We start from the raw sequence: 45,161 nt of genomic DNA, 5'->3' as shown, positions 1-45,161 counted from the left end.
CCTCGTCGGACAGGATCAACTCGGCCTTCGGCCGCCCAGTACGCGCCACAGACCAAGCCTATACATCTGAACAGAATTCCTGACTCAGAAGACTAGCCGGAGGCGGAGCGGGCACTCGACGCCTCCCCGGCCGGGAGGGCCTCTTCGCGGGGTGTCCGCCGGAACGACCCTCCCCGCACCGCCGGTCCGGCCCCCTCTCTAGGTTGACCTCATGGGATTCTTCGACATGCTGACCGGAACCAAGCGCCCCGAGGCCGGAGTGGCGCCGCGACCGGCCGAGGAGTTGCGGACGGCCCTGCTCGGTCTCAATGGGCCGGACGTCCCCTACATCATCAGCGACGGCGCGGCGCACGGCGCCGATCTGGTGGCGGAGTGGCGGATCGCCGAGCCCGCCTGGCAGCACGTCTTCGTCCAGTCCCAGCTGACGCACGCCATCCGGATCCGGATGCGGCTGGCCGAGGACGTCCCCGAGGTGCGTGCCGTCGAGGAGAGTTGGGAGGTCACCCGGGTCGGGAATCCCCCGCGGCTCCAGACGTCGGCGACGTACACCCGCGGCGGGGGCAGGACCGTCTCGCGGCAGTACACGCTCCGGCGCGGGGAGAGCGGCCGCCTCGAAGCGGCCGAGTCGTTCGGCTTCGACAGCGCGCAGCTGACCGACCCCTTGCGGGGCACCACCCTCACGTCGGGCTGGACCTGGCGCGGCGTGATCTTCGGCAAGCTCTGAGCGGCACCCGGCATTCCTCCGGCTGCCCGGCTGCCCGGCTGCCCGGCTGCCCGGCTGCCGCACGATGCCACGTATGCTTCCGCCGGTTGTCTCGCATCCTTCGAGTTGGAGCCCTCCCATGCCCATAGCCCGTCTGGCCGCGGTGACGTGGAGCCTCTCGGCAGTCGCCGCCGGCGCGCTGCTCGTCGGTTGTTCGGGTTCGGTCAGTGTGGGAAATCCCGAGTCGAAGCTGCCCAAGGACAAGCTGTCCGCCACGGTCGCCGAGAAGCTCGCCGAGACAACGGGCCGGGCGGAGCCCGACGTCACGTGCCCCGAGGACCTCGCCGGGAAGGTCGGCACCAAGACCCGCTGCACCCTCACGGCGGGCGACGGCAGCACCCTGGGCGTGACGGCGACCGTCACCTCGGTCGACGGCGATCAGATCAACTTCGACATCGAGGCGGACGACACGGCCTCCCCCGCCGCGAACTGACGCGGAGAGGGGCTTCCGCCCCGCCCGCCCCGGCTCAGCGGCTGCGCGGGATCACCGGCCAGGACGCCTCGACCACGGCCGTCGGGTCCGAGCGGCGCAGGTAGGCCTGGAGCGAGGCCGACTGCTCGGCGGCCGCCCGGATCTGAAGGACGTGCAGCTCGGCGGGCGGCAGGGTGCCGACGGGGCGGTGCCGCTCTCCCATCCGGCGCACCACGCGCACGGCGGCCACCGCGTCGGCGCTCGCCTCGTGGGCTCCCTCCAGCGTGACCCCGTAGTGGTCGCAGAGCGCCTGGAGGGCCCGCTTGCCCTTGCGGTACTTGTCGACGTGCTTGTCGATCACCAGCGGGTCGATGACGGGCGAGGGCGCCCCGCCGACCCGCTCGTCGACCGACGGCAGCCCGTACCTGCGGCACTCGCGGTCCAGCAGCGAGAGGTCGTAGCGGGCGTTCATCACCACCAACGGGACGCCCGAGCGCAGCACCTCGGCGACCGCGTGGGCGATCTCCTCGACCGCCGGGGCGGCACGCGAACCGTGCTCGCGGGCGTGGTCGGTGGCGATGCCGTGGATCGCGGAGGCCTGTTCCGGTATCGCCACCCCCGGGTCGAGCAGCCAGGTCCGCTGCTCGATGACCGTCCCGTCCGCGTCCAGCCGGACCAGTGCGGCGGTGACGATCCGGTCGTTCTCGACGTCGGTCCCCGTCGTCTCCAGGTCGAAGCCGACCAGTGTTCCCCGGTGCCAGCTCATCCCGATACCTCCTTCGTTGTGCGCTCCCCCATGTGCTGACCACCTTCGCACGGGCCACTGACAGAGCCCCAGGAGGCCCGCGACGCACGGCCCGCCGGAAGGAGAGCGGCCTGTGCCGTCAGGAGACCGGCCGGGAGTCCGTCCAGACCGATTCGAACTCCTCGCGGTACGTCTCGAAGAGGCCGTGCTCGCTGTCCTGTCCCGCCCGCACCACCGTGCGCCGGCCACCGCCGCGCAGCACCAGCACGGGCGCCTCCATGCCCCGGGCCCGCCGCAGGTAGGGCTGGACGACGCCCACGGCGTCCGGGCCGTCGCCGTCCACCAGGTAGGCGGTGAAGCGCGGGGTCTCGTCGAAGACCTGGATCTCGAACGCGCCCGGGTCGCGGAGCTTGGAGCGCACCCGGCGCATGTGCAGGATGTTCATCTCCACCGAGCGGCTCAGCTCGCCCTTCTTGAGGCCGAGTTCCCGCTCCCGGCGGCGCACCGCGCTGCTGGCCGGGTTGATGAACAGCAGCCGGACCCGGCAGCCCGATTCGGCGAGCCGGACGAGCCGGCGGCCGGAGAAGTTCTGCACGAGCAGGTTGAGCCCTATCCCGATGGCGTCCAGCCGCCGTGCCCCGCCGAACAGGTCCTCGGCGGGCAGCTGCCGCTGGAGCCGGACCCGGTCGGGGTGGACGGAGACCACGTCCGCGTACCGGTCGCCGACCAGCTCCTCCACCGCGTCCACCGGCAGCCGGTCGGCGGAGGGCACGGAGGCCCCGCTGCCGAGGATGTCCAGGAGACGGGCGGAGGCGCGTTCCGCCTGGGCGAGGACCGCCTCGTTCAGCGCGCGGTTGCGGGAGACGACGTTGCGCGCGACCTCCAGCTCGTCCAGGGCCAGCTCGACATCGCGCCGGTCGTCGAAGTACGGCTCGAAACAGGGCCAGTGCTGGACCATCAGCTCACGCAGTTGCGGCAGCGTGAGGAAGCTGAGGACGTTGTCGTCGGCCGGGTCCAGCAGATAGCCCTTGCGGCGCGATACCTCGCGTACGGCGACGGCGCGCTGCACCCACTCCTGCCCGGCCGGTCCGGCCGCGGCCACCACCCACTCCTCGCCGTGCACCGGCTCGTAGATCGGCCGGAGCACCGCGGCGACGACGGCCCGCAGCCGTTGTTCGACCAGATTCAGCCAGATATAGGCACGCCCGGCCCGCTGGGCCCGGGTGCGCACCTCGTTCCAGGCCTCGGAGCCCCAGTCCAGCGCGGCGCCGATCTCCATGGGCTGCGCGAGGGACACCGCCCCGGGCGGGGCATCGGTCGCTTCCCCCTCGTGACCCGCGTCACCTGGGGGCAGCTCGAACCCTCCCGAGCTCACCCGCGTACCGCCTTCCACTCCCCCACCCAACGATCAAGGAAGGGTACTCCGGGACCACGATCCGACGCAGCCCGATGCGCAGGGGACTTTCTCAACTCCCCTGCGCGTAAGGCTTGTTCCTTGCGGCGAGATCGGGTGGAGTGAGCGGATTCATAGTGATTAGGCCCCTTGTCCCGGGGCGGGAACCGGACGCCCGCCGGGTGGCGGGGTCCGGAAGCACGTCCGGAGCGGCACGGGAGTGTCCGAAGTTGACCGGTCCGGTCCGGCGCGGGGCGACGGGACCCGGCCGCACCGGGCGACGTCCTAGGTGAGCGTCTCGTTTTCGGGGAGTATTCGGGAAGTATTCGAGGAGTACCGGGCCGAGGAAGGCCACCGCACCCGGATCGGAAGGGGAGGAGTCTTCATCATGCAGGTCTGGCCGGGACACGCTTACCCCCTCGGCGCCACGTACGACGGCGCCGGCACCAACTTCGCGGTCTTCTCCGAGGCCGCCCACCGGATCGAGTTGTGCCTGTTGCACGACGACGGTTCGGAGACGGCGGTGGAACTCCGCGAGACCGACGCCTTCGTGCGCCACGCCTATCTGCCCGGGGTGATGCCGGGTCAGCGGTACGGCTTCCGGGTGCACGGCCCCTACGAGCCCCAGCACGGTCAGCGGTGCAACTCCGCGAAGCTGCTGCTGGACCCGTACGCCCGTGCGGTGGCCGGAAAGATCCAGTGGGGCGAGGAGGTGTACGGCTATCCGTTCGGCAGGCCGGACTCCCGCAACGACCTCGACTCGGCCCCGCACACCATGAGCTCGGTGGTGGTCAACCCGTACTTCGACTGGGGCGACGACCGCCGCCCCCGGACGGACTACCACCGGACCGTCATCTACGAGGCCCATGTGAAGGGCCTGACGATGCTGCACCCGGGCCTCCCGCCCGAGCTGCGCGGCACGTACGCGGGGCTCGCGCACCCGGAGGTGATCGCCCACCTGACCGAACTGGGCGTCACCGCGATCGAGCTGATGCCCGTCCACCAGTTCGTGCAGGACCACCGGCTTTCGGACATGGGGCTCGCCAACTACTGGGGCTACAACACCATCGGCTTCTTCGCCCCGCACAACACCTACGCGTCCTGGGGCGACCGCGGCGAACAGGTGCTGGAGTTCAAACAGGCGGTGAAGGCGCTCCACCAGGCGGGCATCGAGGTCATCCTCGACGTCGTCTACAACCACACCGCCGAGGGCAACCACCTCGGTCCCACGCTCTCCTTCCGCGGCCTCGACAACGCCTCGTACTACCGCCTGACCGACGACCAGCGCTACTACATGGACACCACGGGCACCGGGAACTCCCTGCTCATGCGGTCCCCGCACGTCCTTCAGATGATCATGGACTCGCTGCGGTACTGGGTGACCGAGATGCATGTGGACGGCTTCCGCTTCGACCTCGCGGCGACGCTCGCCCGGCAGTTCCACGAGGTGGACCGGCTCTCCTCGTTCTTCGACCTGGTGCAGCAGGATCCGGTGGTCAGCCAGGTGAAGCTGATCGCCGAGCCGTGGGACGTCGGCGAGGGCGGCTATCAGGTGGGCAATTTCCCGCCGCTGTGGACCGAGTGGAACGGCAAGTACCGCGACACGGTCCGTGATCTGTGGAGGGGCGAGCCGCGCACCCTGGCGGAGTTCGCCGGGCGGCTGACCGGCTCCTCCGACCTCTACCAGGACGACGGCCGCCGCCCGCTCGCCTCGATCAACTTCACCACCTGCCACGACGGCTTCACCCTGCACGACCTCGTCTCCTACAACGACAAGCGCAACGACGCCAACGGGGAGGACAACCGGGACGGCGAGAGCCACAACCGGTCCTGGAACTGCGGCGCGGAGGGCGAGAGCGACGATCCGGAGATCGTGGAGCTGCGGGCCCGCCAGATGCGGAACTTCATCGCCACGCTGATGCTCTCCCAGGGTGTGCCGATGCTGAGCCACGGCGACGAGTTCGCCCGTACGCAGAACGGCAACAACAACGCCTACTGCCAGGACAACGAGCTGGCCTGGGTGCACTGGCCCGATCCGGACGGAAAGGCCGACGCCCCCGCCTCGACGCTGCTGGAGTTCACCCGGGCCATGGTGTGGCTGCGCCGCGACCACCCCGTCTTCCGGCGTCGCCGCTTCTTCCACGGACGGCCGGTGGAGGGCACCCACGACGACCTCTCCGACATCGCCTGGTTCACCCCCGAGGGCGAGGAGATGACGCAGCAGGACTGGCAGGCGGCCCACGCCAAGGCGATGACCGTGTTCCTGAACGGGCACGCGATCTCGGAGCCGGGGCCTCGTGGCGAGCGGATCTGTGACGACTCGTTCCTGCTGATGTTCAACGCGAGCGCCGAGACGCTGGAGTTCGCCGTCCCGGTCGGCCACGGGGAGCAGTGGCAGGTCGTCGTCGACACCGCGCGGCCGGACGGGGTGGAGCCAGGGGCGGGACCGAAAGTCGCCGAGGGCGAACGGGTCACGCTGATCGGGCGCAGCCTGACCGTGCTGAAGCGGTCCGCCTGAGGCCCGGTGGGCCGGGGGCGGGAGTGAGTGTTCCGTCCGGGGTGACACGGACCGCCCCGGACGGGGTACGTAGGAGTCCATGACGCCCACCGCCACGTACCGGCTTCAGCTCCAGCCCGACTTCCCCTTCGCCGCCGCCGAGAAGGCCGTGCCGTACCTCGCCGCGCTCGGCGTCTCGCACCTCCACCTGTCGCCCGTCCTGGAGGCGGTCCCCGGCTCCCAGCACGGCTACGACGTGGTCGACCACAGCCGGGTCCGGGCGGAGCTGGGCGGCGAGGAGGGGCTGCGCTCGCTCGCCTCGGCCGCCCGGGAGCACGGGCTCGGCCTGGTGCTGGACATCGTGCCCAACCACATGGCGGCAGCGCCCCGGCACAACCGGCGGCTGTGGGAGGTGCTGCGCGAGGGCCCGTCCTCCCCGTACGCCCGCTGGTTCGACATCGACTGGGCGGCGGGCGGGGACCGGGTGCTGCTGCCGGTGCTCGCCGGGCCGCTCGGCAGAGAGCTGGAGCACCTCTCGGTGGACGGGGAGGTGCTGCGCTACGGCGAGCTGGAGTTCCCGCTGCGCGCCGGGACGGCGGACCTCGTGCTGCCGGAGCTGCTGGACGCCCAGCACTACCGGCTCGGCTGGTGGCGCCTGGCCCGCACCGAGCTGAACTACCGGCGGTTCTTCACCGTCTCGGAGCTGATCGGGGTCCGCGTCGAACACCCCGAGGTCTTCGACGCCACGCACGCCAAGATCCTCGAACTGCTCCGCGACGGCGTGCTGGACGGGCTGCGCGTCGACCATCCCGACGGCCTCGCCGCGCCCGCCGCCTATCTGGAGCGGTTGAACGAGGCCACCGGCGGCCGCTGGACGGTGGTGGAGAAGATCCTCACCGGCGACGAGCGCCTCCCGGCGGACTGGGCGGTCGCGGGCACCACCGGTTACGACGCGCTGCACCGGATCGACGGGCTGTTCACCGACCCGTCCGGCGCGGCGGAGCTGGTCGCCCGCTACCGGGAGTTCGCGGGCCCGGCCGGGGACCGGGGCGGCGACTGGACGGCGACGGTGCGCCGGGCCGCGTACCGGGTGGCGACGCATGAGCTGGCCGCCGAGACCGCGTGGCTGACCCGGCTCGCGACCGGGATCTGCGGCCGGGACCCCGCGCTGCGCGACCACGCGCCCTGGGCGCTGCGCACGGCGGTCCGGGAGCTGCTGGTGCGGGTCCCGGTCTACCGCCCGTACGTCACGGCGGGCGAACCGCCGTCGCGGATCGCCGAGGAGACGCTGACCGACGAAGCGGTACGGGATGCGAAGGCGGTGTTCTCCGTGCCGGAGGAAGCGACGGCCGTGGACGTCGTACGGGATCTGGCGCTCGGGCGGCTCGGCGGCGGGGAGGAACGGGCGGCGTTCTGTGCCCGGTTCGCGCAGACCGCGTCCGCGCTGCACGCCAAGTCGGTGGAGGACACGGCGTTCTACCGGTACGTCCCGCTGACCTCGGCCACCGAGGTGGGCGGGGACCCGGGGCGGCCCGCGGTGTCGCCGGAGGAGTTCCACGGCTTCGCGGCGCGGATCGCGCGCGACTGGCCCGCCACCGGCACCGTCCTGACCACGCACGACACCAAGCGCAGCGCGGACGTGCGGGCCCGGATCGCGGTGCTGTCCCAGTGCCCGGAGCGGTGGGCGGCGCTGGTGGCGGAGCTGTCGGCGGCGACCACCGTGGCTGCCCCGGATCCACAACTGGCGTGGACCGCCTGGCAGTCGGCGTACGGCTGCGCGGAGCTGCCGGCCGAAGAGCTGTCCGAGCGGCTGGAGCCGGCGCTGCTGAAGGCGGTGCGGGAGGCGGGCCTGTTCACCAGCTGGACGGAGCCGGACCGGGTGTACGAGCGGGCGGTGACGGACTTCGTCGCCGCCGGTCCGGGCAGCGGGCCGGGTGTGGTCCGGACCCGGGTCGCGGAGTTCGCGGACGCGCTCGCCCCGCATGTGCGGGCCCAGGTGCTGGGGGCGGCGCTGGTGCAGCTGACGATGCCGGGGGTGCCGGATCTCTACCAGGGCACGGAGAGCGAGTACCTGGCCCTGGTCGACCCGGACAACCGGCGGCCGTTCCGGCGGCCGGAGGCCGGGGACGAGAAGCAGGCGCTGACGGCGGCCGTGCTGCGGCTGCGACGGGAACTGCCGGAGTTTTTCGGGGAGTCGGGGACGTACGCGCCGCTGACGTCCCGGGGCCCGGCCGCCCCGCACCTGGTGTCCTTCTGCCGGTCGGGCGACGTGGTCACGGCGGTGACCCGGCTGTCACTGCGGCTGGCCGAGGACGGGGGCTGGCGGGACACGGTGCTGGAACTGCCGGACGGGGGCCCCTGGCGGGACCTGCTGTCGGCCTCGCCGGGCGGGGAGTTCACGGGCGGCGCGGTGGCGGCGTCCGAGCTGTTCGCCGAGCGGCCGGTGGCGCTGCTGCGGCGGGTGCGGGAGTGACGGCCGGGGCCGTCACCGTCAGGACGGGCGTACGAGCAGGGTGCGCGGGCCGCGGGTGAGCAGGCCACCCGCCGCCGGGCGGAAGCCGTCGGCCCAGCGGATGCCGGGCATCGCCGTCAGCAGGGCGCGCAGGCCGTGTTCGGCCTCAAGCCGGCCCAGGAGAGCCGCGGGGCAGCCGGCCGGGCCGATGAGCAGCGGGTCGGCGTCGGGGCGCAGCGGGTCGAAGCGGTCGGGCGCGCCGAACCGGGCCGGGTCGCGGCCCGCCGCGCCGATGAGGCAGGCGACGGGCGCGTCGGCGGGCAGCGTGCCGCCGCTGACGGCCACCTCGGTACGGGTGCGGCGCAGCACGATCTGGACGGGCGGGTCGCGGCGCAGCGTCTCCGCCCAGGCCCGCCCGAGCAGCGTGGCGGCGCCCTCTCCGGCGGTCGCGGCGGCCAGCAGGTCGGGGTCGTCGAGCATGTTGGCGAGGAACGAGGCGAGGGCGTGCTCGCGGAGCGCGGTGGGCCCGGCGCAGTCACCGGGTCGGCCGCCGGTCCGCCGGTGGAGGGCGCCCCGGGGCCCGGTGCTCAGGTCCGGGTAGGAGCGCCCGGCCGCGGCGGCGGCGGCGCCGGCGGGCAGCCAGCGGCAGAAGTCGGCGACCAGGTCCGCCCGGTCGCGCCCGGCGATCCGGCGGGCCAGGACGTATGCGGTCCGCTCGACGGCGGGTTCGGCGGCGCGGTACGCCGCGGCCGACGGGACGCAGACGAGGCTGCCCCGGCAGAGGCCCAGCGGCACGGGGGCCCGGCCGCGCGGGGCCCCGTCGTGCGGGTAGCCGGTGAACCGGGGGTCGGTGAGAGCCAGCGCCACATCGGCGTACCGGCTGAGCAGCCAGGCGCCGAGGCCCGGGTCGTAGCCGAGGGGATAGTCGGTGCGCAGCAGGCGGTAGAGGCGCAGCCGGTACGGGTCCGTGGTGGCCCCCGGTGCCAGCAGGCCCGGCTGCCCGCCCGCGAGCCGGTGCGGACGGCGGGCGGCGGGCAGTGCGTCGGGGCGGTCGGCCGGCATCCCGCGCCCCCTGGAGTCGAGTCGGTGCGCCGGCTGTCGGCGCGCACCCTCTCAGCGGACCACCGCCGAGGGCGCACCGCAGTCGGCGTACGGCCGTTCGGGTGAGAGCGCGGCGGGGCGAAGAGGGTGGATCCCGGCGGTGGGCAGGGAGCAGAGCAGTTCCGTGAAGGCCGCCGCCGCCCCGGTCAGCACCACCCGGGAGAAGACGCCCATCGGTCGCAGCCAGGGCGGGTCGACGCCGAGCACCGCGCAGTCCTCGCCGATCGCGCTCCGGACGAGGTGGGCGGCGGCCGTGGACACACCGACGCCGGCCGCCGCCATCCGGACGGCTGTGGAGGTGTGCTCGGTCCACACCGCCGTACGCGGCGCGAAGCCCGCTCTGGCGCAGACCTCTTCCAGGAAGGGGCGGCCGTCGACGAGCGGTTCCATGGCGCACCGCACCCAGAACCGGTCGGCGAGCTCGCGGAGGGCGACCGAGGAACGCCCGGCCAACGGGTCGTCGAACGGGACGACGAGGACGATCTCCTCCTCCCCCACCGGGACGACGGGGCCACTCCAGCGCGCCGGCAGCGGTCCGACGGCCAGGTCGGCGATGCCGCGCTCCACCTCGTCCTCCAGGGCGTCGGTGCTCGCGTACTCGTGGAGGACCAGGCGCACGCCCGGGTGGCCGCGCCGCCAGTGGGCGAAGACGTCGGGAAGGACGCCGACGGCCACCGAGTGCACGGTGGCGATGTGCAGTTCGCCGCCCTCGGCCCCGGCGGCGGCGCGGGCGGCGCGGCGGGCCTGGGCGGCGCTGCGGACGGAGCGTTCGGCGTGCGGCAGGAAGGCCCGGCCCATCGGGGTGAGCAGGACGCCGCGCGGCAGCCGCTCCAGCAGCTCACCGCCGACGTTCCTCTCCAGCGCCTTGATCTGGTGGGAGAGGGCGGGCTGGGTGACGTGGAGCCGTTCGGCGGCGCGGGTGAAGGAGGACTCCTCGACCACCGCGACGAAGTACTCCATCTGACGCAGACTCATACGGCGCATCTCCTCCGGGACTTCACACACGACGCCCCATGAACGTTGTGCATCGGCTCCACACATATTCTGCCTTGGACGCATGAGCGGGGTCGGGGCGAGGGTGGGTCCCATGACGCTGACGAACGCGGAGAAGATCCGCACGAGCGAGAGCACCACGGACGTCCTGGTCATCGGCGGCGGGACCGGCGGCTACTCGACGGCGTTGCGCGCGGCGGCCCTGGGGCTGCGTGTCGTGCTCGCCGAGCGGGACGCGGTCGGCGGCACCTGTCTGCACCGCGGCTGCATCCCGAGCAAGGCGATGCTGCACGCCGCCGAACTCGTCGACGGCATCGCCGAGGCCCGGGAGCGGTGGGGGGTGAAGGCGACGCTCGACGCGGTGGACTGGCCCGCCCTGGTGGCGACCCGGGACGACATCGTGGCCCGTAATCACCGCGGGGTCGAGGCGCAGCTCGCGCGGGCCGGGGTCGCGGTGGTGCGCGGCAGCGCCGAGCTGACGGGCCCGCGCTCCGCCCGGATCGGCGGGTTCGGGGAGGTCGTCGCCCGGCGCGGTGTGGTGCTGGCGACCGGCTCGCGACCCCGGATGCTGCCGGGGGCGGCGGTGGACGGGCGGCGGGTGGTGACGAGCGACGACGCCCTGTTCGCGCCGGGGCTGCCCGGGTCGGTGCTGGTGGTCGGCGGCGGGGCGATCGGCGTGGAGTACGCCTCGTTCCACCGGTCGATGGGGGCGGAGGTCACCCTGGTGGAGGCCGCGGACCGGCTGGTGCCGCTGGAGGACGCGGAGGTGTCGCGGCACCTGCTGCGGGGGCTGCGGAAGCGGGGCATCCGGGTCGAGGCGGGGGCGCGGTTGCTGGAATGGGAGGTGGTGGAGGCGGGGGTCCGGGCGCTCGTGCGGACCGCCCGGGGCGAGAGCGTCACGGTGGCGGCCGAGCGGCTGCTGGTCGCGGTCGGCCGGGAGCCGGTGACGGAGGGGCTGGGGCTCGCGGCGGCGGGGTTGGCGAGGGACGGGCGGGGCCATGTCGTGCCGGCCGACTGGTCGCGGCTGGAGACGGCGGTGCCGGGCGTGCACGTGGTGGGCGACCTGCTGCCGCCGCCGTCACCGGGGCTGGCCCACGCCTCTTTCGCCGAGGGGCTGTTGGTCGCGGAGACGCTGGCCGGGCTGCGTACCTCCCCGGTCGACTACGCCGCCGTTCCCCGGGTCACGTACTCCTCGCCGCAGACGGCCGCGGTGGGGCTGACCGAGGCGCAGGCCCGGGACGCGGGGCACGACGTGGTGGTGAACGCCCTGCCGCTGACCGCCGTCGCCAAGGGCATGGTGCACGGCCGGGGCGGGCTGGTGAAGGTGGTGGCGGAGCGGGCGGGCCGGGTGCTGGGCGTGCATCTGGTCGGCCCGCATGTCTCGGAGATGATCGCGGAGAGCCAGCTCGTGGTCGGCTGGGACGCCGAGCCCGCCGATGTCGCCCACCACATCCATCCGCATCCGACGCTTTCGGAGGCGGTCGGCGAGGCGTTCCTGACGCTGGCCGGGCGCGGGCTGCACCAGCAGCACTGACCGGAGGTCAGGCAGGCGGGTGGCCGGGGCCGGGGCCGGGCGGCGGCAGCTCGGGCGGATGCGCGGACGGGTGGGGCGCGTACGGCGGACGTTCGGGCGGGCGGAGTGCCGGGGCGGTGAGGCGGAAGCTCATCCGGCCGAAGCTCACCTGGTCACCGTCACGCACCGGGATGGAGCCGACGAGCCGCTGACCGTTGACGCAGGTGCCGTTGGTGGACCCGAGGTCGCGCAGCACCCAACGGCCGCTCTGCCCGGAGAGTTCGGCGTGCAGCCGGGAGACCGTCTCGTGGTTGAGCCGCAGCCCGTTGGCCGGGTCGCGGCCGATGAGCAACGGGTGCGGGCCGGGGGCGGGGAGCAGCAGCTTGGGGAGCCGCTCGGTCTGCCAGGCGCGGCGCAGCCGCCCGGGGAAGGCGGATATCCCGCCCACCGCGCGGACCAGTCCCTGCGACCAGTTGCCGCCGGCCTCCAGGTCGGAGGTGAGGGCCACCAGCTCCTCCGGGCGGCGGGCGACGAGAGCAAGCTCCATGCGCCGCATGAAGGTGTCGTGCGACAACTTGCCCTGTGCCGCGCCGTCTCTGAGCACGCCGAGGACCCGGTCGCGCTGGGCGTCCGACAGCCGCGCGGGACTCGTGTGGAACTCGAAGGAGGACGTCACGTCGACGATTGTCGGGCCGAGGGGCCCGGGGTGTCCAGATGAGGCCGTGTTTCCTCCCGCGCTGACCTGCGCCGCTCCTCGGTGGAGCCCCTTGCTAGGGTCTGCCGCTCATCCATCACGAGGAGACTTTGTGACCCCTGTTCCCCCGCGGCTGACGGTCCGTCCGCTGTCCGGAGCCGAAGAGCTCGACCTGTTCTGCGGCCTTTCGTACGTTCTCGACCACGAGCTGGCCGACGACCTCGCCACCGGGCGCCGCGTCCCGGGATGGATGTGGGTCGCCCTGGACGGGGAGCGGGTCGTCGCCAGGGCCGCCTGGTGGACCGACGCGGCGGGCAACAGTCCGCTGGCGCTGGACTTCTTCGACCTGGACGACACGCTTCCGGTGCCGGAGCGCGTCGCGATCGGCGTCCGGCTGCTGGAGACGGCGACGGCGGCCGTGCTGCCCGCCGGTGCACAGCGGCCCGAGTACGGGCGGTTCGTACCGCCGGACTGGCACGAGAACCCGGCCGCCCGGGACGTCGTCGGGGCACGGATCCGGGTGATGGAGGAGACCGGGGCCCGGATGCTGGTGGAGCGGCTGCGGTTGGAGTGGCGGGCCGGTACGCCCGTGCCCGAGGACTCCGGCAGGCTGGTGTTCCGTCCGGTCGCCGGGCGGGAGGACCTGGTCGCGCTGATGGCCCCGGTGATGGAGGGCACTCTCGACGCCCACGGGCAGGCGGACCTGGCGTCCGGACTCGATGCCCGCGAGGCGGCCGAGAAGCAGTACGACGAGGAGCTGGCCGGATACTCCACCCCGATGGACTGGTGGCGGATCGCCGAACTGCCCACGGGTGAGCCGGTCGGCTTCGTCATTCCGGCCCGTAACAGCTACAACCCGATCATCGCGTACATCGGGGTGCTGCCCGCCCGGCGGGGCCACGGGTACATCGACGACCTCCTCGCCGAGGGCACCCGGGTGCTGGCGGCCGAGGGCGTGGACCGGATCCGGGCGGCGACCGATCTCGGCAACGTACCGATGGCGAAGTCCTTCGAGCGTCTGGGCTACGTCAACTTCGAGCGGGCGTTCAACATGGTCTGGGACGAGCGCCGTTGAACGCGACCCGTTGATAAGGCCCGTCGCCCCTGCCGTCAAACCGTTGGACGGCGGGCGTGAGGGGGGCTAGGGTCGGCATCGACATCGGCACAGGTCGTGGAAGGAGGCGAGAAACGTGCGCAGGAACAACGGCACCACCATCCGCAGTACGTCGCTTTCGCGCTCCCGCCCCGTCCGCCGGGCGGTGTCGGACCTCGTCTGACCGGGAGCGCGGCATTCCGTCCCCGGAGGACATTCCCATGACCGATTTGGTCATCCGCGCGCTCACCCCGAGCGACGCCGCACTCTTCACCACGTTCCAGGACAGCCCTCTCGTCGGCCGGGCCGCCTTCGGCCACGCCTACACCTCGACGGCCGACGGCGGCGAGTATCGCCCCGACTGGTCCTGGGTCGCCCTGCGCGACAACACCGTGATCGCCAGGGCCGCCTGGTGGGGCGGGCCCGACGACACCGAGCCCGTCGTGCTCAACTGGTTCGACTTCGCGGACGGGGAGGCGGAGGCGGGCGCCGAACTCCTGCGCCGGGCCCCGTTCGACAGGGAGTACGAGGTGATCGCACCCGCCGGATGGCGGGACGATCCGGCGGTGCGGGCCGCCGTCGAGGCGCGGGTCGCCGCCGCGACGGCGGCCGGTATGAAGCCGCTGGTCGAGCGCTACCGCTATCGGTGGACCCCCGGCTGCCCGCTGCCCGAGCGGACGGGCCGGCTCACCTTCCGCCCGGAGCCGGACGACGCCGTCGTCCTCGACGTCCTGCGCCGGGTCCACTCGGCCACGCTGGACGCCCACGCCCGCAAGGCCATCGAGGGCCCCGGAGGGCTGGATGCGGCGGCCCAGGAGGAGTTGGACTTCTTTTACTGGTGCCCCTCGCCGAGGGAGTGGTGGCGGCTCGCGTACACACCGGACGGCGAGGTGGCGGGCATCCAGGTGCCCGCGCACAACCCGTCCGGGCCCTGCGTCGGCTTCATCGGGGTCGTCCCCGAGGCGCGCGGGCACGGCTACGGCTACGACCTGCTGGTGGAGTGCACGCGCTTCCTCGTCGAGCAGGGCGCCGAGTTCGTCGCGGGTGCGACGGACCGGGGCAACGTGCCGATGGCCGCCGCGTTCGCGCGCGCCGGGTACCCGATCATCCAGGAATGGGTCCATCTGGCGTGAGGGCCCCGGCCTCCTCGGCCAGCCACTCCAGCCGGAGCCGCTGTTCGGCGGGGATCGTGGCGTCCTCGCCGCGCGGCCCCACGTTGAGCAGGACGTTTCCACCGTCGGCCGCGGTGTCGCGGACCAGTGAGGTGAGGGCCTCGCGGCCGATGAAGGCGTCGGGGCCCGATCCCCGGTTGTAGCCGAAGCTGTGGTCGACGCCCCGGGTGATCTCGTACGGGTCGGAGCCCTCGTAGCGGGCGTACTCCGGGGTGCGGAAGTCGAAGACCGGCGGTGTGCGCGGGACGAAGCCCTCGCCCCGCGCCACCGTCCGCCGGTCCCACCAGTTGTACAGCGCCTTGGCTCCCGGCAGGTTCAGACCCCGCCAGTGCGGGGCGCAGGGCAGCAGCCGGTCGTTGACGACGCCGTGCGGGACGGTGAAGCGGTAGAAGTCGACCAGGGAGCGGATCTCGCCGGTGGAGGCGGGCCAGGCGATGTCGTTCCAGAGGACGTCGGGCCGGTAGCGGCGGATCAGCTCCCGCATCTGCGCGTCGGCGTAGGCGGGGTAGCTCCCGCGCGGGACGGCGGAGAACATGTCGGCGGCGGTTCCGATGGGCCGGTCGTCGAAGGTCCAGTCGAGCCCGCCGGAGTAGTAGACGCCGAAGCGCAGGCCCTCGGCCCGTACGGCTTCGGCGAACTCGCCGACGACGTCCCGGGTGGTGTGCCAGCCGGCGCGGTGCGGGTTCTTCGTCTCGGAGGGCCAGAGGCAGAAACCGTCGTGGTGCTTGGTGACCAGGACCGCGTAGCCGGCCCCCGCCTCGCGGAAGGCGCGGGCCCACGCTGCCGGGTCCCAGCCGGCGAGCCCGTCCTCGAAGTCGCGGCCGAAGTCCGTGTAGGGGCGCTGCCCGTAGGTGGCGCGGTGGTGGGCGGCGACCGGGGAGCCGGGGAAGCGGAGCGCGTTCTCGTACCACTCGGCGTACGAGGTCCAGCCCAGCGGCGCGCGTCTGCCCGCCGCCGGGAGTTCGGCGGCGGGGACGTAGGGCGGGGCCCAGCCGGGAACGGATGCGGGTGTCCAGTGAACGAAGATCCCCAGTCGGGCCCGGGACCACCATGAAGCGACCATGGCGGGAGTATTGATCATTCGGGGGGAGCCGCGTAAGCCCCCTCGACCGCCGGATTCCGCTTCTGTGCCTTCTGCGCTCCGATGAGGTCGCGGTACCAGGCGTAGGACCGCTTGGGCGTGCGGGTCAGCGTCTCGTAGTCGATGTGGACCAGGCCGAACCGCTGCGAGGCGCCCTCCGTCCACTCCACGTTGTCGGTGAGCGACCAGGTGAAGTAGCCGCGCACGTCCACCCCGGCGTCCATCGCCGCGCGCAGGGCCCTGAGATGGCTCTCCAGGTAGGCGATGCGGCGGTCATCCGCGTGGGGCTCCTCCAGGGCGCAGCCGTTCTCGGTGATGTACAGCGGCGGGAGGCGGTCGCCGTAGCGGGTGTGGAGCGCGGTGACGATCTCGGTCAGCCCCTCGGGGACCACGGGCCAGCCGAAGCCCGTCTTCTCATAGCCCTCGATCTCCCGTATGCCGAAGGGGAGTTCGGCGGGCATCGCGAAGCCGGAGAAGGTGTCGAGCGCCTCCGGCCTGGGCGCCCCGACGAGGGTAGGGTTGTAGTAGTTCACGCCGTACCAGTCGAGCGGGGTGGAGATGACCTTGAGGTCGTCGGCGACCGGGCCCGGCATCAGCGCGGCGAGGTTCTCGTCCGGGTAGCGGCCGGTGAGGACCGGGTCGGCGAAGAGCCAGTTGGTGAGCGTGTCGTACAGCTCCGCGCCGAGGCGGTCCTCGTCGGTGTCGCCCGCCGTCCAGACCGGGGCGTGCGAGAGGGCGACGCCTATGTTGTCCGCGCCCGCCGCGCGCAGCGCGCGGACGGCGAGGCCGTGGGCGAGGAGCTGGTGGTGGGCGGCGGGCAGGGCGTCGAAGAGGAGGGTGCGGCCGGGGGCGTGTTCGCCCAGCGCGTAGCCGAGCATCGTGACCTCGGCGGGCTCGTTGACCGTGATCCACATGGGGACGCGGTCGGCGAGGCGTTCGGCGACGATGCCGGCGTATTCGGCGAAGCGGTAGGCGGTGTCCCGGTCGAGCCAGCCGCCCGCCGCCTCCAGCGGGAGCGGGGTGTCCCAGTGGTAGAGGGTCGGGGCGGGGGTGATGCCGTGGGCGCAGAGCTCGTCGACGAGCCGGTCGTAGAAGTCGAGCCCGTCGGCGTTGACGGCTCCGCTGCCGCCGGGCACCACGCGGGGCCAGCTGACGGAGAAGCGGAAGGCGTCGGCGCCGAGGCCGGCCAGCAGGGCGACGTCCTCGCGGTAGCGGGCGTGGAAGCCGGTGCCCCGGGTGGTGTCGGTGCCGTCCTTGATCCGGCCGGGCAGCGCGGCGAAGGCGTCCCAGCCGGAGGGGCCCTTGCCGTCCGCGTCCACCGCCCCCTCGGTCTGGAAGGCGGAGGCGGAGGCTCCCCAGAGGAAGCCGGGAGGGAACATCGGCAGGGTCATCGCGGCCTCCAGCAGCCGTACGTATGAGCAGAACCAGTACGTGTGAGCAGAACCTGTATGAGCGGGAACCTCGCCGGGCAATGATCAGGACCAGACCTTAATCGCCGGTGGCGGGCGGCAACAGAGCCTGTCGCGTGGATCGTGGAGCCCGTTCGCGGGCGGCCGCGCGCCCCGCCCAGGGACGAGGAGTGGTGGATGCAGTTCGAGGTGTGGGCCCCCGAGGCGGACTCGGTCGTGCTGGAGGCGGCGGACGTCCGGTGCCCGATGGAGCGTGACGCCGGGCGCGCGGGGTGGTGGACGGCCGATGCGGAGGCCTCGGACGGGGCCCGGTACGGGTTCCGGCTGGACGAGGGCCCCCTGCTGCCGGACCCCCGTTCGCGGCGTCAGCCGGACGGTCCCGACGGCCCGAGCGCGGTCGTCGACCAGGAGGCGTACGCCTGGCGCCAGGCGTGGGCGGGGCGGCGGCTGAACCGTGCGGTGCTGTACGAGCTGCACGTGGGGACGTACACCGCCGAGGGCACCTTCGACGCGGCGGCGGCCCGGCTGGGCCATCTGGCCGAGCTGGGCGTCACCCATGTGTCGCTGATGCCCGTCTGCCCGTTCCCGGGCGTCAACGGCTGGGGGTACGAGGGCGTCTCGCTGTGGGCGGTGCACGAGCCGTACGGCGGACCCGAGGGGCTGAAGCACTTGGTCGACACGGCGCACGGGCTGGGGCTCGGGGTGGTCCTGGACGTCGTCCACAACCACCTGGGCCCGTCCGGGAACCACCTGCCCGCCTTCGGCCCGTACTTCACCGACACCCACCACACCCCGTGGGGCGCGGCGGTCAACCTGGACGCGCCGGGCTCCGACGAGGTGCGGGCGTTCCTGCTGGGCAGCGCCCTGGCCTGGCTGCGCGACTACCGGCTCGACGGGCTGCGGCTCGACGCGGTGCACGCGCTGGCCGACACCCGGGCGCTCACCTTCCTGGAGGAGTTGTCGGCGGCGGTCGACGCGCTGGCCGTCGAGGTGGGCAGGCCGCTCGGGCTGATCGCCGAGTCCGACCTCTGCGACCCGCGCACCACGACCCCGCGTCCGGCCGGCGGCCTCGGACTGCACGCCCAGTGGAACGACGACTTCCACCACGCCCTGCACACCGCGCTCACCGGAGAGTCCCGGGGCTACTACGCCGACTTCGCCCGCGCCCCGCTCGCCGCCCTCGCCAAGGCGGTGACATCCGGGTTCTTCCACAACGGGACGTTCTCCAGCTTCCGGGGCCGCGTCCACGGCCGCCCGGTCGACGTGACGCGCACCCCGGCCCACCGCTTCGTGGGCTACGCGCAGACCCACGACCAGATCGGCAACCGGGCGCTCGGCGACCGGCTGGCCACCTCCCTGACCCCCGGTCTCCAGGCCTGCGCGGCGGCCCTGGTGCTGACGGGCCCGTTCACGCCGATGCTCTTCATGGGCGAGGAGTGGGGGGCGCGGACCCCCTGGCAGTTCTTCACCGACCACACGGACCCGGAGCTGGCCGAGGCCGTACGCAACGGCAGACGGCGGGAGTTCGCCGCGCACGGCTGGGACCGGGAGGAGATTCCCGACCCCCAGGACCCGGCGACCCGGGACCGGTCCTGTCTCGACTGGTCCGAACCGGAGCGCGAACCGCACGCGCGGCTGCTCGCCTGGTACCGCGAACTGATCGCGCTGCGCCGTACGTTGCCGGATCTGCACGACCCCGACCTGGCCTCGGTGAAGACGGCGTTCGACGAGGACGCGCGCTGGCTGGCGTACCGCAGGGGCGACCTGCGGATCGCGGTGAACCTCGCGGACAAGCCGGCCGCCATCCCGCTGGGCTCGGGACGCCACCGGCGTTCCGGCGGACGGGTGTTGGCGGCCTGGGAGCCGGTGGAGGCACCGGGGGCGGACGGGGTCCTGCGCCTGCCGCCGGAGTCGTGCGTGGTGCTGGCGGACGACTGAGCGGCGCCGATGGGCCGACCCTTTCCTTGCCTTCGTGTGCACTTCAACTCGTAGCGTTCGGCGCAGTGCACGACATCACGAGAGGAACACCATGAAGCAGCGATTCCTGGGCCGTTCGGGCCTACGCGTCAGCGAACTGTGCCTGGGCGCGATGACGTTCGGCCAGGACACCGACGAGGCGGCCGCCCATCGGATCCTGGACACGTTCACGGAGGCGGGCGGCACGTTCGTCGACACCGCCGACGTGTACAACCAGGGTGTCTCCGAGGAGATCGTCGGCCGGTGGCTGAAGGGCCGCCGCCGCGACGATCTCGTCATCGCCACCAAGGTGTTCGGGACGATGGGCGAGTCCCCGAACGCGGGCGGGCTGAGCCGCAAGCACATCGTGTCGGCGGTGGAGGCGAGCCTGCGCCGCCTCGGCACGGACCACATCGACCTCTACCAGACGCATGTGTGGGACGCGACGACGCCCATCGAGGAGACCCTCTCCACCCTGGACACGCTGGTGAAGGCGGGCAAGGTCCGCTACCTCGGCGCGAGCAACCTCTCCGCCTCCCAGCTCCAGCGCTCCCAGGACCTCGCGGACCGCAACGGCTGGGAGCGGTACGCGTCCCTCCAGCCGCTGTACAACCTGCTGGCGCGCGAGATCGAGTGGGAGCTGGTCCCCGTCAGCGCGGCGGAGGGCGTCGGCATCATCCCGTGGAGCCCGCTCCAGGGCGGCTGGCTGACCGGCAAGTACCGGCGCGGGATGACCGCCGCCGCACCGGGCACCCGGGAGGCCCGCTACCAGGAGGAGCTGGGCCGGGAGGCCTGGCGGGAGCGGGACAACGAGGAGACCTGGCGGGTCGTGGAGGAGGTCGTCGCGGTGGCCGAGGAGGCGGGGCGCACCCCGGCGCAGACCGCGCTGCGCTGGCTGCTCGGCCGACCCGGCGTCACCGCGCCGATCGTCGGGGCCCGGACGCCGGAGCAGCTGGCCGACAGTCTCGGCGCGGCGGGCTGGGAGCTGACGGCGGAGCAGGCCGGGCGGCTGGACGCGGCGAGCGCCCGGCCGCTGCCCTACCCGTACGACGTCCTGCACCGCTTCCGTGACCGGGAGCCGCACGACGACTGAGCCGGGGAGGCCCGGGGCGCCTACTGGACGACGGCCAGTTCGCGGGCGGTGGTGTTGAGCCGCCGCCCGCCGTCCTCGGTGACGGCCACGATGTCCTCGATCCGGACGCCGAAGCGGCCCGGGAGGTAGATGCCCGGCTCCACGGAGAAGCACATGCCGGGCACCAGCGGCTGCTCCTCGCCCTCGATCATGTAGGGCGGCTCGTGGGTGGTGACGCCGATGCCGTGGCCGGTGCGGTGGATGAACCGTTCGCCGTAGCCGAATTCGGTGATCACCGCGCGGGCGGCCCGGTCGATCTCCTGGCAGGCGACGCCGGGCCGGACGGCCGCGCAGCCCGCCTGCTGGGCCTCGCGGACGATGTCGTGGACCCGCTGCTCCTCGGCGGTGGGCTCGCCGACGTGGACCGTACGGGAGGTGTCGGAGCCGTACCCGTGCTTCAGGCCGCCGAAGTCGAGGACGACCATGTCGCCGCGCTCGATGGTGCGTGCCCCGGCCTCATGGTGCGGGTTCGCCCCGTTCGGGCCGGAGCCGACGACGGTGAAGTCGACCTGGGAGTGCCCGAACTCACGGAGCAGGGCTGCGAGATCGGTGGCCACGTCGACCTCGCGGCGGCCGGAGAACCGCACCTTGAGGATCTCCTCGTACGTGGCGTCGGCTGCGGCTCCGGCAGCGGTGAGCCGTTCCAGCTCGGCGGCGTCCTTCACCGCGCGGAGCATCGGGAGCGCCTCGGTGAGCGCGGTGTAGGAGGTGCCGGGCAGCTCCCGCTGGAGGCCGAGCAGATGCATCGCCCAGGCGTTGTCGCTGACACCGAAGCGGCCCTCGGCGTCCAGCAGCGGGGCGGTCACCGCGTACGGGTCCTTGCCGTCGGTCCAGTCCCGCAGGGTGAGGGCGGGCGCCCCGGTGGCGGCGGCCGCGTCGGGGGCCTCCAGGGTCGGGACCACCAGGACCGGGTCCTGGCCGGCCCGCAGCACGAGGAGGGTGAGGCGTTCGGTACTCACGGGGCGGTAGCCGGTGAGGTGGACGAGGTCGGGGCCCGGCGCGACGATCACCCCGTCGAGCCCGGCCTCGGCGGCGGACTCGGCGGCGCGCGCCATGCGGGCCCGGTAGTCGTCGGCGGTGAAGGACGGCGGGGCGGAGTGCGGGACGGACGGGCTCGGGCTGGACATCAGGACCTCCTGGCGGTGCGACACGGCACACAGCATCCTGCCCGCCCGGCGGGGCGTGCGCGACCGGCTTGCCGGAGCGTGTCGGTCCTCGGGAGCCGGCGACGGATCAGCGGAAGGCGCCCGGCTGGCCGTCGGGAACGACCCACGGATCGGCGGCAACGACCGGCGGGCCGTCGGAAACGCCCGGCGGCCTTCGGCAACGACCGGCGGCCTTCGGCAACGCCGGGCGGGTCAGAGCCGCACGATCAGGTCCGCCCGGTCCCGGCCTTGCTCCACCAGCCGGGCGTTCGCCTCGTCGGACCGGGCCACCCACTCCTGCGCGCGGTGGCGGGGCCTGCCGTGGCGGACATGGCGGTCGACGAGCCGCCGCACCCGCACCTGCGGGTCGGGGTCCAGGAACCACACCTCGTCCAGCAGAGCGCGCACCGGGGCCCAGGGGCCGTCGTCGAGCAGCAGGTAGTTCCCCTCGGTGACGACGAGCGGGACGTCCGGCGGTACGGGCAGCGAACCGGCGACCGGCTCCTCCAGGGACCGGTCGAAGGCCGGGGCGTAGACCGCGTGCACCGGGTCCGGTGCGCGCAGCCGCCGCAGCAGGGCCGCGTACCCGGCCGCGTCGAAGGTGTCGGGGGCGCCCTTGCGGTCGGCGCGGCCCAGGCGCTCCAGTTCGACGGCGGCGAGGTGGAAGCCGTCCATCGGGACGAGGGCGGCGCGTCCGTCCAGGGCCGCGACCAGCCGTTCCGCCAGCGTGGACTTCCCGGCTCCGGGCGGGCCCGCGATCCCCAGCACACAGCGCCCTGCGGTGTCCGCGAGGGCGCGGGCCCGGTCCGTCAGCGCGGCCCGGCCGCCGGTGGTCGTGCCGTCCAGGATCTCCATGCGTGGCATTGTGCGGGGGCCGGGCCGAAAAGCGTTAGTGTTACGTATAACCTCACCCGTGCGGTACCCGTTCAGCGCCCGTGCGGCACCCGCTCGATACCCGTGGAAGGCCCCGCCATGTCCCACATCGCCCTGGTCACCCTGGTCGTCCGCGACTACGACGAGGCGCTCGCGTACTACCGCGACGCGCTCGGCTTCGAGGTGGCGGAGGACACCGACCGGGGCGACGGCACCCGCTGGGTGGTGGTGCGCCCGCGCGGGTCCGCGCCCGGCACGGGGCTGCTGCTCGCCCGCGCGAAGGACGAGGTCCAGAGCAGCGCGGTGGGGGCGCAGACGGGCGGCCGGGTCGGCTTCTTCCTGCACACCGAGGACTTCGCGGCCGACCACGTCCGGATGGTGGCGGCCGGGGTGCGCTTCCTGGAGGAGCCCCGGCACGAGACGTACGGCTCGGTCGCGGTCTTCGAGGACCTCTACGGCAACCGCTGGGACCTGCTCCAGCCGGCCGCCTGACCCCGTCGGCCCCGGCGCGGGGCCCTCACCCGGTGAACCCGTCCCGGCACCTTCGCAGGGTGAACCCGTCCCTTCCCCCTCACGGGGTGGGCCCGTCGCGGCCCTCCAGGTAGGCCAGCACCGCGAGGACGCGGCGGTGGACGGCGCCGTCGTCCGGATCCAGGCCGAGCTTGGCGAAGATCGAGCCGATGTGCTTGCTCACCGCCCGTTCGGAGACGGTGAGTTCGGCGGCGATGGTGGCGTTGGCCTTGCCCTGGGCCATGTGTTCCAGGACCTCGCGCTCGCGAGCGGTGAGGCTCTGGAGCGGGCCCGCCGAGGACTTGCGGGTGAGGAGTTGGGTGACGACCTCCGGGTCGAGCGCGGTGCCGCCCGCCGCCACCCGGTCCAGGGCCTCCAGGAACTGCTCGACCCGGCCCACCCGGTCCTTGAGCAGGTAGCCGATGCCCCGGGCGCCCCGGGCGAGCAGCTCGGCGGCGTACGTCTCCTCGACGTACTGCGAGAGGACCAGGATCGGCAGGTCGGGCAGTTCGGCGCGGGCGGCGATCGCGGCCCGCAGCCCCTCGTCGCGGAAGGTGGGCGGCAGCCGTACGTCCAGGACGGCCACGTCCGGGCGGTGTTCGAGCAGGGCGGGCAGGATCTCCGGACCGGCCGCCGCGTCGGCCACCACCTCGTGTCCGGAGCTGGTGAGCAGGAGGATCAGGCCCTCGCGCAGGAGGGCGTTGTCCTCGGCGATCACGATCCGCACGGTAGCTCCACTTCGATGTCCGTCGGCCCCCCGGCGGGGCTGCTGACGCGGGTGGCGCCGTCCAGCGCGGCGACCCGCCGCCGGATGCCCACCAGCCCGCTGCCGGCGCGTTCGTCCGCGCCGCCGCGACCATCGTCGCCGATGGTCACCCGCAGGAGGCCGGGGGGCCGCTCGACGCGGACCCTGGCGGCGGTGGCGCCGCTGTGCTTGCTGATGTTGGTGAGCGCCTCGGCGACCACGAAGTAGGCGGCGGCCTCGATCGCGGCGGGCAGCCGCCGCCCGTCCTCCACCCCGTCCAGGTCCGCCGTGACGGGCACGGGGACGTCGGCGGCCAACGCCCGGACGGCACCGGCCAGTCCACGGTCGGTGAGGACCGGCGGGTGGATGCCGCGCACCACGTGCCGCAGCTCGGCGAGCGCGGCTTCGGCCCCGTCCTGCGCCTCGTCCAGGCGGGCCCGCGCGGCGGCCGGATCACGGTCGAGGAGTTGCTTGGCGAGCCCGATCCGCATCGACAGGGCGACGATCCTGGCCTGGGCTCCGTCGTGCAGGTCCCGCTCGATGCGCCGCAGTTCGGCCCCGTGCGCGGCGACCGCGCCGGCCCGGCTCTCGGTGAGGTGGGCGATCCGCTCGGTGAGTTCGGCGGCGGGCGGCGGGGCGAGCAGGGCCATGGTCCAGCCCGCCGCCAGGTCGGCCAGCACCGGGTGCCAGCGCAGCGCCCAGCCCGGCCGGTCGGGCGGCTCGATGCCGTACTCGTCGGCCCGCCGCCGGTCCACCAGCCCCACGACGGACAACGCGATGCCGTCCACCAGCAGGGCGAGGGGCCACAGGATCATCGTGAGGTAGCCGAGCCCCATGCCGAAGAGAGTCTGGAGGGGCAGCCAGAGTGCGAGCCGCCAGGTGGTCCGGTCGGTGAGCGTCCGCCGGACGCGTTCGGGCAACTCGCCGCCGCCCAGGGGCGGATAGGAGGCGGGGCGGTGCCCCGGCCCGAGCCGGGCCGCCGCTCTGCGGCTCTCCGCCGAGGCGGCCCGGCGCAGCAGGGTCGCGGCCTCCGGCAGCGCGGGCAGCCCGATGATCGCGACGGCGAACAGGAGGGCGGCCACCACCAGGAACGCGCCGACGTAGGTGAGCATCGCGACCCCGATGCCGATGAGGAGGTAGCGGGAGGCGTCCCAGGAACGCCGGACGGCGACCGCGAGGGGACCGGGTGGTGAGCTGCTCATGGCAGCCCACGGTACGGGGGCGGGCCCGCCCCCGGAGGGGGGCGGTCCCCCGGCCGGGGGTGGAGCTGGCTGCACCCCCGGTCCGGTAGTGCGCACCCTCGCCCGGCCGTCCCCCGGCTCATAGCGTTGTAGCAGGTCAAACGGTACGGGGACGGTGGAGGCGAACAGTGGGTACGACGATGGTGGAGCAGGGAGCCGCGCTCGGTCTGGAGGGGGTGAGCCGGAGCTACGGGCGGCGCGGGAGCAGCCGGAGGACGACGGCGCTCGACGGGGTCAGCTGCAGGGTCCCGGCCGGAAGCTTCACCGCGGTGGTCGGGCCTTCGGGTTCGGGCAAGAGCACCTTTCTCCAGGTGGCGGCGGGCCTGGACCGGCCGACCTCGGGGACGGTCAGGATCGCCGGCACGGATCTCGGGTCGCTCTCGGAGGCCGCGCTGACCCGGCTGCGCCGGGACCGGATCGGTTTCGTCTTCCAGTCGCACGCGCTCAATCTGGTGCCCTCGCTGTCCATCGAGGAGAACGTGGTGCTGCCGCTGGTGCTGGGCGGCGCGGATCCGGGCGGCCCCGATGTGCTGGCGCGCGGGCGGGAGTTGCTGGCCCGGGTGGGGCTCGCGGGGCGCGGCGGCGACGGGCCGTCGACGCTGTCGGGCGGCCAGCAGCAGCGGGTCGCGGTGGCGCGGGCGCTGGTGACGGAGCCCGAGGTGATCTTCGCGGACGAGCCGACCGCGTCCCTCGACCCGGAGTCCGCGGAGCTGGTGCTGGCGCTGCTGCGGGACGCCGTCAGGACCGAGGGCCGCACGGTCGTGATGGTCACCCATGACCCGGTGGCGGCGAGCTGGGCGGACACCGTCCTGACGATGGACGGCGGTCGGCTGCGATGAGGAGGCGTAGGGGCACGGCGGCCCAGGAGTCGGCGGAAGCACGCAACAGAGGTACGGGCGCGGCGGCCCGGGAACCGCTCGGGGTGCGGCAGGGGTCGCGGCGGGCGTCGGCGTTCCTGGCCCGGCGGTCGCTGGCCACGCATCGGCGGGCCTGGGCGGCGGTGATCGTGGCGACGGGGGCCGCCGCCGCGCTGGTCGGCGCGTTCGCGTTCGTCATCGGCTCGCTGCTGGTGGCGGCGCCGCCGGTGCAGCGGTACGCGGGCGCGGACGCGGTGGTCGCGGCGGACCAGAAGGTGTCGTACACCGCTAAGCCCTGGGGCAGCGAGCCGCGGACGGCGACGGCGTATCTGCCGGAGCGGGCCCGTCTGGACCGGTCGGTGCTGGCGGCGGTGGCGGGGGCCGACGGCGTGGCGAGGGCGGTCGCGGACGATTCCGTGCCGGTGTCCACGGGCGACGGGCGGCCCGCGGTGGGCCGCTCCTGGCCGTCCGCCGTGCTCACCCGGTACGAGCTGGCCCGGGGCCGGGCCCCGAGGGACGCCACCGAGGTCGTCCTGGACGGCTCGCTCGCGGCGGGCGGCCACGCCCCGGGCGAGCGGGTCGTGCTGCGGGCCGACGGAACCGCCCGGACGTACACCGTCAGCGGGACAGCGCGCGCCGGTCACGGCGGCGACGGTCCCCCGGCCGTGTTCTTCACCGAGCCCCGGCTGACCGCCCTGGCCGGACACCCGGGCCGGATCGACGCGATCGGCGTGGTCGCGGAGCCGGGCGTCTCGCGGGACGCGCTGCGGGACGCGATCGGCGCGGTCCTGCCCGAGCGTTCGGGCGTTCCCGACTCGGACCGGGGCGTGCGGGTGCTGACGGGTGCGGAGCGCGGGGAGGCCGAGCACGTGGACGCGCTCGGCGCACGCGGTGACCAGTTGGCCCTGCTCGGTTCGATCGGCGGCACGGTGCTGATGGTCGCGCTCCTCGTGATCGCCTCGACGCTGTCGCAGGCGATCCATCAGCGGTCCGGGGAACTGGCGCTGCTGCGGGCGGTGGGGGCCTCGCCCCGTCAGCTGCGGTCCGCGATCGGCCGGGAGGCGGGCCGGGTGTCCGCGGCGGCGGCGTTGCTGGGCGGCATCGGGGCCGTACCCCTGGGTCTCGCGATGCGTTCGCTGCTGAGCACCGATCCGCTGCCGCTGCCGGTGCCGTGGTGGCTGCCGCCCGCCGCGGCGCTGGCCGGCGGGCTGCTGGTCGCGCTGCCGGCGCGGCCGGTCGCGATGCTCGCCGCCCGGTCCATCACCCGGCTGCGGCCGGCCGCCGCGCTGGGTGCGGCGACGGCGGACGAGCCGAGCGAGCCGGGACGGTTCCGTGACGTGGCGGGGGTGGTACTGGCGTTCGCCGGGATCAGCTCGGCGGGGGTCGCGACGACGCAGAGCGGTCAGGCGGCGGGCGCCGCGGCCTCGGGCGCGGCGATGTCCCTGGTGATCGCGGTCGCCCTGCTGGGGCCTCGGGTCTCCCGGATCGTCCTGGGCGTGCTGGGCCGTCCGATGCGGAAGGCGGGCGGGGTGTCGGGGTTCCTGGCCGAGCGGGCCGCCTCGGCGCACACCCGGCGGCTCGCCACCGCGTTGACCCCGATCGTGCTGGTGGTCGCGTTCGTCTGCGTGCAGCTCGCCTCGGGGCCGACCATGGAGCGGGCCGCCGGCCGCCAGGCGTCCGCCGCGCTGCGGGCGGACCTGGTCGCGACGGGCGGCGGGGCGGGGCTGCCCGCCGGAGCGGCCAGGGCGGTGCGGGAGACGCCGGGGGTCACGGCGGCGACCGGGGTGCTGCGTTCGGCGGTCGTCCTGGCCGACCGGCAGGCGGGCGAGCCGGTGCTGACCCGGCTGCCCGTGCTGGGCGTGGAGGCGCGCGGCCTGTCCGGCACGCTCGACCCCCGCGTCACGGCGGGCGACCTGGACCGGCTCACGGGGCGGGACGCCGTCGCGGTCGGGGCGGACCGGGCGAAGAGCCTGGACGTCGGCCCCGGGGACCGGGTCGCGCTGCGGCTCGGCGACGGTACGCGGGTGGAGCCCCGGGTCGTCGCGGTGTACGAACACGCGCTGGGCCTGGGCGAGTTCCTCTTCCCGCGCGAGGCGCTGGCGGGCCATGTCTCGGCCGCGCGGAACCAGGTCGTGCTGATCCGGACCGAGGCCGGGTCCGGGTCCGCCGCGGACCCGGCGGCCGCGGTGCGTCAGGCGCTGGCTCCGTACGGCGGCGGGGTCGCGGTGCGGGCCGCCACGGGCGACGACGTGGCGATCGCTCCGCCGGTGTCGGACGGGGACAACGCCGTGATCGTCATCGGCGTCGGGGTGATAGGCGGCTTCGCGCTGCTGGCCGTGGTGAGCACGCTGGCGCTGATCACGATCGGCCGCCGGGGCGAGTTCCGGCTGCTGCGGATGGTCGGCACGGGGCGTCGGCAGCTCCGGCGGATGCTGGTGCTGGAGACCGGCCTGGTCACGTTCGCCGGGCTGGTGATCGGCACGGCGGTGGCCGCGGTCCCACTGACCGCGTTCGCCGTCTCGCTGGCGGGCACCGCACCGTATCTCCCGCCGGTGCACTACGCGGTGATCGCGGGGGCGGTGGCACTCGCCGCGGCGGCCGGGACGCTGGTCCCGGGCGCGTCGGCCGGGGGACGCTTCGTCCTGGGACGCCGGGCGGGGTGAGAGGCGAGGTGGGAGGCGGCGGCGCGGGGCGGGAGGCGAGCTGAACGGTGGGCCGGGCGGGTCCGGATTCAGACCCGTGCCAGGCCCGCTTCCCGTACCGCCACCGCCTCCATCGCGTCCAGCACCGGCCGGATCAGCGGATGCCCCTCGGCCCCCTGCCGTACGGCCGCGAAGACGCGGCGGGTGGGGGCGCTCCCCTCGACGGGGCGCACGACCACCCCGGTCAGCTCCATCCCGCGCAGCGCGGACCGGGGCACCAGGGCCACTCCGGCGTCGGCCCCGGCCAGGGCGACCACGGCACGGAAGTCGTCCGAGGAGTGTTCGAGGCGGGGGGCGAACCCGGCGAACTCGCAGGCCAGGACCACCACGTCATGGCAGGGGTTGCCGGGGTAGGGCCCGATCCACGGGTCCTTCGCGAGGTCGGCGACCGCCACCTGGTCCTGGTCCGCGAGCCGGTGGTCCACCGGGAGCACCGCGTCGAACGGCTCCGAGTACAGGGGGACGCGGGTCAGGCGGCGGTCGTCCTCGGCGGGCGCGCCCCGGTATTCGACGGCCACCGCCACGTCGACCTGCCGGTCCAGCACCATCGGCACGCTCGCGTCGCCCTCCGCGTCCTGGACCTTGACCCGGATGCCGGGGGCGGTGCGGGCCAGCTCGGTGAGGGCGGGGGCGAGGACGAGGCCGATGCCGGTGGCGAACGCGGCGACCGTGACCGTACCGGCGACACCCGCGCTGTAGTCGGCCAGCTCCGCCTCGGCCCGCTCCAGCTGGGCCAGGACCACGTTGGTGTGGCTCAGCAGGATCTCCCCCGCGGCGGTGAGCCGGGCGCCGCGCGCGCCGCGTTCGACGAGTCGGTGACCGGTCTCCTGCTCCAGGGCGGCGAGCTGCTGGGAGACGGCGGAGGGCGTCAGGTACAACGCGGCGGCGGCCGCGGTCACCGTGCGGTGGTCGGCCACCGCACGGAGGATTCGCAGCCGCCGCGCATCGATCATGTGCCCATTGTCCCAGGTCGCGGCGGCTGCCCGACCCGGTGAGCGGTTATGCCTCCGCGTCCAGGGCGGCCCGCGCGTCGACGAACGCGTCCACGGCGCGGTTCACGTCGTCCGTGGAGTGCGCGGCGGAGAGCTGGACCCGGATCCGGGCCGCGTCCTGCGGGACGACCGGGTAGGAGAAGCCGATCACGTACACCCCGCGCTCCAGGAGCAGTTCCGCCATCCGGCCCGCCTTGCCCGCGTCGCCGATCATGACGGGGGCGATCGCGTGGTCGCCGGGCAGGATGTCGAAGCCCTCCTCGGTCATCCGGGTGCGGAAGAGCGCGGTGTTGGCGTTCAGCTGCTCGCGCAGGTCCCCGGCGGACTCCAGCAGGTCGATGACCTTGAGGGAGGCGGCGGCGATGACCGGGGCGAGAGAGTTGGAGAAGAGGTACGGGCGCGAGCGCTGGCGCAGCAGGGCGACGATCTCCGCGCGGGCCGCGACGTAACCGCCGGAGGCCCCGCCCAGCGCCTTGCCGAGGGTGCCGGTGATGATGTCGACCCGGTCCATGACGCCGTGCAGTTCGGGTGTGCCGCGTCCGCCGGGGCCGACGAAGCCGACGGCGTGCGAGTCGTCGACCATGACCATGGCGTCGTAGCGGTCGGCCAGGTCGCAGATCTCCTGGAGCGGGGCGACGTAGCCGTCCATGGAGAAGACGCCGTCGGTGACGATGAGGCGTCGGCGGGCCCCGGACGCCTCCTTGAGCTGCGTCTCCAGCTCGCCCATGTCGCGGTTGGCGTAGCGGTGGCGCTTCGCCTTGGAGAGGCGGATGCCGTCGATGATCGAGGCGTGGTTGAGGGCGTCGGAGATGACCGCGTCCTCGGGGCCGAGCAGCGTCTCGAAGACGCCGCCGTTGGCGTCGAAGCAGGAGGAGTAGAGGATCGTGTCCTCCTGGCCGAGGAAGGCCGAGAGCCGCTGCTCCAACTCCTTGTGGACCTCCTGGGTGCCGCAGATGAAGCGGACCGAGGCCATCCCGTAGCCCCAGCGGTCCAGCGCCTCGTGCGCGGCGGCGATGACCTCGGGGTGGTCGGCGAGGCCCAGGTAGTTGTTGGCGCAGAAGTTGAGGACCTCGCCCGCGCGCCCGCCGGCGGTGACGGCCACGGTCGCGGACTGCGGGGTGCCGATCACGCGCTCGGGCTTGTGCAGGCCGGCGGCGCGGATCTCGTCGAGGGTGGTGCGCAGGTCGTCGCGTACGGAGTCGAACATGCGGATTCCTTAAGGGATCAAGGGCGAGGGGCGAGGACGAGGGCGAAGGGCGGTCGGGAGGTCAGACGGTCCAGTCGAGGATGACCTTGCCGCCGAGGCCGCTCGCGGCGTCGTCGAAGGCCGCTTCGTAGTCGCGGAAGCCGTACCGGCCGGTGATCACGGGGGCGAGGTCGAGTCCGCCCTCCAGCAGGACGGACATGGCGTACCAGGTCTCGTACATCTCGCGGCCGTAGATCCCCTTGACGGTGATCATCGAGGTGACGATGCGGGACCAGTCGACGGCGAACTCCTCGGCGGGCAGGCCGAGCATCGCGATGCGGCCGCCGTGCGTCATGTTGGCGACCATGTCGCGCATCGCCTCGGGGCGGCCGGACATCTCCAGGCCGATGTCGAAGCCCTCGCGCAGGCCCAGCTCCCGCTGCCCGTCGGCGATGGTCCGGTCGGCGACGTTGAGGGCGAGGCCGACGCCGACCTTGCGGGCGAGGGCGAGGCGGGCCTCGCTGACGTCGGTGATGACGACGTTGCGGGCCCCGGCGTGCCTGGCGACGGCTGCGGCCATGATGCCGATCGGTCCGGCTCCGGTGATCAGGACGTCCTCACCGACGAGCGGGAAGGACAGCGCGGTGTGCACGGCGTTGCCGAACGGGTCGAAGATCGCCGCGATGTCGAGGTCGACGGGGGTCCGGTGCACCCACACGTTGGAGGCGGGCAGCACCACGTACTCGGCGAACGCCCCGTCCCGGCCGACGCCGAGGCCGACGGTGGAGCGGCAGAGGTGGCGGCGGCCGGCGAGGCAGTTGCGGCACTTGCCGCAGACGAGGTGACCCTCCCCGCTGACCAGGTCGCCGACGGCGATGTCCGCGACGTCGGAGCCGGTCGCGGCGACCTCTCCGGCGAACTCGTGGCCGAGGACCAGCGGGGTGGTGACCGCCTGCTGGGCCCAGCCGTCATAGGCGCGGATGTGCAGGTCGGTGCCGCAGATGCCGGTGCGCAGGACCTTGATCAGGACGTCGGTGGGGCCGTACTCCGGCTCCGGCACGTCCATCAGCCACAGTCCGGGTTCGGCCTTCTGCTTGACGAGTGCCTTCACGGCTGCGGCTCCCTGACGTCGGTACGCGAGTGGATACCCCGGGCCTCGGGGCATGTCGGAAGAACCCTGCGGCCCGGGGTGGTTTTCGGGTGGTCGCCCCCATGGCGGGAGCGCGGCGGGACGGGACGGGCCACGTCGTAGCTGCACGACGCACGAGTGCGCAACGCACGAGTGCACGACGCACGGCATGCCGCTGTACGACACACCGCCGCACGTCGTACGGCTCCACGCGCCATCCTCGGCCGTCACCGAGCAATCTGCCGTACGACGGGGCCCGGGTCCATCGAGGATTTCTTAAGCACGGTCGCAGGAGACCTTCACGCCCGCCCATGGCTTCACCGAGCGCTGCCGTCGCCGGCGCGGCTACACCTCGCCGTACGGGCCCAGGAAGCGGGGGCGGCCCTTCTCGATCCGGTAGAGGAAGATCCCGTTCTCGAACCGCACGCGGAGGGTCGAGGCGTCGAAGGCGAGGGTGCGCACGATGCCCCGGTGCTCGGTCCGCGCGAGCCGCCGGGGAATGCCGCTGCGCACCTCTTCCGAGGCACTGGTGGTCCCGGCGGCCCGGGCGATCAGGCCGACCGCGTCGTACGCCTCGGCGGCCCAGGTGGCCGGGGGCTCGCCGAAGCGTTCGCGGTGCGCGGCGGTGAACGCGCCTGCCGAAGGGAGGGCCGTGGGGTCGGCGTACGCCTCGGCGAAGACCCAGCCGTCGGCGGCGGCACCCGCGCCCGCGAGGAAGGCGGGCCCGAGAGCGGGTCCGGCGGCGACCCTGGTCCCGGTGAAACCCTCGCCCGCAAGCGCGGTGGCCAGGCGGGCGGCCCGGGACGCGTCGCCACCGCCGAGCACCACGGCGTCGGCCCTGCTGGTCACGGCCTTGCGTGCGACCGCTCCGAAGCCCGCGTCCCCCCGGACGAGGGGGTGTTCGATGAGGTCGGCACCGGCGATGGCGGCATCGCGGAACGCGACTCCGGTCTCCGTCGCGAGCACGGCGTCGGCGGCGTCCTCGACGAGCAGGATGCGGGTCGCGGGGCGGGTGTGGGTCAGGTAGCTGATGAGTCCGGTCGAGAGCGCACGGTCGAAGGGGCGGGTCACACAGAGGTGGAGACCGGTGCCCGACTCGGCGGTGGTGGAGCCGGCCGCGACGACGACGGTGGCGAGCCGCTCCTCGGCATACCGCGCGACGACGTTCTCGCGCAGTACGTCCGCGGTGGGACCGACGACCGCGATGACCTCGGGGTCCGCCGCCAGCCGCCCGGCTGCCCGCAGCGCCGCCGCCGGATCCCCCGCGTCGTCCTCGGTGCGCAGGGCGAGCCGGAACGCCTTGTCCTCACGGGCGTTGTGGTCGGCGACGGCGAGCTGGACGCCGCGCCGGTGGGCCAGGCCGGTGGCCCGTCCGGGTCCGCCGAGGTCGGCGTGGAGCCCGATCGTGTACGTGGGCGGCTCCCCGGAGCCGGCCGACGGGCCGCCCTCTCCCCCGCCTCCGCGCCGCAGGGCGATCCAGGTCGCGGTGGAGCCGCCGGCGAGGAGGACGGCCCCTGCCGCCCCGGCGGTGAGCAGCCGCCGGCGGGCGGGACCGGACGCTGTGCCGTCCCCGGCCGGGGCGAGCGTGGCGGGCAGCGGTTCGGGGTCCGGGAGCGCGAGGGCGGCGGCGGACCGCTCGGCGATCAGTGCGGGAAGCCCGGCGACCATCTCCCAGGGGGCGGGAGCGGGTGCGGTGCGGGGGCCTTCGTGCGGGCCCGGGGCTCCTCGGCGGCCCGGGTACTCCCTGGGGTCCCGCACCCGGCCCGGGTCCCCGGGGTCGCCCGGGGCCTTCGCCGCCAGGGCGTCGCGGACCCGGCTCGCGGTCGGCCGGGCGGCCGGGTCCTTGGCCAGGCAGGCGGCGATCAGGGGCGCCAGGCCGGGCTCCACACCCGTGAGGTCCGGCTCCTCGTGGATCGTGCGGAACAGGGCGCCCGCCCCGCCGCCCTCACCGAACGGCGGCCGCCCGGTCGCCGCGTACACGAGGACACAGCCGAGCGAGAACACGTCGCACGGCGGCCCCAGCGGTCCGGCCGACGCCTGCTCGGGGGCCAGATAGCCGGGCGTGCCGATCACCGCGCCGGCGGTGGTCAGCGCGGTGGCGCCCTCGTGGCGGGCGATCCCGAAGTCGATGAGGCGGGGGCCGTCAAGGGCGAGCAGCACGTTGCCGGGTTTGACGTCGCGGTGGATCAGCCCGGCTCCGTGGACCGCGACGAGGGCTTCGGCGAGCCGGCTGCCGAGCGCCCTGACGGTGGTCGTGGGCAACGCGCCGCCGCCCACCACCTCGGCCAGCGAGGGCCCGGGGACGAACGCCGTCGCCAGCCACGGTTCGCGGTCCTCGGTGTCCGCGCCGAGCACCGGAACGACCCAGGGGCCGGTGATCCGGGCGGCGGCCTCGGCCTCGCGCCGGAAGCGGGCCCGGTACCCGGGATCGTCGGCGTGCTCGGCCCGGATCACCTTGACGGCGGCGAGCGTGCCGCCCGCCGAGCGCGCCAGGTAGACCACGCCCATGCCGCCCGCGCCGAGCCGGACGAGGGTGCGGTACGGGCCGACGGTGCGAGGGTCCTCCGAGGTGAGGGGCCGCACGTCAGCGCTTCGGCTTCGGGGCCGGGCCGAGATAGCGGTGGCGGCCCTTCTCCACCCGGTACAGGTGGGCGTCCTGGCCGATGACCTGCTGACGCTTCTCGTCGAACGCGTACGTGCGGGAGATCCCCTCGTACCGGGCGGCGGCGATCGCGGCGGTGAGCGCGGACCGGGTGGGACGGCCGTCGCCGGAGGGCGTGGCGCTCGCCTTCGCCTTCTTGGCCACGGCCTCGGTCAGGGCGGCCAGTTCGCGGGCGACGAGCCCTGCCACGTCGTACGCCTCGGCCGACCAGGCGGCGGGGGCCTCGTCGAAACGCTTGCGGTGGGCGGCGGCGAACGTCGCGGCGGCCGGGGCGCTCGCGTCGGTGAACGGTGCGACGAACTCCCAGCCGTCGGCCGCCGCGCCCGCCTGTTCCAGGAACTCCGGCCCCATGACGCTGTGCTGGGCCATGCGCGGTCCGGTGAAGGAGAGGTCGGCCAGGATGCGGGCGACCCGGGCGGCGCCCGCCGCGTCACCGGCGTAGAAGAGGGCGTCGCTCCGGTGGGAGAGGAGGTCGGTGACGACCGGGTCGAAGACGGTCGTCCCGGCGGGCACCACCCGGGGGTGGGTGGTGCCGGTGGTGAGGTCGGGGGTCATCAGGTTGATCGCGTAGCCCGCCTGGTAGGCGCTCTGCCCACCGGACCGGTCGATCAGGATGCCCAGCCGTTCGACGTCGGGGCGCAGCAGGAGGCGGTTGACGACGGGGACGGAGAGCGAGGCGTAGGAGGGGGCGGCCTGGAAGAAGGAGCCGTTGGCACGGGCCGGGAAGGTGATCTGGAGGGCCGACACCGCCAGGACCGGCAGCACCGCCTCGTCGTAAGCGGCCAGTGCCGCCCCGGCGGCCTCGTCGCCCGTGGGGCCGATGACCGCGACGACCTCCGGATCGCGGGCGAACTCCTCGGCGACCAGCGCGGATCGGGCGGGATCGCCCTGGTCGTCGAGGACTTTCACGGCGAGGCGGAAGGGCTGGTCGTCGAGGGCGTTGAAGCGGTCGACGGCGAGCCGGGCGCCGCGTTCCTGGGCCCGTCCGGCGGTGCGCAGGGGGCCGGTGAGGTCGGCGTGCACGCCGATGATCCAGCGGCGTCCACCGGGAGCGTCGTCCCCGCCGCCGGGTTCGTCGCGGGTGAGGCGTACGGCGGCGAAGACGCCCGCACCGAGAGCCACCGCTCCACCGGCCGCGAGCAGCAGGAACCGCCGTCGGCCGGGGGCGGGTTGTGGCGGGCCGGGCCTCTCGGTGACGGTGGCGTCGATGTCGGGCAGGGCCAGCAGCGCGGCGGACCGGTCCGCGATGATCCGGACGACGTCCTCGGGCAGCCAGTCGGCGGTGGCCCCGGCGGGGGCGTCCTCGGCTATCAGGGTGTCGAGGTCGGCGGCGGCCGGGCGCTCGCCGGGATCCTTGGCGAGGCACCGGTCCAGGAGCGCGCGCAGGTGGGCGTCGTCGACGCCGGCCAGGTCGGGTGCGTCGTGCACGGTGCGGTAGAGGACGGCGTCGACCGCGCCGCCGCCGAAGGGCGGCCGACCGGTGGCCGCGTACGCCAGGAGGCAGCCGAGCGAGAACACGTCCCCGGCGGGCCCGGCGGTGTTCCCGGACGCCTGCTCGGGCGGGAGGAACCCGGGGGTGCCGACGACCAGGCCGGTGGCGGTCAGGGCGGTGGCGTCGGCGGCGCGGGCGATCCCGAAGTCGATCAACCGCGGGCCGCCGGCCGCCAGCAGGACGTTGCCCGGCTTGACGTCGCGGTGGACGAGCCCGGCGGCGTGCACGGCCGCCAGGGCGCGGGCGAGCAGCAGGCCGAGGACGGTGACGCTGCGCACGGGCAGTGGTCCGCGCCGGGCGACGATGTCGAAGAGCGTCGGCCCGGGGACGAACTCCGTGGCGAGCCAGGGGCGTCCCGCCTCCGTGTCGGCCCCGGTGACGGGGACGGCCCAGGGGCTGTCGACCCGCCGGGCGGCCTCGGCCTCACGGCGGAAGCGGATCCGGAAGTCCTCGTCCCCGGCGTGCTCGGGCAGGATCACCTTGATCGCGGCGAGCGCTCCGGCGTCGGTGCGTCCGAGGTAGACGACGCCCATGCCGCCCGCCCCGAGGCGGCCCAGGAGCCGGTGGCCGCCGATCCGGGCGGGGTCGGTGGGTCGCAGGTCGTCCATCGCCCGGCCTCAGCTCTGCTTCTCGACGGCGGATCCCAGCCGGACCAGCATGGCGGCCTGCGCCTGGACGACGAGGTCGTCGATCTCCCGTTCGGTGCGCCCCTTCGCCCCCTTGCCGGTCACGGCGACGGTGAACTGCGAGGTCTGCGCCTGCTGCCAGGAGTAGTGGTGCGGTCCGCCGAGCTCGGAGCTCTGGTACTGCCCCGTCTCACTGAGGGAGTCCTCGGAGGCGGCTTGCGTGGACTCGCCGCCGAGGAGCGCGGCGGCGACCATGGAGCCGATCAGCTCGCCCTCGCGCAGCTGCTGGGTGGGGCAGCGCATGCTCTCCTCGATCGACTCCGCCATCTCCCAGGCCGCGTCCCCCGGGGTGCGGTGCACGGTGACGACGGCGCCGAGGCGCACCGGCCCCTTTCCCGGCTCGGCGGGCAGCTCGAACGACCGGGTGAGGGTGGCCAGGACGCTGTACGCGGGCTTCCGCTGCTGCCAGACGCAGTCCTCGCCGAGCACGGGCCAGGTCGCGGGGTCGCTCTCGTACGGGCTCCGCTTCACCACTCCGGGGCCGAAGCTGTCGGGGCCGGCGATGACACGGCCGATGAGGTCGCGTGCCTCGGCCCGGGTCTTCGGGAGCCGGGCGGGGTCGGGTACGAGCGATTCCGAGGGCGACGGCCCGGCACCGGTGCTGCCGCCGGGGTCCGGGCTCGCGCTCGCACCCGTCGGGGGGTCGCGCCTCTCCGCCTCCCCCCGGTCGTCCGCCGCGCCGGAGCAGCCGGCGAGCAGCGCGGTCGCCAGGGCCAGGGGCAGCCCGAACCGGACCCCTCTTAACGGCACGTGACAGGTCACAGCGTTTCCCCGTTCCTCCTCGACGCCGCGTCGATCATAGGTTCGCCCGGCTCGGTCGGTGGGTGCCGGCGAGGGACTGTTACCTCGTCGGGACAAGCACCGCACCGCCCCCGGGGCGCCGGGCTCCGCCCTCTCAGGCGGTCTCCGCCAGGAAGGCGCCGATGTGCTCGACGAGGGCGTCCGGCCGGTCCTGGGGAATCAGCGTGTAACTGTCGGCCACCTCCACCAGCCGCCCCTGCGGCAGCAGTTCGGCGAGGCGTCGCCCGTGGTCGAGCGGCATCACCCGGTCCTCGGTCGCCCAGATCACCAGCGCCGGCCGGTCGAAGGCGCGCAGTCGCTCGGCCCACCGCAGGAGTTCGGCCTTGTCCGGTACGCCGAGCACGTAGGCGCGCAGGTCGCGGCGGATCTCCGGGGAGGTCTGGAGCGGCCGGAACCACCGGTCCATCGTGGCGCGCGGGACGGGTCGCTTGCTCATCCAGCCCCAGGTCATGGGCAGCCGCCGCGCGGGCCGCAGCCGGAGCAGGGAGAAGGCCGCCCTGATCCCTCCGGGCAGCCTGGCGGAGGCGACGAGGTTCCGGCCGGGCAGCCCCGGCGGGTAGTTGTCGAACGCCTCGCACGACGTGATCACGAGCCGGCCGATCCGGTCGGCCCGCCCGTCCGCGACCAGGGCCTGTGCGCCGCCCCAGTCGTTCATCACCAGGGTCACGTCCTCCAGCCGGAGCGCTTGCAGGAACTCCGCGACCAGCCGGGCGACCCCGAGGACGGAGAGGTCGGCCCCGGCGTCCATGGGCCTGCGGTGCCCTCCGAGCGGCAGGGTCGGCACGATGCACCGCACCCCGTCCCCGAGCCCGGCGACGACCTCGTCCCACAGCGAGCCGTCCATGGCCACGCCGTGCAGGAGGACCACTACGGGCCCGTCGCCGCCGGTGTCGTGGTACTCGATCACGCCCGCGGAAAGCCTCACGTCGCTCATGCCGTCAACGTAGTGCAGCGGCCCTCGGGCCAGCGCCTGACGCAGCGTAGGGATTCCCTCCCCGTCCTTGATAACGTCGCCCCCGCGGCTGTGGACTTCTTCCCCCGACCCCAGCCGTACGGGGTGGGCACGGGGACCGGGCGCGGCAGGACGAAGAGGGCCGACAGATGAGCCTTGCACAGGTGCACTACTCCTCCGCCGCGCCGGGGGACGAGGGAACGGCTGGCCGGTTCACGGCGGTCGGCCCAGGAGTGTCGGGCGCACTGCTGGCGGAGATCGAACCCTTGGTGCGCTACGAGCTTCCCGGGGGTGTTCCCGACCGGCCGTCCGACGCCGAACTGCGCTCGCTGCCGCAGGCGTTCGGGTATTTCGTCCTGTCCGACGGCAGTCGGCTGGTGGCGCGTTCGGCCCCGGTACGGGACGTGGGCGGCGCGGGGTCGGGCGTCCGGTTCCACGCGCACGCGGTGCACGTGCCGGTGGGGGTTCCGCTGCCGGGCGACCGGCTGCCGGTCGAGGCGTGGCGGTCGCCGCACTGGGTGGCGGTGACGCCCGGCGGGGCGATACCCGATCCGCTGGCGTTGCCGCCGGGTCCGGCGGCGGTCTCCGAGGGCCTCGACGACTTCGCCGTCTCGCGCGGCCCGTGGCTCGCGGCCGTGCTGGCGGATCTGCGCCGGGCGAGCGACGCGGAGGCGGCCGGCGGGCAGCCGGTGGTGCTGGTGGAGCGGCAGTGCGCTGACGTGGCCCGGTGGCTGGGGCTCGCGTCGGTCACCTTGCCGAGGGAGAGCGCGGAGCGGCTGACGTTCACCACGTACACCCGGCGGCCGGAGGGTTCGGCGTCGCGGGTGATGGGGGTGCTGCCCGAGGACGCGGCGGCGGCACGGGCCGCGGGACTGCGGGTGCACGAGTGCGCGGGGCCGTCTCCGGCGGGCGGCGGTACGGGCGACGCGTGGGCGGCGACGGCGGCGCGGGTCTGGCGGAGCCGGTCGCCGGAACTGTTCGGCGAGGCCAGGGAGTTGCCCGGGGAGCCGTTCGCCGCGGGCCCGTTGGCGGTGACGGCCCTGTGTGCGGGAGTGGAGCTCGGGCCGGACGAGCGCGCGGCGGCGGCCGGTTGGGCCGCCGATCGCCCGTACGCGCTGGACGCCAAGCGCACGGGCCAGTTGGTGGAGGCCCTCACCTCCCCCGGCATCGACGACCGCACGGGACCGGAATTCGACTCCGTGGGACTGCTGTTCGGCGCGTTGGAGGGCCGCTGCCCGGCATCGGTGACCGCTCCGCTCGCGGCGATGCTGGTCACGGAGGCGGTACGGGGCGGCAACGGCTCGCTGGAACTGCCGCGCCGGGACGCGTTCTCCGGTCCGGAGGGGGCGGAGGTCGCCGCGCGGCTGGGCCCGGAGATCCTGACCGAGCTGGCCGACACGGCCGGATCACGCTCGGTGGCGCGCACCGTACAACTACTGCGGGTGGCACGGCTGCTGGGCGTGGACGGCAGGGATTCGCTGCCGGGGGTCGTGAACCGGCTGGCGCCCGCGCTGCTGGCGGAGGCGGCGGCACACGAAGGGTCCCCGGGCTTCGCACCGGCCCTGCTGGAGCTGCTGGACGAACAGTTCGAGGTGCGGACGGCGTTGCTCGGCGCGCTGGACCGGATCGCGCCCGAGGACCCCGGGGCGGTGGCCGGGTTCCTGGAGCGGGTCACGCTGCCGTTCACGGGCACGCAGGCGCTGCCGCATCTGCGGATGTGCGCCGAGGTCCCGGAGGCGATGGCGACCCTGGGCGGTGACCGGGCGGCGATGTGGCACCGGGTGCTGCGGGCGGCCGGCCTCTCCCCCTTCGCCGAACCGCTGGTGCTGCGCACGGCGGTCGGCCTGGTGTGGGAGGACCGGGCCCCGACGGTGGAGGAGGCCCGGCTGCTGCTGGACGCGGCCACCTCGGACGCGCACCGCGCGGCCGGTACGTGGGCGCGGCTGGTGGACGCGGCGCTCGGGGCGTCCGCTGCCGGGACCTCGGCCGCCGGCACGCCCACCGCCGGGACGTCCGCCGCCGGGACGGACGAGGCGGCCGGGCTCGCCCACGACCTGCTGCGCGGCTTCCCGGAGGAGATCGGCGGCCGGGAGCGGGCAGGCCTCCTCCTCCTGGTCCTCGTCCGCGAACTGCGCACCGGAGCACCGGAGCCCGGCTGGGCGGAGCGCGTCCGCACGCTGTGCGCCCGGGCGGAGCCGGTCGAACCGGCGCTCCGCGAGCGGGCGTACGCGGCCCTGGTCGAGCGCCTGCTGGCCCCGGACCGCCCGGGGGCCGAGCTGTACGGCTTCGTCCACGGCGAGGACGCCGAGCTGATCGCCGCCTACGACCGGGCCGCCCGGACGGAGACCGTACGGGCGAGGCTGCGCACCCAGCCCGCCTACGCGGCGGACTGCTTCACCGTCTGGACGGCCCACCCGCACGCGGGCCGCGCGTGGCCCCCGGTGGCCGCCGCCCTCCTCGACGAGGTCCTGCGCCCCGCCGTACGCGGCATGCCGGCCGAGTCCGTGGCGGAGGTGGAGGAGACGGTGGGCCGCACGGGCAGCAGCGGCCGCGCCGACGCCTTCCGCGACTGGAACCGGTCGAGCGCCCTGGGGCGGTTGGGCCGCCGGATCGCGGGGCGGGTGCGGCGGGGGTGATCCCCGCCCCATCGACGCCGTGCGGATCGGCGCCGATGGGGCCTGAAGAGTGGGATCAGGGCGTGAAGCCCGTTACCCGGACCGCGCTTCCGAAGGTGTGCTCGTCCGCTCTTTCCACCTGGAAGCCCGCCGAGGCGAGGATGCTCGAAAGAGCGTCCCGCATGCAGGTCTGCACGCTTTCGTAGTGGCGGATCGTGTGGGGCAGATTCGAAGGATCAACCCCGCTTTCCAGAAGGTTCACCGCCTCGGTCGCCAGTTCCTCCCGGGTGTTCCATTCCACCAGCACACCGCCGTCTGCGAGAGGGTCCACCTGGACATCCGCACCCGGTCTGCCCGCGGGGCCCTCTCCGAGTTCCGCTCGGTGGGCGGGAATTCCCGCCCGGACCAGCGCGAGACGGGCCGCTTCGGCCAGTGCGTCGCGCCGGCCGATGACCTCCGGCGGGGCTTTCGGCGGCACGTCGAATCCGTGCTCGCTCACGCGTCCCTCACTCCCCTTCCTGCTTCTGACCTGCCGACGAGAGCGCCGAGCGTCCGCCGCCGGCTTGCTTGACGTACTTTGCCAGCAGTTGCTTCGCCGCACTTTCGATTCCGGCGTAGTACGGAACCGACCAGGTGACGGGCGTGCCCCCCTTGAGAGCGCCGGCCAGCTCGGAGGCACAGGCCGCACAGGGTTGCCGCTCCGTGTAGAGAGCGGTGATTTCGCTGGGGTCGATCTTCTTCGCCTTCAGCATGTCCAGGATCGCCGTCTCCGAGTGGCCCGAGAAGCTGCTGCTCGCCACCACCAGATCCCCGGTCTTCGGGTCGTTCCATCCCGGCACCCTGGCCACAGCCACATTGTGCTGTGCCCCGAAGAATCCGGATTCGGTCCTGAACTGGTAGGCCATGCGGCTCAGGTCATCGCTGTTGTAGCGGATCAGTCCGCCGCATCCATTGGCGGCCGAGGACGCCGCCGGTGCGGCGAAGCGCCTACTGCCGCGCGTGCAGAACTCGACGAACTCGTCCATCGCCCGGTACCCGATGCGAGCGACGACGTCGTCGGCCAGGCCCAGGGCACGGAGCCCGTTCAGTGCGTCGAAGAAGCCGATGCCGGTCCTCGCCGCGGCGTCCGCCGCCCTGACCGCGTCCGCGATGGGCCGGAGGATCTTGCCGGCGAACAGGGTCGCCACATCCACCGCGGCCCAGGCGCAGCCGCCCCAACTCCCGTTCTCACCACCGGGGGTGAGTTTCTGGGCGCATCGGATCCAGCTGCCGAAGAGGATGTCGATCGGGTCGACGCCCTGCTGGTACTCCCCGATCGTGATGGTGTGCGTGACCTCGGTGTACAGCGTGTCCGTCTTGTGCTCGCCCAGGTACAGCGTGTCCGCCGAGGGGCACGAGTTCGCCCATACCTCGCTGGTGCACAGGTAGAGGTCGAGGTCGGCCTTGTACCCGATCTTCTGGGTCATCGTGCAGTCGCCGTCGTAGGCGAGCTGGTCCCACCAGCCGTCGCAGCCATCGGTCTTCTTCAGGACCTGCGGCTTGCCGACCTGATCGATGCGGTCGACGACGTAGAAGACGCCGCCGATGGGGCCGCCCGCGTCGTCCGGGACGGTCCCGGTCCCGATCTGCTCGGCGTTCCCCGCGCTCTCGGCCTGCTTCGCGGCTTCCTGGGCGGACTCGGCGTACGCCTGCGCGTCCTTGGCAGCCTCCTCCGCGGCTGTCGCGGCGACGTCGGCCCGGTCGGCGGCGGCTCGGGCCTGACTGGCGGACTCCTCCGCCCGGGTGGCGGCCGCGCGGGCGGCGGCCGCGTCGAGAGCGGCGGCGTCGGCGGAGGTGCGGGCTGATTCGGCGTGGCCTTCGGCCCGGCCCGCGGCCTTGTCGGCGGCCACCGCGTCGGCGGTCGCCTGGGCCTGGTAGCCGATGGTGCGGGCCAGCGACTGCTGCGCCTTCGCCGCCGCGGTCGCCGCCGCCGCCGCGTAGGTCAGGGCCTCCTTCGCGTAGCCGCGGGCGTCCGCGGCGTGCTTGGCGGCGTTCGCCGCGTGCTGGTAGGCGGCCTTGGCGTCGCCCTGTGCCTGGTTGGCGATGATCTGCGCGGCCGCGGCCTCCTCGGCAGCGTTGACCGCGTGGGCGTCCGCGACGGCCTTCTGCTGCTCGGCGATGGTCTTCGCCGCCTGGCCGGACAGGACCACCAGAGAAGCGGCCGAGTCCTTGGTGACGTACGGCGAGCCGAGCTGGATGGCGTCGTTCGCGGGAGCCGCGACCTGCGCCGCCGAGTTCCCGGCGTCCACCGCGGCCTGCGCGGTGACATAGGCGAACCCCGCCGCCTTGGCCGCGGCGGCGGTGGCCTTGTTGGCCTCGGCCCGCGCCGCGTCGGCCTCGTTCTTGGCCGTCTTCGCCCTCGCCTCGGCCTCGTTGGCCAGCTTGACCGACAACGCGGCTTCGGACGAGGCGTGTTCGGCGGCGTCGATGGCGTCGGCGGCCGAGCTGGTCGCGGTGCGCACCGCGGCGTCCGCCCGCAGCTTCGCCGCCTGCGCTCCGTCCGAGGCAGCGCGGGAGCGCTTGGCCGCGGCCTCGGCGCGGGTCGCCGCCGCGTCGGCGTCAGCCGCGGCCTGGGTCGCCGCGTCAGCCGCGGTACGGGCACGGCCGGCCGCCGCCTCGGCGTCGTCGGCGTGCCGGTCGGCCTCATTGGCCGCCGCCCGCGCGGCGTCCGCCGCGTCCCCCGCGTCGAGGGATTCGGCGTAGGCGCCCTTGGCGGCAGCCTTGGCGCGCGCCGCGTCCGCCTTCTGCTGCGCGTCCCAGGCGTCGTCGCGCAGTTCCTTGGCCCGGTCCCGGGCGGTCTCGGCGTCGTTCTTCCGGGCCACCGCCGTGGCCTCCGACGCCTCGGCCTTGCCCTTCGCGGTCTCGGCGTTGGCGGCTTCCGTCTCCGCGGTCTGCCGGTGCCTGGCCGCCTCCGACTTCTTGAGGTCGGCGGTCTCCTTCTCCTTCTTCGCCGTGGCCTCCTCGGCCTCGGCCTTCAGCCGCTTGGCGTGCGCGTCGGCCGCCGCCGACTTCGCGTCGGCCTCCGCCACCAGGGTCTCGGCGAGCTTGGCCTCGGCCAGCTCCTTGTCCTTCTTGGCGTTGTCACGGTGCAGCTTGGCCGCGTCGGCGGCCGCCTTGGCCTGCAGCTCGGCCCGGTAGGCCGCCTGCTTGCGGAACTCCGCCTTGGACTGCGCCGCCTGCGCCAGCGCCCGCTGGGCGATCGTGTCGCTGTCCGCGGCGGCGGCCCGGGTGGCCGCCTCGGCGGTCTCGCCGGCCTTCACCAACGCCGTGACCGCGGCCGCCGCGCCCTGGGTGACCTGCGCCTTCTGCTGTCCCACCAGCAGACCGCGGCCCCGCGGCGCCCCGTTGGCGTCCGCGATCGCGTACGCCGCCTGCTCGGCGGTGACGCTGGCGGTCTGGGCGGCCGTCGCCGCCGTCGCCTGGCGCTTCAGCTCGACCAGCTCGGCCTTCGCCCCGGTGCGCGCCGCGTTCAGCCGCTGCGACGCCTTGGTGAACTCCGCAGCCGGAGGAACGCTGCCGTTGTGCCCGGAGACCTTGAACAGCACCTTCTGCGTGCCAGCGGTGCCACAGGTGGCCGCGAGCGCGTCCTGCCCGGTGGTGTACGCGGGGAAGTTCACGCACTTGGCCGCCCCCAGGTTCTGCAGGGTGGCGCTCGCCCGGACGCTGAACTTCCACACCTGCATGGGCGTGTCGTTGCAGGTCCAGATCTGGATCTTCGTCCGGTTGGTGGCGACGTCGAGGCACTTCTGCGAGTTCACGTTCTGCAGGCTGTAGCCCTCGCCGTACCCCCCGCCGACCCTCCACTGCTGGGCGGCGGACGAGGAGCAGGCGACGACCTCGACGGCCGTACCGTTCGCGGTGCCCGAACCCTGCACGCCCAGGCATTTGCCGGTCGCGCCCGGGATCTGGACGGTCATCGGGGAGCTCCCGATCCAGCCGAGGCCGCCCGAGGACCAGTAGTCCTGCCAACGCGTGATGTGGTCGGCGACCCAGGAGTGGCCGAGCAGCTTGCCCATCGACTCGGAGGCCTTGGTGAGCGCCTGGACGGCGTTCTTGTTCGCGCTCAGGATGTCGTTGCGCTTGGCGGCCTGCGAGCCGATCTCCTGCTGCCACTCCGCGGCGGCGGTC

The 45,161-nt window shown here is 74.1% G+C and carries 33 protein-coding genes (1 of these 33 running past the window's edge); 13 read left to right on the top strand and 20 right to left on the bottom strand.

The window, feature by feature from the left end; all coding sequences use genetic code 11:
* Positions 1–211: 211 nt before the first annotated feature.
* Together ACIRJT_RS18975 and ACIRJT_RS18970 are read left to right on the top strand one after the other, a co-directional pair.
* Positions 212–724 carry a hypothetical protein gene (locus tag ACIRJT_RS18975; RefSeq protein ID WP_403910581.1) on the top strand — a complete coding sequence of 171 codons (513 nt, stop codon included), beginning with the start codon at positions 212–214 and terminating at the stop codon, positions 722–724.
* Between the two features lie 118 nt (positions 725–842).
* Positions 843–1,196 (top strand): DUF4333 domain-containing protein, encoded by a 354-nt coding sequence (locus ACIRJT_RS18970; RefSeq protein ID WP_403910580.1) that lies wholly within the window; start codon positions 843–845, stop codon positions 1,194–1,196.
* Positions 1,197–1,230: 34 nt separating this feature from the next.
* On the opposite strand, the gene ACIRJT_RS18965 is transcribed toward ACIRJT_RS18970, so the two are convergent.
* Complete coding sequence (locus ACIRJT_RS18965) at positions 1,231–1,941, bottom strand: 3'-5' exonuclease (protein ID WP_403910578.1); 711 nt, start codon at positions 1,939–1,941, stop codon at positions 1,231–1,233.
* 118 nt (positions 1,942–2,059) lie between these two features.
* Positions 2,060–3,295 carry an SAV2148 family HEPN domain-containing protein gene (locus tag ACIRJT_RS18960; protein ID WP_403910577.1) on the bottom strand — a complete coding sequence of 412 codons (1,236 nt, stop codon included), beginning with the start codon at positions 3,293–3,295 and terminating at the stop codon, positions 2,060–2,062.
* 406 nt (positions 3,296–3,701) lie between these two features.
* Between ACIRJT_RS18960 and glgX the strand changes: the two genes are divergently transcribed.
* Together glgX and treY are read left to right on the top strand one after the other, a co-directional pair.
* Entirely contained in the window at positions 3,702–5,831 is a 2,130-nt protein-coding gene (gene glgX, locus ACIRJT_RS18955) for a glycogen debranching protein GlgX (protein ID WP_403910575.1), read from the top strand.
* A 79-nt stretch (positions 5,832–5,910) separates the two neighbouring features.
* Positions 5,911–8,283, top strand: a complete 2,373-nt coding sequence (treY, locus tag ACIRJT_RS18950; RefSeq protein WP_403910573.1) for a malto-oligosyltrehalose synthase — start codon at positions 5,911–5,913, stop codon at positions 8,281–8,283.
* Between the two features lie 18 nt (positions 8,284–8,301).
* On the opposite strand, the gene ACIRJT_RS18945 is transcribed toward treY, so the two are convergent.
* A complete protein-coding gene (locus ACIRJT_RS18945) occupies positions 8,302–9,324 on the bottom strand; it encodes a cytochrome P450 (RefSeq protein ID WP_403910571.1) in 1,023 nt (340 codons plus the stop codon).
* Between the two features lie 51 nt (positions 9,325–9,375).
* On the bottom strand, positions 9,376–10,338 hold the full coding sequence (locus tag ACIRJT_RS18940; RefSeq protein WP_403910570.1) for a LysR family transcriptional regulator: 963 nt from the start codon (positions 10,336–10,338) through the stop codon (positions 9,376–9,378).
* 112 nt (positions 10,339–10,450) lie between these two features.
* On the opposite strand from ACIRJT_RS18940, the gene lpdA reads away from it, so the two are divergent.
* Complete coding sequence (lpdA, locus tag ACIRJT_RS18935; protein ID WP_403910568.1) at positions 10,451–11,890, top strand: dihydrolipoyl dehydrogenase; 1,440 nt, start codon at positions 10,451–10,453, stop codon at positions 11,888–11,890.
* A 7-nt stretch (positions 11,891–11,897) separates the two neighbouring features.
* Here the strand turns inward: lpdA and ACIRJT_RS18930 are convergent, their stop codons facing one another.
* Complete coding sequence (locus tag ACIRJT_RS18930) at positions 11,898–12,545, bottom strand: DUF1707 and FHA domain-containing protein (protein WP_403910566.1); 648 nt, start codon at positions 12,543–12,545, stop codon at positions 11,898–11,900.
* Positions 12,546–12,675: 130 nt separating this feature from the next.
* Here ACIRJT_RS18930 and ACIRJT_RS18925 point away from each other — a divergent pair, with 130 nt between their 5' ends.
* Positions 12,676–13,638 carry a GNAT family N-acetyltransferase gene (locus ACIRJT_RS18925; RefSeq protein WP_403910564.1) on the top strand — a complete coding sequence of 321 codons (963 nt, stop codon included), beginning with the start codon at positions 12,676–12,678 and terminating at the stop codon, positions 13,636–13,638.
* Between the two features lie 239 nt (positions 13,639–13,877).
* On the top strand, positions 13,878–14,789 hold the full coding sequence (locus ACIRJT_RS18920; protein WP_403910562.1) for a GNAT family N-acetyltransferase: 912 nt from the start codon (positions 13,878–13,880) through the stop codon (positions 14,787–14,789).
* On the opposite strand, the gene ACIRJT_RS18915 is transcribed toward ACIRJT_RS18920, so the two are convergent.
* On the bottom strand, positions 14,761–15,891 hold the full coding sequence (locus ACIRJT_RS18915; protein ID WP_403910560.1) for an alpha-L-fucosidase: 1,131 nt from the start codon (positions 15,889–15,891) through the stop codon (positions 14,761–14,763). The two genes, ACIRJT_RS18920 and ACIRJT_RS18915, sit on opposite strands and share 29 nt — an antisense overlap.
* A 14-nt stretch (positions 15,892–15,905) precedes the next feature.
* Entirely contained in the window at positions 15,906–17,300 is a 1,395-nt protein-coding gene (locus ACIRJT_RS18910) for a GH1 family beta-glucosidase (protein ID WP_403910558.1), read from the bottom strand.
* Between the two features lie 195 nt (positions 17,301–17,495).
* Between ACIRJT_RS18910 and treZ the strand changes: the two genes are divergently transcribed.
* Together treZ and ACIRJT_RS18900 are read left to right on the top strand one after the other, a co-directional pair.
* Positions 17,496–19,256 (top strand): malto-oligosyltrehalose trehalohydrolase, encoded by a 1,761-nt coding sequence (treZ, locus tag ACIRJT_RS18905; protein WP_403910556.1) that lies wholly within the window; start codon positions 17,496–17,498, stop codon positions 19,254–19,256.
* 91 nt (positions 19,257–19,347) lie between these two features.
* Positions 19,348–20,367, top strand: coding sequence for an aldo/keto reductase (locus ACIRJT_RS18900; RefSeq protein WP_403910554.1), 1,020 nt, complete (start codon positions 19,348–19,350; stop codon positions 20,365–20,367).
* 20 nt (positions 20,368–20,387) lie between these two features.
* Here ACIRJT_RS18900 and ACIRJT_RS18895 read toward each other — a convergent pair whose 3' ends face one another.
* Both ACIRJT_RS18895 and ACIRJT_RS18890 read right to left on the bottom strand, forming a co-directional pair.
* A complete protein-coding gene (locus ACIRJT_RS18895; protein WP_403910552.1) occupies positions 20,388–21,533 on the bottom strand; it encodes a M24 family metallopeptidase in 1,146 nt (381 codons plus the stop codon).
* A 231-nt stretch (positions 21,534–21,764) separates the two neighbouring features.
* A complete protein-coding gene (locus tag ACIRJT_RS18890) occupies positions 21,765–22,406 on the bottom strand; it encodes a nucleoside/nucleotide kinase family protein (RefSeq protein WP_403910550.1) in 642 nt (213 codons plus the stop codon).
* Positions 22,407–22,523: 117 nt separating this feature from the next.
* On the opposite strand from ACIRJT_RS18890, the gene ACIRJT_RS18885 reads away from it, so the two are divergent.
* Positions 22,524–22,916: a VOC family protein gene (locus ACIRJT_RS18885; protein WP_403910548.1), complete on the top strand. Its 393-nt coding sequence runs from the start codon at positions 22,524–22,526 to the stop codon at positions 22,914–22,916.
* A 79-nt stretch (positions 22,917–22,995) separates the two neighbouring features.
* Here the strand turns inward: ACIRJT_RS18885 and ACIRJT_RS18880 are convergent, their stop codons facing one another.
* A complete protein-coding gene (locus tag ACIRJT_RS18880; RefSeq protein ID WP_403910546.1) occupies positions 22,996–23,661 on the bottom strand; it encodes a LuxR C-terminal-related transcriptional regulator in 666 nt (221 codons plus the stop codon).
* On the bottom strand, positions 23,649–24,881 hold the full coding sequence (locus tag ACIRJT_RS18875; RefSeq protein ID WP_403910544.1) for a histidine kinase: 1,233 nt from the start codon (positions 24,879–24,881) through the stop codon (positions 23,649–23,651). The genes ACIRJT_RS18880 and ACIRJT_RS18875 overlap by 13 nt, the downstream gene beginning before the upstream one ends.
* Before the next feature lie 179 nt (positions 24,882–25,060).
* Here ACIRJT_RS18875 and ACIRJT_RS18870 point away from each other — a divergent pair, with 179 nt between their 5' ends.
* Entirely contained in the window at positions 25,061–25,759 is a 699-nt protein-coding gene (locus ACIRJT_RS18870) for an ABC transporter ATP-binding protein (RefSeq protein ID WP_403910605.1), read from the top strand.
* Complete coding sequence (locus ACIRJT_RS18865; protein WP_403910542.1) at positions 25,756–28,440, top strand: FtsX-like permease family protein; 2,685 nt, start codon at positions 25,756–25,758, stop codon at positions 28,438–28,440. The genes ACIRJT_RS18870 and ACIRJT_RS18865 overlap by 4 nt, the downstream gene beginning before the upstream one ends.
* A gap of 68 nt (positions 28,441–28,508) precedes the next feature.
* On the opposite strand, the gene ACIRJT_RS18860 is transcribed toward ACIRJT_RS18865, so the two are convergent.
* From ACIRJT_RS18860 to ACIRJT_RS18830, 7 genes are all read right to left on the bottom strand, one after another.
* The gene (locus tag ACIRJT_RS18860) at positions 28,509–29,432 is read right to left on the bottom strand and encodes a LysR family transcriptional regulator (protein ID WP_397922097.1); all 924 of its coding nucleotides are present in this window, start codon (positions 29,430–29,432) and stop codon (positions 28,509–28,511) included.
* Between the two features lie 46 nt (positions 29,433–29,478).
* Entirely contained in the window at positions 29,479–30,678 is a 1,200-nt protein-coding gene (locus ACIRJT_RS18855; protein ID WP_403910540.1) for a glycine C-acetyltransferase, read from the bottom strand.
* A 61-nt stretch (positions 30,679–30,739) separates the two neighbouring features.
* On the bottom strand, positions 30,740–31,768 hold the full coding sequence (tdh, locus tag ACIRJT_RS18850; RefSeq protein ID WP_403910538.1) for an L-threonine 3-dehydrogenase: 1,029 nt from the start codon (positions 31,766–31,768) through the stop codon (positions 30,740–30,742).
* Positions 31,769–32,131: 363 nt separating this feature from the next.
* On the bottom strand, positions 32,132–34,369 hold the full coding sequence (locus ACIRJT_RS18845; RefSeq protein ID WP_403910536.1) for an ABC transporter substrate-binding protein: 2,238 nt from the start codon (positions 34,367–34,369) through the stop codon (positions 32,132–32,134).
* A gap of 1 nt (position 34,370) precedes the next feature.
* Positions 34,371–36,548 carry a bifunctional serine/threonine-protein kinase/ABC transporter substrate-binding protein gene (locus ACIRJT_RS18840; protein WP_403910534.1) on the bottom strand — a complete coding sequence of 726 codons (2,178 nt, stop codon included), beginning with the start codon at positions 36,546–36,548 and terminating at the stop codon, positions 34,371–34,373.
* 9 nt (positions 36,549–36,557) lie between these two features.
* A complete protein-coding gene (locus tag ACIRJT_RS18835; RefSeq protein WP_403910532.1) occupies positions 36,558–37,388 on the bottom strand; it encodes a hypothetical protein in 831 nt (276 codons plus the stop codon).
* 133 nt (positions 37,389–37,521) lie between these two features.
* Positions 37,522–38,361: an alpha/beta fold hydrolase gene (locus ACIRJT_RS18830; RefSeq protein ID WP_403910530.1), complete on the bottom strand. Its 840-nt coding sequence runs from the start codon at positions 38,359–38,361 to the stop codon at positions 37,522–37,524.
* Positions 38,362–38,528: 167 nt separating this feature from the next.
* Between ACIRJT_RS18830 and ACIRJT_RS18825 the strand changes: the two genes are divergently transcribed.
* The gene (locus ACIRJT_RS18825; RefSeq protein WP_403910528.1) at positions 38,529–41,015 is read left to right on the top strand and encodes a GTPase-associated protein 1-related protein; all 2,487 of its coding nucleotides are present in this window, start codon (positions 38,529–38,531) and stop codon (positions 41,013–41,015) included.
* A 55-nt stretch (positions 41,016–41,070) separates the two neighbouring features.
* Here the strand turns inward: ACIRJT_RS18825 and ACIRJT_RS18820 are convergent, their stop codons facing one another.
* Together ACIRJT_RS18820 and ACIRJT_RS18815 are read right to left on the bottom strand one after the other, a co-directional pair.
* A complete protein-coding gene (locus tag ACIRJT_RS18820; RefSeq protein ID WP_403910526.1) occupies positions 41,071–41,493 on the bottom strand; it encodes a hypothetical protein in 423 nt (140 codons plus the stop codon).
* A 7-nt stretch (positions 41,494–41,500) separates the two neighbouring features.
* Positions 41,501–45,161, bottom strand: partial view of an RICIN domain-containing protein gene (locus ACIRJT_RS18815; RefSeq protein WP_403910603.1) — the 3' portion only. The gene runs 689 nt beyond the window's last position; the window shows 3,661 of its 4,350 coding nt (coding positions 690–4,350); its start codon lies beyond the right edge, outside the window; it ends in the stop codon at positions 41,501–41,503.

The organism is Streptomyces sp. NPDC102283 (genome assembly GCF_044766265.1).
GTDB lineage: Bacteria > Actinomycetota > Actinomycetes > Streptomycetales > Streptomycetaceae > Streptomyces.
This window is presented reverse-complemented; position numbering and strand designations above follow the sequence as displayed.

Coding starts and splice junctions, on each gene's coding strand:
- ACIRJT_RS18865 (WP_403910542.1), top strand. CDS start 25,756: ATGAGGAGGCGTAGGGGCACGGCGGCCCAGGAGTCGGCGGAAGCACGC.
- ACIRJT_RS18840 (WP_403910534.1), bottom strand. CDS start 36,548: ATGGACGACCTGCGACCCACCGACCCCGCCCGGATCGGCGGCCACCGG.
- ACIRJT_RS18970 (WP_403910580.1), top strand. CDS start 843: ATGCCCATAGCCCGTCTGGCCGCGGTGACGTGGAGCCTCTCGGCAGTC.
- ACIRJT_RS18920 (WP_403910562.1), top strand. CDS start 13,878: ATGACCGATTTGGTCATCCGCGCGCTCACCCCGAGCGACGCCGCACTC.
- ACIRJT_RS18965 (WP_403910578.1), bottom strand. CDS start 1,941: ATGAGCTGGCACCGGGGAACACTGGTCGGCTTCGACCTGGAGACGACG.
- ACIRJT_RS18900 (WP_403910554.1), top strand. CDS start 19,348: ATGAAGCAGCGATTCCTGGGCCGTTCGGGCCTACGCGTCAGCGAACTG.
- treY (WP_403910573.1), top strand. CDS start 5,911: ATGACGCCCACCGCCACGTACCGGCTTCAGCTCCAGCCCGACTTCCCC.
- ACIRJT_RS18975 (WP_403910581.1), top strand. CDS start 212: ATGGGATTCTTCGACATGCTGACCGGAACCAAGCGCCCCGAGGCCGGA.
- ACIRJT_RS18855 (WP_403910540.1), bottom strand. CDS start 30,678: ATGTTCGACTCCGTACGCGACGACCTGCGCACCACCCTCGACGAGATC.
- ACIRJT_RS18910 (WP_403910558.1), bottom strand. CDS start 17,300: ATGACCCTGCCGATGTTCCCTCCCGGCTTCCTCTGGGGAGCCTCCGCC.
- ACIRJT_RS18875 (WP_403910544.1), bottom strand. CDS start 24,881: ATGAGCAGCTCACCACCCGGTCCCCTCGCGGTCGCCGTCCGGCGTTCC.
- ACIRJT_RS18945 (WP_403910571.1), bottom strand. CDS start 9,324: ATGCCGGCCGACCGCCCCGACGCACTGCCCGCCGCCCGCCGTCCGCAC.
- ACIRJT_RS18830 (WP_403910530.1), bottom strand. CDS start 38,361: ATGAGCGACGTGAGGCTTTCCGCGGGCGTGATCGAGTACCACGACACC.
- ACIRJT_RS18885 (WP_403910548.1), top strand. CDS start 22,524: ATGTCCCACATCGCCCTGGTCACCCTGGTCGTCCGCGACTACGACGAG.
- glgX (WP_403910575.1), top strand. CDS start 3,702: ATGCAGGTCTGGCCGGGACACGCTTACCCCCTCGGCGCCACGTACGAC.
- ACIRJT_RS18895 (WP_403910552.1), bottom strand. CDS start 21,533: ATGTCCAGCCCGAGCCCGTCCGTCCCGCACTCCGCCCCGCCGTCCTTC.
- ACIRJT_RS18940 (WP_403910570.1), bottom strand. CDS start 10,338: ATGAGTCTGCGTCAGATGGAGTACTTCGTCGCGGTGGTCGAGGAGTCC.
- ACIRJT_RS18870 (WP_403910605.1), top strand. CDS start 25,061: ATGGTGGAGCAGGGAGCCGCGCTCGGTCTGGAGGGGGTGAGCCGGAGC.
- ACIRJT_RS18860 (WP_397922097.1), bottom strand. CDS start 29,432: ATGATCGATGCGCGGCGGCTGCGAATCCTCCGTGCGGTGGCCGACCAC.
- ACIRJT_RS18890 (WP_403910550.1), bottom strand. CDS start 22,406: ATGGAGATCCTGGACGGCACGACCACCGGCGGCCGGGCCGCGCTGACG.
- ACIRJT_RS18915 (WP_403910560.1), bottom strand. CDS start 15,891: ATGGTCGCTTCATGGTGGTCCCGGGCCCGACTGGGGATCTTCGTTCAC.
- lpdA (WP_403910568.1), top strand. CDS start 10,451: ATGACGCTGACGAACGCGGAGAAGATCCGCACGAGCGAGAGCACCACG.
- ACIRJT_RS18825 (WP_403910528.1), top strand. CDS start 38,529: ATGAGCCTTGCACAGGTGCACTACTCCTCCGCCGCGCCGGGGGACGAG.
- treZ (WP_403910556.1), top strand. CDS start 17,496: ATGCAGTTCGAGGTGTGGGCCCCCGAGGCGGACTCGGTCGTGCTGGAG.